51 protein-coding genes, 1 tRNA gene and 1 riboswitch are annotated in these 52,398 nt (G+C 46.7%); of the genes, 37 read left to right on the top strand and 15 right to left on the bottom strand.

The window, feature by feature from the left end; translation table 11 throughout:
- The first annotated feature begins 304 nt into the window (after positions 1-304).
- Positions 305-393, top strand: a riboswitch (glycine riboswitch).
- A 151-nt stretch (positions 394-544) separates the two neighbouring features.
- The 3 genes from ICN12_RS09585 (at position 545) to ICN12_RS09595 (ending at position 3,369) form a co-directional block, all read left to right on the top strand.
- On the top strand, positions 545-1,804 hold the full coding sequence (locus tag ICN12_RS09585; protein ID WP_216272284.1) for a D-amino acid dehydrogenase: 1,260 nt from the start codon (positions 545-547) through the stop codon (positions 1,802-1,804).
- Between the two features lie 261 nt (positions 1,805-2,065).
- On the top strand, positions 2,066-2,911 hold the full coding sequence (locus ICN12_RS09590; protein ID WP_216272285.1) for a hypothetical protein: 846 nt from the start codon (positions 2,066-2,068) through the stop codon (positions 2,909-2,911).
- 173 nt (positions 2,912-3,084) lie between these two features.
- The gene (locus ICN12_RS09595) at positions 3,085-3,369 is read left to right on the top strand and encodes a hypothetical protein (RefSeq protein ID WP_216272286.1); all 285 of its coding nucleotides are present in this window, start codon (positions 3,085-3,087) and stop codon (positions 3,367-3,369) included.
- A gap of 135 nt (positions 3,370-3,504) precedes the next feature.
- On the opposite strand, the gene panC is transcribed toward ICN12_RS09595, so the two are convergent.
- The 4 genes from panC to metG all read right to left on the bottom strand — a co-directional run bounded on the left by panC (position 3,505) and on the right by metG (position 7,236).
- Positions 3,505-4,356, bottom strand: a complete 852-nt coding sequence (gene panC / locus ICN12_RS09600) for a pantoate--beta-alanine ligase (protein WP_216272287.1) — start codon at positions 4,354-4,356, stop codon at positions 3,505-3,507.
- On the bottom strand, positions 4,353-5,234 hold the full coding sequence (locus ICN12_RS09605) for a segregation and condensation protein A (RefSeq protein ID WP_216272288.1): 882 nt from the start codon (positions 5,232-5,234) through the stop codon (positions 4,353-4,355). The genes panC and ICN12_RS09605 overlap by 4 nt, the downstream gene beginning before the upstream one ends.
- On the bottom strand, positions 5,227-5,415 hold the full coding sequence (locus ICN12_RS09610; protein ID WP_216272289.1) for a DUF3460 family protein: 189 nt from the start codon (positions 5,413-5,415) through the stop codon (positions 5,227-5,229). Before ICN12_RS09610 ends, ICN12_RS09605 begins: the two co-directional genes overlap by 8 nt.
- A gap of 150 nt (positions 5,416-5,565) precedes the next feature.
- Positions 5,566-7,236, bottom strand: a complete 1,671-nt coding sequence (gene metG / locus ICN12_RS09615) for a methionine--tRNA ligase (protein ID WP_216272290.1) — start codon at positions 7,234-7,236, stop codon at positions 5,566-5,568.
- Positions 7,237-7,374: 138 nt separating this feature from the next.
- Between metG and ICN12_RS09620 the strand changes: the two genes are divergently transcribed.
- From ICN12_RS09620 to ICN12_RS09640, 5 genes are all read left to right on the top strand, one after another.
- The gene (locus tag ICN12_RS09620; protein WP_216272331.1) at positions 7,375-8,217 is read left to right on the top strand and encodes a formate dehydrogenase accessory sulfurtransferase FdhD; all 843 of its coding nucleotides are present in this window, start codon (positions 7,375-7,377) and stop codon (positions 8,215-8,217) included.
- 41 nt (positions 8,218-8,258) lie between these two features.
- Positions 8,259-8,825: a dCTP deaminase gene (gene dcd, locus ICN12_RS09625; RefSeq protein WP_041484826.1), complete on the top strand. Its 567-nt coding sequence runs from the start codon at positions 8,259-8,261 to the stop codon at positions 8,823-8,825.
- Between the two features lie 67 nt (positions 8,826-8,892).
- Positions 8,893-11,160, top strand: a complete 2,268-nt coding sequence (locus ICN12_RS09630) for an arginine/lysine/ornithine decarboxylase (RefSeq protein WP_216272291.1) — start codon at positions 8,893-8,895, stop codon at positions 11,158-11,160.
- Between the two features lie 118 nt (positions 11,161-11,278).
- Positions 11,279-11,536 carry a type II toxin-antitoxin system Phd/YefM family antitoxin gene (locus ICN12_RS09635; RefSeq protein WP_216272292.1) on the top strand — a complete coding sequence of 86 codons (258 nt, stop codon included), beginning with the start codon at positions 11,279-11,281 and terminating at the stop codon, positions 11,534-11,536.
- The gene (locus ICN12_RS09640) at positions 11,526-11,789 is read left to right on the top strand and encodes a Txe/YoeB family addiction module toxin (protein WP_216272293.1); all 264 of its coding nucleotides are present in this window, start codon (positions 11,526-11,528) and stop codon (positions 11,787-11,789) included. The genes ICN12_RS09635 and ICN12_RS09640 overlap by 11 nt, the downstream gene beginning before the upstream one ends.
- A 23-nt stretch (positions 11,790-11,812) precedes the next feature.
- On the opposite strand, the gene ICN12_RS09645 is transcribed toward ICN12_RS09640, so the two are convergent.
- From ICN12_RS09645 to argH, 3 genes are read right to left on the bottom strand one after another with little or no spacing between them, the layout of a single operon-like run.
- Entirely contained in the window at positions 11,813-13,345 is a 1,533-nt protein-coding gene (locus tag ICN12_RS09645) for a TRAP transporter large permease (protein WP_216272294.1), read from the bottom strand.
- Positions 13,342-13,893 carry a TRAP transporter small permease subunit gene (locus ICN12_RS09650; protein ID WP_216272295.1) on the bottom strand — a complete coding sequence of 184 codons (552 nt, stop codon included), beginning with the start codon at positions 13,891-13,893 and terminating at the stop codon, positions 13,342-13,344. Before ICN12_RS09650 ends, ICN12_RS09645 begins: the two co-directional genes overlap by 4 nt.
- Before the next feature lie 5 nt (positions 13,894-13,898).
- The gene (argH, locus tag ICN12_RS09655; RefSeq protein WP_216272296.1) at positions 13,899-15,317 is read right to left on the bottom strand and encodes an argininosuccinate lyase; all 1,419 of its coding nucleotides are present in this window, start codon (positions 15,315-15,317) and stop codon (positions 13,899-13,901) included.
- A gap of 43 nt (positions 15,318-15,360) precedes the next feature.
- Here argH and hemC point away from each other — a divergent pair, with 43 nt between their 5' ends.
- Both hemC and ICN12_RS09665 read left to right on the top strand, forming a co-directional pair.
- Positions 15,361-16,341, top strand: a complete 981-nt coding sequence (hemC, locus tag ICN12_RS09660; RefSeq protein WP_216272297.1) for a hydroxymethylbilane synthase — start codon at positions 15,361-15,363, stop codon at positions 16,339-16,341.
- Positions 16,342-16,362: 21 nt separating this feature from the next.
- Positions 16,363-17,172 carry a uroporphyrinogen-III synthase gene (locus tag ICN12_RS09665; protein ID WP_216272298.1) on the top strand — a complete coding sequence of 270 codons (810 nt, stop codon included), beginning with the start codon at positions 16,363-16,365 and terminating at the stop codon, positions 17,170-17,172.
- Here the strand turns inward: ICN12_RS09665 and ICN12_RS09670 are convergent.
- Entirely contained in the window at positions 17,169-17,741 is a 573-nt protein-coding gene (locus tag ICN12_RS09670; RefSeq protein WP_216272299.1) for a chorismate--pyruvate lyase family protein, read from the bottom strand. The two genes, ICN12_RS09665 and ICN12_RS09670, sit on opposite strands and share 4 nt — an antisense overlap.
- A 2-nt stretch (positions 17,742-17,743) precedes the next feature.
- Positions 17,744-19,333, bottom strand: coding sequence for a DEAD/DEAH box helicase (locus ICN12_RS09675; protein ID WP_216272300.1), 1,590 nt, complete (start codon positions 19,331-19,333; stop codon positions 17,744-17,746).
- Between the two features lie 253 nt (positions 19,334-19,586).
- On the opposite strand from ICN12_RS09675, the gene leuE reads away from it, so the two are divergent.
- Entirely contained in the window at positions 19,587-20,252 is a 666-nt protein-coding gene (gene leuE / locus ICN12_RS09680; protein ID WP_216272301.1) for a leucine efflux protein LeuE, read from the top strand.
- A 21-nt stretch (positions 20,253-20,273) separates the two neighbouring features.
- Here the strand turns inward: leuE and ICN12_RS09685 are convergent, their stop codons facing one another.
- Positions 20,274-21,677, bottom strand: coding sequence for a coniferyl aldehyde dehydrogenase (locus ICN12_RS09685; RefSeq protein WP_216862182.1), 1,404 nt, complete (start codon positions 21,675-21,677; stop codon positions 20,274-20,276).
- A 51-nt stretch (positions 21,678-21,728) separates the two neighbouring features.
- Between ICN12_RS09685 and msrA the strand changes: the two genes are divergently transcribed.
- A complete protein-coding gene (gene msrA, locus ICN12_RS09690; RefSeq protein ID WP_216272302.1) occupies positions 21,729-22,301 on the top strand; it encodes a peptide-methionine (S)-S-oxide reductase MsrA in 573 nt (190 codons plus the stop codon).
- Positions 22,302-22,332: 31 nt separating this feature from the next.
- Here msrA and pdxH read toward each other — a convergent pair whose 3' ends face one another.
- Positions 22,333-22,968: a pyridoxamine 5'-phosphate oxidase gene (gene pdxH, locus ICN12_RS09695; RefSeq protein WP_216272303.1), complete on the bottom strand. Its 636-nt coding sequence runs from the start codon at positions 22,966-22,968 to the stop codon at positions 22,333-22,335.
- 22 nt (positions 22,969-22,990) lie between these two features.
- On the opposite strand from pdxH, the gene ICN12_RS09700 reads away from it, so the two are divergent.
- The 5 genes from ICN12_RS09700 to pepN all read left to right on the top strand — a co-directional run bounded on the left by ICN12_RS09700 (position 22,991) and on the right by pepN (position 29,847).
- Positions 22,991-23,773, top strand: a complete 783-nt coding sequence (locus ICN12_RS09700; RefSeq protein WP_216272304.1) for a tRNA threonylcarbamoyladenosine dehydratase — start codon at positions 22,991-22,993, stop codon at positions 23,771-23,773.
- A 272-nt stretch (positions 23,774-24,045) separates the two neighbouring features.
- Positions 24,046-25,371 (top strand): amino acid permease, encoded by a 1,326-nt coding sequence (locus ICN12_RS09705; RefSeq protein ID WP_304608774.1) that lies wholly within the window; start codon positions 24,046-24,048, stop codon positions 25,369-25,371.
- A gap of 10 nt (positions 25,372-25,381) precedes the next feature.
- Positions 25,382-26,500 carry an alanine dehydrogenase gene (gene ald, locus ICN12_RS09710; protein ID WP_216272306.1) on the top strand — a complete coding sequence of 373 codons (1,119 nt, stop codon included), beginning with the start codon at positions 25,382-25,384 and terminating at the stop codon, positions 26,498-26,500.
- A gap of 127 nt (positions 26,501-26,627) precedes the next feature.
- The gene (locus ICN12_RS09715; RefSeq protein WP_216272307.1) at positions 26,628-27,203 is read left to right on the top strand and encodes a TMEM165/GDT1 family protein; all 576 of its coding nucleotides are present in this window, start codon (positions 26,628-26,630) and stop codon (positions 27,201-27,203) included.
- A 34-nt stretch (positions 27,204-27,237) separates the two neighbouring features.
- A complete protein-coding gene (pepN, locus tag ICN12_RS09720; RefSeq protein WP_216272308.1) occupies positions 27,238-29,847 on the top strand; it encodes an aminopeptidase N in 2,610 nt (869 codons plus the stop codon).
- A 36-nt stretch (positions 29,848-29,883) separates the two neighbouring features.
- Here the strand turns inward: pepN and ICN12_RS09725 are convergent, their stop codons facing one another.
- A complete protein-coding gene (locus tag ICN12_RS09725) occupies positions 29,884-30,267 on the bottom strand; it encodes a type II toxin-antitoxin system VapC family toxin (RefSeq protein ID WP_216272309.1) in 384 nt (127 codons plus the stop codon).
- A gap of 2 nt (positions 30,268-30,269) precedes the next feature.
- Complete coding sequence (locus ICN12_RS09730; protein WP_216272310.1) at positions 30,270-30,473, bottom strand: type II toxin-antitoxin system VapB family antitoxin; 204 nt, start codon at positions 30,471-30,473, stop codon at positions 30,270-30,272.
- A 198-nt stretch (positions 30,474-30,671) separates the two neighbouring features.
- Here ICN12_RS09730 and ICN12_RS09735 point away from each other — a divergent pair, with 198 nt between their 5' ends.
- Positions 30,672-31,682, top strand: a complete 1,011-nt coding sequence (locus ICN12_RS09735; RefSeq protein ID WP_216272311.1) for a class 1 fructose-bisphosphatase — start codon at positions 30,672-30,674, stop codon at positions 31,680-31,682.
- A gap of 105 nt (positions 31,683-31,787) precedes the next feature.
- Here the strand turns inward: ICN12_RS09735 and cphA are convergent, their stop codons facing one another.
- Both cphA and ICN12_RS09745 read right to left on the bottom strand, forming a co-directional pair.
- A complete protein-coding gene (gene cphA / locus ICN12_RS09740) occupies positions 31,788-34,358 on the bottom strand; it encodes a cyanophycin synthetase (RefSeq protein WP_216272312.1) in 2,571 nt (856 codons plus the stop codon).
- Complete coding sequence (locus ICN12_RS09745) at positions 34,359-36,551, bottom strand: cyanophycin synthetase (protein ID WP_216272313.1); 2,193 nt, start codon at positions 36,549-36,551, stop codon at positions 34,359-34,361. It lies immediately after the preceding gene.
- Positions 36,552-36,760: 209 nt separating this feature from the next.
- Between ICN12_RS09745 and ICN12_RS09750 the strand changes: the two genes are divergently transcribed.
- From ICN12_RS09750 to ICN12_RS09840, 19 genes are all read left to right on the top strand, one after another.
- Positions 36,761-39,100, top strand: a complete 2,340-nt coding sequence (locus ICN12_RS09750; protein WP_216272314.1) for a cyanophycin metabolism-associated ABC transporter — start codon at positions 36,761-36,763, stop codon at positions 39,098-39,100.
- Positions 39,097-39,573 carry a cyanophycin metabolism-associated DUF1854 family protein gene (locus ICN12_RS09755; protein WP_216272315.1) on the top strand — a complete coding sequence of 159 codons (477 nt, stop codon included), beginning with the start codon at positions 39,097-39,099 and terminating at the stop codon, positions 39,571-39,573. Before ICN12_RS09750 ends, ICN12_RS09755 begins: the two co-directional genes overlap by 4 nt.
- Positions 39,574-39,602: 29 nt before the next feature.
- Positions 39,603-39,678 (top strand) — tRNA-Thr (locus ICN12_RS09760).
- Positions 39,679-39,851: 173 nt separating this feature from the next.
- A complete protein-coding gene (locus ICN12_RS09765) occupies positions 39,852-40,850 on the top strand; it encodes a Bug family tripartite tricarboxylate transporter substrate binding protein (protein ID WP_216272333.1) in 999 nt (332 codons plus the stop codon).
- 121 nt (positions 40,851-40,971) lie between these two features.
- Positions 40,972-41,499 (top strand): tripartite tricarboxylate transporter TctB family protein, encoded by a 528-nt coding sequence (locus ICN12_RS09770; protein WP_216272316.1) that lies wholly within the window; start codon positions 40,972-40,974, stop codon positions 41,497-41,499.
- Between the two features lie 42 nt (positions 41,500-41,541).
- A complete protein-coding gene (locus ICN12_RS09775) occupies positions 41,542-43,041 on the top strand; it encodes a tripartite tricarboxylate transporter permease (protein ID WP_216272317.1) in 1,500 nt (499 codons plus the stop codon).
- An 87-nt stretch (positions 43,042-43,128) separates the two neighbouring features.
- Positions 43,129-43,503 (top strand): DUF2946 domain-containing protein, encoded by a 375-nt coding sequence (locus ICN12_RS09780; protein WP_216272318.1) that lies wholly within the window; start codon positions 43,129-43,131, stop codon positions 43,501-43,503.
- Between the two features lie 74 nt (positions 43,504-43,577).
- The gene (locus tag ICN12_RS09785) at positions 43,578-43,757 is read left to right on the top strand and encodes a hypothetical protein (protein ID WP_216272319.1); all 180 of its coding nucleotides are present in this window, start codon (positions 43,578-43,580) and stop codon (positions 43,755-43,757) included.
- A 37-nt stretch (positions 43,758-43,794) separates the two neighbouring features.
- Positions 43,795-46,005, top strand: a complete 2,211-nt coding sequence (locus tag ICN12_RS09790; RefSeq protein WP_216272320.1) for a TonB-dependent receptor — start codon at positions 43,795-43,797, stop codon at positions 46,003-46,005.
- Positions 46,006-46,041: 36 nt separating this feature from the next.
- Positions 46,042-46,407, top strand: a complete 366-nt coding sequence (locus tag ICN12_RS09795; protein ID WP_216272321.1) for a DsrE family protein — start codon at positions 46,042-46,044, stop codon at positions 46,405-46,407.
- A 24-nt stretch (positions 46,408-46,431) separates the two neighbouring features.
- Positions 46,432-46,803, top strand: a complete 372-nt coding sequence (locus ICN12_RS09800) for a DUF2946 family protein (RefSeq protein ID WP_216272322.1) — start codon at positions 46,432-46,434, stop codon at positions 46,801-46,803.
- Positions 46,804-46,878: 75 nt separating this feature from the next.
- A complete protein-coding gene (locus ICN12_RS09805; RefSeq protein ID WP_216272323.1) occupies positions 46,879-47,361 on the top strand; it encodes a copper uptake system-associated protein in 483 nt (160 codons plus the stop codon).
- Positions 47,362-47,374: 13 nt separating this feature from the next.
- Positions 47,375-49,357 (top strand): TonB-dependent receptor, encoded by a 1,983-nt coding sequence (locus ICN12_RS09810; RefSeq protein WP_216272324.1) that lies wholly within the window; start codon positions 47,375-47,377, stop codon positions 49,355-49,357.
- A gap of 99 nt (positions 49,358-49,456) precedes the next feature.
- Complete coding sequence (locus ICN12_RS09815; protein ID WP_216272325.1) at positions 49,457-49,873, top strand: DsrE family protein; 417 nt, start codon at positions 49,457-49,459, stop codon at positions 49,871-49,873.
- Positions 49,874-49,895: 22 nt separating this feature from the next.
- A complete protein-coding gene (locus ICN12_RS09820; protein WP_216272326.1) occupies positions 49,896-50,273 on the top strand; it encodes a DUF2946 domain-containing protein in 378 nt (125 codons plus the stop codon).
- An 80-nt stretch (positions 50,274-50,353) separates the two neighbouring features.
- On the top strand, positions 50,354-50,941 hold the full coding sequence (locus tag ICN12_RS09825) for a hypothetical protein (protein WP_216272327.1): 588 nt from the start codon (positions 50,354-50,356) through the stop codon (positions 50,939-50,941).
- Positions 50,938-51,252 (top strand): hypothetical protein, encoded by a 315-nt coding sequence (locus tag ICN12_RS09830; protein WP_216272328.1) that lies wholly within the window; start codon positions 50,938-50,940, stop codon positions 51,250-51,252. The genes ICN12_RS09825 and ICN12_RS09830 overlap by 4 nt, the downstream gene beginning before the upstream one ends.
- Before the next feature lie 52 nt (positions 51,253-51,304).
- Entirely contained in the window at positions 51,305-51,721 is a 417-nt protein-coding gene (locus ICN12_RS09835) for a DUF2244 domain-containing protein (RefSeq protein ID WP_255537790.1), read from the top strand.
- Positions 51,722-51,743: 22 nt separating this feature from the next.
- Entirely contained in the window at positions 51,744-52,232 is a 489-nt protein-coding gene (locus tag ICN12_RS09840; protein ID WP_216272330.1) for a copper chaperone PCu(A)C, read from the top strand.
- The last annotated feature ends 166 nt before the right edge of the window (positions 52,233-52,398 follow it).

A 52,398-nucleotide genomic window follows, 5' to 3' on the forward strand; every position in this document is an offset into this window, starting at 1 on the left:
GCATAGCTCTGGGGCTGGCATGCCAGCCTCGGCTTGTTTGAGGATGGCCATGATTTGGCTATCGGTAAAGCGGGAGGTTTTCATAGAATTTCCTTTAAATCAAACAACTTAGAAATTCTACTTTTAAGTCAGGTTAAGGGGTGGGGGTATTGCCCAAGCACTGATGACGCAGCACTATTCAGCTTGTTATAAATCAATGTAAATTAACCCAGCCTACCGCTCTAATGGTGGGAATATAATGATTGGTGCTATATTTTGAATGAATTAGTAAAGCAGTATTTGAAGGTATGGCATTAAAAAGTTTTAAATCGTTCTCGGGAGAGATTGTTTTTTAGCAACGCCGAAGGAGCAACCGCCCCGGAAACTCTCAGGCAAAAGAACCGAAACGATTATCAAACTCTGAAGAGATATTGGGTATTCGTCACCCAATAACACCGAAGGAGCAAGCAAATATCTTATATTTGTGAATCTCTCAGGTCCAGAACAGAGGGGGCCCCTTGTGCATTTGCAATGGGAAACCCTTGACGTTTTTTTGGATCTCAATATGAAATCATTTGCCATTATTGGTGGTGGTATTACTGGCGTGACAACAGCCTATGTTTTAGCAAAGCGTGGATACGATGTCACTTTAGTTGAACGTCATCGTTATTCAGGGATGGAAACATCGTTCGCCAATGGAGGGCAGCTTTCTGCATCCAATGCAGAGGTTTGGAACCATTGGTCAACCATCATGAAGGGTATGAAGTGGGTCTTTAAGAAAGATGCGCCACTATTAATTAACCTCAAACCAGACTGGCATAAGGTTTCTTGGTTTGCTGAGTTCATAGCATCAATGCCGAACTATAAAAACAATACGATTCAGACTGCACATATGGCAATTGCCGCTAGAAAGCATCTCTTTTCTTGGGCGCAACAAGAAGGCATCGATTTTGATTTAAAGCGTGAAGGTATTTTGCATATTTATCGCGATAAGTCAGGGTTTGATCATGCTGGTAAGGTTTCCAAAATGCTAGCAGAGGGCGGCTTAGGCCGTGTTGCCGTAACACCTCAAGAGATGAAGAAAATCGAACCTACGCTGGCTGGTAAATACTATGGCGGTTATTACACCAAAAGTGATTCCACGGGAGACATTCATAAATTTACTTATGGATTGTCTGAGGCTGCTACTAAGTTGGGCGTCAAAACAATTTACGACCATGAAGTGAGCTCTGTAAGGTCTGACGGACATCAGGTGACTTTGGTGCTTAAGGGCGATACCGAAACCACTCAACCCACTTTCGATAATGTCGTTGTTTGCGCAGGCGTTGGAAGTCGTAGTCTTGCTGCACAGTTGGGCGATCGAGTAAATGTTTATCCAGTCAAAGGCTATTCAATCACAGTCAATCTGAATGACAAAGCCAGTCAAAAGGGCGCCCCAAATGTCAGTCTATTAGATGACGAAACAAAACTAGTGACAAGCCGTCTTGGAGTTGATCGTTTTAGGGTTGCAGGTACTGCTGAGTTCAATGGCATCAATAAAGACATCCGCGCTGATCGCATTAAGCCATTGGTCGACTGGGTCAATCAATGCTTCCCAGAAGTCAGTACACGCTCAGTAGTTCCTTGGGCGGGTTTGCGTCCGATGATGCCTAATATGATGCCAAGAGTAGGTAAGGGCAATAAGCCCAATGTGTATTACAACACCGGCCATGGCCATCTCGGTTGGACGCTCTCAGCCTGCACTGCAGAGATGATTGGGGATGTTATTCAGTACGGTGAAAATACGGATAGCGCCACTGTTATTCCTGGGTATAAATTTTCATAATGTATTTGTAGCGGAGAATTTCCATCATTTTTTAGCTAGTTCTTAGCAGCAAAAAAGCCATCTTCGGATGGTTTTTTCATTTGACGTCTGCTTTGGGCTAATTGGTCTCTCAGCCGTCAATAACAGACTGCCAGCTCACGACCTTATGGGTCCAGCAGAGGCGAATATGCTTTTCATATGCCTTGTTACAAAGTTCAGTATAGTTACAAAAAACTCAAACTTAATAAGTATGGTTAGCTCATTCTTTGTAACAATGGCTTTATGAAAATCTTTACTCGATATATTTTTTCCATTCTGATGGCGCTAGCCTTTGTTGGCGGTGCTTTTGCTCAACAGGCCGTACCAAATGCTGTGCCAGCAAGCGAGTTGGTCGATAAAGAGGATATTGCTAAGAAGTTAGCTAATCCAATTGCCAACATGATTTCTGTGCCATTGCAGTATGAATTCAGTCGTGGGGTGGGAAAAAATCAAGGTGGATCAGAGCAAACCTTATTGTTTCAACCGGTGACTCCATTCAATTTAGGTGGTGGTGATATTTTTGTTATTCGTCCGATCGTGGCGGGAGTGCGTGAAGTGAGTGTTCAGGGTGCTACAGGCCGCCCTTATTCTGCTTATGGTATTGCAAGCGTCACTATTGAATCTTTTTATGCCCCTAATACCAACTCCTCTTGGATTTTGGGCATTGGTCCCTACGCCCAATCTCCTTCAGGTAATAGTGGACACTTTGGCTCCCAGCAAACTGGTGCAGGCCTTACTGCCGTTGTTCTCAATCGTGCTGGTCCTTGGACTTATGGTTTGCTAGGGTATCAATCATGGAGTATGGGGGGCAATCCTGCATTTGGTACGCAAAATAATTTGTATGGACAGCCTTTTGCAGCCTACACCACCAAAACTGCTTGGACATTTTCGGCTAACATGGAGGCGCTCTATAACTATGACACCCATCGCACTACCAATCCACTGTATTTAGGCGTTTCTAAATTATCGCTATTTGATGGTGTGCCGATTTCATTTGCTGCTGGTCCAATGTATTACGTTAGCAACATGCCTGGCGGGCCTTCTGGATGGGGTGCTCGAGCCACGGCCACGCTAGTAATTCTTAAATGACGGAGAATTTCAATGAATTTTTTTAGAAATACGCTGCTAGCAATCAGTCTCTGTGCATGGGGTATCTTTGCATATGCCGCTGATGCAACTCAGGCCCCATCTGGCACGGTCACACTTAATTTAAGGGTGCTTGTTTTGCCTACGGACAACAGGCTGAGTCTTCTGGCGGCGTTTTGTCATTTCAGGGAAAGCAATACCCATTCAATGTGAGTGGCTTGACAATTGGAGCCAATAATATTGGGGCTTCACATTTAGTTGCTAAAGGTGAAGTCTATGGATTGGCTGATCTAGCGAAGTTTGCCGGGACATATGTCAAGACTGGGGGAAGTATTATGCCAATTACTGGTGGCCAATCAACTTTGGAAAATGAGAATGGCGTGATTATGCATTTAGAGGGCACCGTGAATGGCCCCTTAGATCCATCGCCAACGGGAGCAATTGTTCCGCTTGCAAAATAGTCAGCTATAAAACTCATATCACTGCCTCATCACAAGCGCTAAACACCGCCCCGCAGAATTCATGCTCCTTGGAAGATAAAGCGAGTTAGCTACCTGTTTAAAGGTTGGCGGCCTATAAGGCCATAAACCTAGAAATTAGATTTCTAGGTTGTCGATCAGACGTGTTTTGCCTAATTTGGCAGCTGTCAAAATGACTAGTGGCTCTCCTGCCTGCAGGCTTTCATTGGAGGCTGGTGCTAAATCACTTTGTTGGCGAACGGCAATGTAGTCCGGTTGCCAGCCGCGAGCGGCAAGAAGGTCTACTGCGATTTTTTCAATCTGGGCAAGCGAATGGATATTACGCTCACTTAAATCAAGCACGCGTGCGCGAACTTCCCTCAATGCTTTCTGTAACTCAGGCGCTTCTGCACGCTCTACTGTGGAAAGATAGCCATTGCGCGAGGACAGGGCGAGCCCATCTTCAGCACGGACTGTTTCGCCTGGAATGATTTCAACTGGCAGTGCAAATTGTTTGGCCATCTGACGAATGATCATCAGTTGCTGGTAATCTTTTTTCCCGAAGACTGCCACCTTAGGTTGCACGCAAGAAAGTAGCTTGAGCACTACGGTGCAAACACCCTTAAAGAAGCCGGGGCGGAATTCACCCTCAAGAATATCGCCTAACTGCTGTGGCGGATCTACTCGGTACTCCTGGGGTTGCGGATACAAGTCACGCTCGGTTGGCGCAAACAGGATATATACCCCTTCTTTTTCTAGCTTATCGATATCTGCCTGCATGGTGCGGGGATAGTTATCAAAATCCTCATTTGGACCAAACTGCAGTCGGTTGACGAAGATGCTGGCAACTACAGGGTCACCATGTTGTCTGGCCAAACGCATCAGAGAAAGGTGACCTTCGTGAAGGTTGCCCATGGTCGGCACAAAGGAGGCGCGATTTTGTCCACGTAAGTGGTCACGCAACTCCTGTATATCGCTAATGATTTTCATGCAACAGGGGTGTAGGCAAGTCGAACATAGATTGGTGCATAAGGCTCAGCCTGAGTAATTTCCACCAAGGCTTCACGTGAGAGCTCTAGCATTGCAATGAAGTTCACAATTACCACTGGAATGCCTTTGCCAGATTTAATAGCGTCTTCAAAGAGTTCACCGAATTCTACAAAGCGCGCGCTCTGTAAGCGACGCAAAATACGGGTCATAAAATCACGCACAGACAACTCTTCGCGAGTAATGGTGTGGTGTTGATTGAGTTTCGCGCGATGCAGTACATCACGCCAAGCCATTTGCAGATCATCTTGATTAACATCAGGCCATGTCACAGCAACAGTGGTATCGACGTAGCCATGGGCAATTTGGAAATCGCGACCTTGCTGAGGGATTTGATCGAGTTCTTGCGCAGCTAACTTCATGCGCTCGTATTCTAAGAGGCGGCGAACGAGTTCTGCGCGCGGATCATCTACCTCTTCATCGCTATCTGCTTTTTTCATTGGCAGGAGCATGCGAGATTTAATCTCAATTAACATGGCTGCCATCAAGAGGTACTCAGCAGCAAGCTCAAGATTATGGTGACGAATTTGGTCGATATAACTCAAGTACTGTTGGGTCACCTGCGCCATCGGAATATCAAGCACATTGAAATTTTGCTTACGAATGAGGTAAAGCAACAGATCGAGGGGGCCTTCAAATGCCTCTAGGAAAACTTCTAGCGCATCCGGCGGGATGTATAGATCTGTTGGGAGCTTAAATAATGGTTCACCATATAGTTTTGCAAATGCTGAAGACATGCCATCGGTAACCGATGGGGTGCTGTCTAGCAAATCGGATTGAGAGCCTGGCTCGGCTCCCAACGTATTACCTGAGTTAGTCATTCGAGTAAACGTAAGCTCTTTGCTTTAGTTTGGCAGTCTTGGCGCGGCGTTGATCTTCAGTGGTTAATGGCTCTTTATCCCAAAGGAGTGCGCGACCAGCTTGCTGGCCCGCTTCGAGATGCGGTTTCTCAGATTTAAGCTCATTTAAGAACTGGGTGAATTCGGATGTATATCTAGCCATCATATTTCCTAAAATTCTCAATTAATTCAATAACTTACGAAAAATACTGCAAAGCAACTATCTGCCTAGCCCATCATTATTAACGATTTTTCCTACAAACCTGCTGACTTTTTGGCTAATTCATAGAAATCAGCTCTTTTGGGCTAGTTTTTAGAGGTTTGCCGCCAATAAAGCCTCGATTTGAGGGGCTTCAACGCGAGTCATTAGGTGTTTATAAGCTTTAATCGGGTTTTGGCTCGAAAGGGGCGTTTTAACGTCATTCCATGTCATCGTAGGCACGGAAAGGAAGTCTTCAACTCCTGCTGTGACTTGTGGCAACACTGGCTTGAGGTAGAGGCTGAGTAAGCGGAACGCTTCCAAGGTGACGCTACAAACTCGTTGTAAGTCAGCTTCACGCTCTGGATCTTTGGCGATTTCCCAAGGCTTGTTTTCATCCACAAAGCCATTGACCCTGTCAGCTAGCTCCATGATCGTACGCAATGCTTTGGCATATTCGCGGGCTTCATAAAGCTCGGCAATTTTTTCACTTGCGGATGCAATCTCAGTCAGCAGGGGATTGTTCATAGCTTCATCAGAAACAATGCCGCCAAAACGCTTCACTAAGAAACCAGCGCTGCGACTAGCGATGTTGATGTATTTACCTAAAAGATCACTATTTACCCTAGCAACAAAGTCTTGGAGATTCAAATCCAAATCTTCCATACTGTCGTTGAGTTTTGTCGCAAAGTAATAACGGAACCATTCTGGATTAAAGCCGGATTCAATCACACTGTGCGCAGAGATCAGGGTCCCACGCGATTTACTCATCTTCTCGCCATCCACCGTGAGGAAGCCATGTGCAAATACATTGGTTGGCGTGCGGTAGCCTGCAAAGTGAAGGGTTGCTGGCCAAAAAAGCGTATGGAAATACAAAATGTCTTTACCGATGAAGTGATACTGCTCGGTAGTCGTATCGGGTCTAACCCACTCCTCAAAGTCCATGCCCTTGCTCTGGCAGTAGTTGAGGAAGCTGGCGTAGTAACCAATAGGAGCATCAAGCCAGACATAGAAATATTTGCCTGGAGCATCGGGGATTTCAAAGCCAAAGTAGGGTGCATCACGGGAGATGTCCCAGTCACCAAGCTTGCTCTCACCTGCTTGTCCAACCCATTCCTTCATCTTGTTGCGTGCTTCAGGTTGCAAGGGAGTCTTTACTTGAGTCCACTCACGCAAAAAAGTTTCACAGCGAGGATCTGACAATTTAAAGAAGTAATGGTCAGACACTTTTTTAATGGGTGTTGCACCGCTGACTACAGAGAAAGGATTTTTTAAATCGGTTGGAGAGTAGGTTGCTCCACACTTTTCACATGAATCTCCGTATTGATCTTTGGCGCCGCACTTAGGACATTCGCCTTTGATAAAACGATCCGGTAAGAACATTTCTTTTACAGGATCATAGGCTTGCTCAATGGAGCGCATTTCAATTAAGCCAGCATCACGAAGCTTGAGGTAGATACTCTGAGCAAGTGTTTCATTCTCAGGACTATCAGTGGTGTAGTAGTTGTCAAACGAGATTAAGAAATCGTCGAAGTCGCGCTTATGTTCTTTCCAAACATTGGCAATCAGTTCTTTAGGTGTTAATCCTTCTTTTTCGGCGCGCAACATGATGGGCGTGCCGTGAGTGTCATCGGCGCCAACGTAATGCACTTCATGACCACGCATTCTTTGGAAACGAACCCAAATATCAGTCTGGACATATTCCACCAAATGCCCAATGTGAATCTGGCCATTGGCGTAAGGTAAGGCGGAGGTAACTAGCAGGCGACGTTTGGAGCTACTCATGAAAAGCGGACTTAAATAGAAAAATTCAACCAATGGGAATACAAGATTATGGGGCTTGAGCCTTTACTTCAGCGCTAATTTTAGTCTGCGGTTACAGTTAATACTGAATTGAACCTATTTAAGAGGCGTTTTATGGCTTTGCCCCACAACATTCAGATGTCTAATGCTTCCGTGCCACTGGTGCACGAGGTGCAGATCGTGGATGAAGCCGGACGCATCAAGACCACGCATATCCCCGGGGAGCGCCCTTTAACCATCTATTTGGATAAGCGCGAGGTCGTGACCTTGATGACCCTGGGTAGCGCCCCAGAGGCTCTGGTGCTGGGTTATTTGCGTAATCAACGTTTAGTAGAGTCCCCCGACGATATTGCCAGTATTCAGGTGGATTGGGAGACGGATTCTGCTGCTGTGAAGACCCATCGCAGCACTGTTGATATCGATGCCTTAACCAGCAAGCGGGTGGTGACTACGGGTTGCGGGCAGGGCACGATGTTTGGTGGTCTGATTGAGGAAATGTCGGAGATTCGACTGCCTGATGGCCCCCAGTTAAGCCAAGAGGCAATCGTGGCGCTGATCGACAGTATTCGGATGCATGACACCATTTATAAGAAATCCGGCTCTGTTCATGCCTGCGCAGTGTTTGAGCGGGATGGTAAAGACGGGGTTCGCCTACTCCATTTCATTGAGGATGTAGGGCGCCATAACGCCGTAGATTCTATTTCGGGTCTGATGTGGCTTGCGGATAAGCCTGGTAAAGACTTGATTTTCTTCACAACGGGCCGTCTCACCTCAGAGATGGTCATCAAGGGTGCCCAGATGGGCATTCCATTCCTATTGACTCGCTCAGGCGTGACCCTGATGGGCTTAGAGCTTGCCCGCAAGACCAATCTCACCTTGCTATCTCGTTGTTCAGGCAAACACTTTGAGATTTATAACGTCCCTGAGCGGGTAATTTTTACCTCACCTCCCGCCTCTTCGTAAATTGATGGTCATAGGCCTGGCGATGGTTTTACAATTCGGCCATGACTATTAAATCTGACCACTGGATCCGCCGCATGGGCGAGCAAGGCATGATCAGCCCATTTGAACCTGGGCAGGTCCGCCAAGACGCCGCCGGACAAAAAATTGTGAGCTACGGCACTTCAAGCTATGGCTATGACATTCGTTGCGCTGATGAATTCAAGATCTTCACGAACATCAATAGCACCATCGTTGATCCAAAGAATTTCGATGAACAATCGTTTGTTGATTTCAAGGGCCCAGTTTGTATCATTCCTCCAAACTCTTTCGCTTTAGCAAGAACTGTTGAGTACTTCAAGATTCCACGTAGTGTATTAACGGTTTGCGTTGGTAAGAGCACTTATGCTCGTTGCGGAATTATTGTGAACGTCACCCCATTCGAGCCTGAGTGGGAAGGTTACGTAACACTCGAGTTTTCTAATACCACTCCATTACCAGCAAAAATTTATGCTGGCGAAGGCTGTGCACAAGTCTTGTTCTTTGAGAGTGATGAAGTGTGCGGAACATCGTACAAAGATCGTGGTGGCAAATACCAAGGTCAAGTTGGTGTTACCTTGCCAAAGACATAATTCTTTCATTTAAGTAGCTTATATTCAGCCTGTCTATTTGTCTTCTTGGTAAACCTAAAGGGTACTCATGAAATTTCGTTTCCCAATCATCATTATTGATGAGGACTTTCGTTCTGAAAATATTTCAGGTTCGGGTATTCGTGACTTAGCTGAAGCCATTGAAACCGAAGGAATGGAAGTCATTGGCTTGACTAGCTACGGCGACCTGACATCCTTTGCGCAGCAAGCGTCCCGCGCCTCTACTTTTATTGTTTCGATTGATGACGAAGAGTTTGTTTCTGATTCTGAAGACCATGATTTGCCTGCCTTAAATAACTTACGCGCTTTTATTACTGAGGTACGTAAGCGTAATGAAGATATTCCGATCTTCTTATATGGCGAAACACGTACCTCACGTCACATGCCTAATGACATCTTGCGCGAGCTCCATGGCTTCATTCATATGAATGAAGATACGCCAGAGTTTGTGGCGCGCCATATTATTCGCGAAGCAAGGGTTTATCTTGACTCATTAGCGCCTCCATTCTTCCGCGCTTTAACTAATTACGCTTCCGAAGGTTCTTACTCCTGGCATTGTCCGGGACATTCGGGTGGCGTTGCTTTTTTAAAGAGCCCAGTAGGCCGTATGTTCCATCAATTCTTTGGTGAGAATATGTTGCGCGCTGACGTATGTAATGCAGTTGAAGAATTAGGGCAGTTGTTGGACCACACTGGCCCTGTATTGCAAAGTGAGCGCAATGCTGCGCGTATCTTTAATGCCGATCATTTGTTTTTTGTAACAAACGGCACCTCTACTTCAAACAAAATTGTTTGGCACTCTACTGTTGCTCCTGGTGACGTGGTGCTGGTCGATCGCAATTGCCACAAGTCGGTGATTCATTCAATCACGATGATGGGTGCGATTCCTATTTTCTTGATGCCTACCCGTAATCATCTGGGCATTATTGGCCCGATTCCGAAAGAAGAATTTGAGTGGGCGAATATCAAGAAGAAAATTGACGCCAATCCATTCATTAAGAATAAAAATGTAGTGCCACGCGTCATGACGCTCACGCAAAGTACCTACGACGGCATTATTTACAACGTCGAGATGATCAAAGAGATGCTCGATGGCAGGGTAGACTCATTGCATTTCGATGAAGCTTGGTTGCCTCATGCCGCCTTCCATCCTTTCTATAAAGATATGCACGCGATTGGTTCTGATCGCAAGCGCACTAAAAAGAGTTTGATGTTCGCTACCCAATCTACCCATAAGTTGTTGGCTGGCCTTTCACAAGCTTCGCAGGTATTGGTGCAGGATGCAGAAGATACCAAGTTAGATCGTGATTGCTTTAATGAGGCTTACTTGATGCACACTTCCACGAGTCCTCAGTACGCCATCATCGCGTCTTGTGATGTATCTGCGGCCATGATGGAGTCTCCTGGCGGTACTACGCTGGTGGAGGAGTCGATTGCTGAAGCAATGGACTTCCGTCGTGCGATGCGCGAAGTGGATGATAAGTTTGGTGCTGACTGGTGGTTCAATGTATGGGGTCCCGATCACTTAACCGAAGAAGGTATTGGTGAGCGCTCTGATTGGATCTTGGAGCCAAGCGCTAGCTGGCATGACTTTGGCAAGGTGGCAAAAGACTTCAACATGCTCGATCCAATTAAGGCGACAGTAGTGACGCCTGGTTTGGATATCGAAGGTAATTTTGGTTCCATGGGTATTCCGGCGAGCATCGTCACTAAGTATTTGGCTGAACATGGTGTGATCGTTGAGAAGTGCGGTCTGTACTCATTCTTCATCATGTTTACGATCGGCATTACCAAGGGTCGTTGGAATACTTTGGTAACTGAGCTACAACAATTCAAAGACCATTTTGATAAGAATGCTCCCCTCTGGAAAGTGCTGCCAGAGTTCGTTGCCAAACATCCTCGTTATGAGCGTGTTGGCCTAAAAGATATTTGCCAGCAGATTCATGAGTTCTACAAGAGCCGTAACGTGGCTCGCATGACTACTGAGATGTACACCTCAGATATGGTGCCAGCGATGATGCCTTCAGAAGCTTGGGCGAAGATGGCGCACAAAGAGGTAGATCGTGTTCCATTGGACCAATTGGAAGATCGCATTACGGCAATGCTAGTAACGCCTTACCCTCCAGGTATTCCATTGCTGATTCCTGGGGAGCGCTTCAATAAGCGCATCATCGACTACCTCTACTTTGCCCGTGACTTTAATGAGCAATTCCCTGGCTTTGAAACGGATATCCATGGATTGGTTAAGGGCGATATTGATGGACGTAGCGAGTACTATGTGGATTGCGTAAGACAGGAGCCGGATATTACTTTGTAAGCAAGGTCGAGCGATCCACTCATCCTAATACCCTGCTTTTGCAGGGTATTTTTTTACTTGTGCCCAACTGAGTCTATGACTATACTTGTACAATATATTGAACAAGTAAGGTTTGACAATGAGAGTCATTAATTTTTCTGATGCCAGAAACCAATTTAAGCAAGTGATTGATCAAGTGGTGAGTGATTGTGATGTAGCCATTATCTCCCGCAGAGATGCTGATGATGCGGTAATCATGTCCTTGAATACCTATAACAGCATGATGGAAACACTTCATTTATTAAAATCTCCAGCCAACGTAAAACATCTGGAGAAATCATTGGCGCAATACCATAAAGGGCAGACTAAAGAAAAGGCCCTAATAGATGCTAAGTAGGGTGGTATGGACTTCTGCTGCATGGTCTGATTATGTTTATTGGCAAGGGCAAGATAAAAAAACGTTAAGACGGATTAATGCCATTATTAAAGATGCCATGAGAAGTCCTGAGGAGGGCATCGGAAAGCCTGAGGAATTGCGTGAGAGTCTGTCGGGCTTTTGGTCAAGGCGAATCGATGATGTTCATCGCCTGGTTTATGCGATTGAAAAAGATCAGATCGTTGTCATTGCCTGCCGATATCACTACGAGTAGCGCTATGTCGCATGTTGAGGTAGTTACTTAACTGGCTTATCCAATTGAAAGACCACCGGCGCATCTTCATCGATCTTGCTCGGTGACGTATCTGACTTACCATCATCGCCGCCTGTAAAGTTAAAGTCTTGACTCTGCACTACTGCTGCAGGCTTATCCAGAAAGGTAGTGACTAGTGCTGGGAATGCCGCGACTACAACGACCATGATAAGTTGTAGAACAACCCAAGGTAATGCCCCCCAGTAAATATCGCTACTCTTGACTTCTTTAGGTGCTACGCCGCGCAAATAGAAGAGCGCAAATCCAAAAGGCGGATGCATAAATGAGGTCTGCATATTCACGCACAGCATCACGCCAAACCAAACCAGTGCTGCGCTAGCTGCAGCTTGGGGATTGCCATTCATGGAGGCGAGCAGTACTGGCGCCAGTAGTTTGACTGCGACAGGTGCCAGCATAGGTACCACGATGAAGGCGATCTCAAAGAAGTCTAAAAAGAATGCCAAGAAGAAAACAAACAAGTTCACGACGACCAAGAAACCAATCCAACCGCCAGGTAGATTTGAAAATAATTCTTCTACCCAGAACCCGCCGTCAACCCCTTGGAATACCACCGAGAAGCAGGTTGAGCCAATCAAGATGAAAACCACCATGGCAGTGATGCGCATCGTATTTTGATAGGCCTCCTGAATCAGCCCCTTGAGATTAGGAATGCTTGCTCTACGTATCCAAGCCAAGAGTAGTGCACCCATTGCACCCATAGCACCAGACTCGGTTGGTGTGGCAATGCCGGTCATGATGGTTCCCAGCACTAAGAAAATCAGTGCCGCAGAAGGAATGATTCCCATGAGGCATTTTTTCCAGAGGGCCCAGCCTTTGAGGGTGAGTTCATTTTCTGGGGCGGCGGGGAGATAGTTTGGTCTGAAGCGGGAAAGGAAAAAAGTGTAGAGCGCAAAAAGACCAATTTGCAGTAAAGATGGACCCCAGGCACCCAGATACATGCTGCCCACATCCGCGCTACCACTTTGTGTTTTCAGTTGATCTGCCAGCACAATGAGTACCAAAGAAGGGGGTACTAGCTGCGTAATGGTCCCAGAAGCCGCCAAAACGCCCGTAGCGTAGCGCATGTTGTAACCATAACGCATCATCACCGGTAGTGAGATCATGGCCATAGCGATCACCTGAGCGGCTACCGTGCCAGTAATCGCCCCGAGAATAAATCCCACAATAATCACCGAGTAACCTAAGCCACCCCGAATGCGTCCAAAGAGCTGACCCATGGAGTCCAGCATTTCTTCGGCAAGACCGCAACGCTCCAGAATCGCTCCCATAAAAGTGAAGAAGGGGATGGCTAAAAGGAGATCATTGGCGAGCACGCTGCCAAAAATGCGTTGTGGAATGGCTTGCAGAAATGGCATACCAAAGAAGTTCTCGCTGATGGCGATGCCAGCAAAAAAGAGGCCAGCTGCCATCAGAGAAAATGCTACCGGAAAGCCGATCAACATAAATACGATCAGGCCGCCAAACATCAGCGGTGGCATCCATTCAAGTGGAATCATTGCATGGGCTTTTCGTAATGAAGATCAGCGGCCGGCAAGATGTCCTTACCATTGAGGGCGCCGATGCGTTTAATAATTTCCGATAAGCCTTGCAGACTCAGCATAAAGAAACCAAACGGCACAATAAATTTAATGGGATAGCGCGACAAACCACCCGCATTGAGTGAATGCTCCGAGACCAACCATGACGGATAAAACAGGGTAGTCCAAGATAGCCAAGTAAATAAGATGCAAGCGGGCATCAAAAACAATATCAAGCCAAAGAGATCAATGTAAATTCGGCCTCGATCGGAAAGTTGCGAGTAGATTAAATCCACTCGAACATGCTCATTACGTTTGAGGGTGTATGAGGCGCCCAGCATGACAGCTGCGCTAAACAGATACCACTGTAATTCCAGTGGCCAGTTATTGCTGATGTCTAAACCGTAACGCAGAAGGGCGTTAGTTGCAGAAACCACGCAAGATAACAGGATCATGATGCTGGCTATCTTGCCTAGGAATTCATTTAAGCGATCAATTCCTGATGAGAGTGTTCCCCAAAAACCCATGCGATCTAGAGATCTGCGCGACCCCGTTTGATTGCAGCGAGCACTTGTGTTGGAGCGGTTCCACCAGCATGCTGACGTGAGTTCACTGAGCCATCCACTGTTAATAGGGCAAATACATCATCACCCATCAGCTCAGGGCGGTTATCCAAACCACAAGCAAAGCGCAATTCAGGAAGTGTTAAATCGGTGAGCATGCAGTTGCGACCAACACATGCCTTCACCGCATGGGCTACAGCCTCATGGGCGTCGCGGAATGCTAAACCTTTTTTAACCAAGTAATCGGCGAGGTCGGTAGCTGTTGCGAAACCTTCTTCTGCAGCTGCTTTCATGACGTCCGCTTTAACTTGAATATGGGGAACCATATCCGCGAAGATGCGCAAAGTATCTTGCACAGTATCTACTGCATCAAACAAGGGCTCTTTATCTTCTTGATTGTCTTTGTTGTATGCCAATGGCTGGCTCTTCATCAATGTTAATAAAGAAATCAAGTCACCATAAACACGACCCGTCTTACCGCGAGCTAACTCCGGTACATCTGGATTCTTTTTTTGCGGCATGATGGAGCTGCCAGTACAGAAGCGATCTGGTAGATCAATAAAACCAAAGCGTGGGCTAAGCCAAAGTACGAGTTCTTCAGACAGGCGCGAGACGTGCATCATTAGGATGGATGCAAAGGCGCAGAACTCAATCGCAAAATCACGATCAGATACTGCGTCTAGAGAGTTATTGCAGATGCCGTCAAACCCAAGTGTCTTAGCAACCTGCTCACGATCAATCGGGTAGGTAGTGCCGGCCAAAGCGGCTGCGCCAAGTGGCAGACGATTAAAACGGACGCGCAGATCAGCTAGGCGGCTGGCATCACGGCTAAACATTTCGTAATAGGCCATCAAGTGATGCCCAAAAGTAATTGGCTGTGCAACCTGTAAATGAGTATGTCCAGGCATGATGGTGCCAGAGTGGGTCTCTGCAAGATCTAATAAGGCAATGCGTAAAGTTTTGAGGGTGGCTGCAATTTGATCAACGCTGTCACGCAACCACAGGCGCAAATCGGTTGCCACTTGGTCATTACGTGAACGACCAGTGTGCAGACGCTTGCCGGCATCACCAACCAACTCAGTGAGGCGGGCTTCGATGTTGAGGTGAACATCCTCTAGGGCGAGTTGCCAGTTAAATTCACCAGCCTCGATTTCGCCTTTAATCTGGCCCATCCCCTTTTGAATATCTGCTAAATCTTGCGCGCTAATAATCTTTTGGGTGGCTAACATTTCAGCGTGAGCCAAAGATCCAGCGATATCCACTAAGGCAAATCGTTGATCAAAGCCGATAGAGGCGGTATAACGCTGTACCAGTTCGTCGACGGGTTCAGTAAAACGGGCCGACCAAGCTTGGGCTTTGTTGGCGAGGGAATTTTTTGATGAGCTCATAAACGCAGTATATTGGTGTAGGTCTTTGATTATTTTAAATGTTATGTCCCAAACCCCCATTTCTAGCTCTGCATCCACTATCCCCTGCGCTCCTAAGCGCCTTGTAATCGCCTCCCGCGAGAGCCGGCTTGCTATGTGGCAAGCGGAACATGTCCGGGATTGCCTTAAAAAGCTCTACCCAGAATGCGACGTACAGATCTTGGGGATGACCACCCGCGGCGACCAAATACTGGATAAAGCGCTCTCTAAAGTCGGTGGAAAGGGCTTATTTGTTAAGGAACTAGAAACTGCCCTGGAAGATGGCCGGGCTGATTTGGCGGTTCATTCCTTAAAAGACGTCCCCATGGTCATGCCAGATGGCTTTGATTTGTCTTGTGTAATGGCACGAGAGGATGCGCATGATGCATTTGTCTCTAATGACTATGCCAGTCTGGAAGATTTGCCAAAAGGTGCGGTAGTGGGCACCTCTAGCTTGCGTCGGGAGTCAGTTCTCAGATCCAAGTTCCCGCATCTAGAAATTCAGCCTCTGCGTGGTAATTTAGATACCCGCATGGGTAAGTTAGATCGTGGCGAGTATCAGGCGATTATTTTGGCCGCTGCAGGATTAAAGCGCCTCGGTCTGGAAAGCCGGATTCGGACACTATTGCCGATTGATCCATATACGCCTGCAGCTGGGCAAGGTGCATTGGGAATTGAAACTCTCAGCAAGCACCCCAGCATTAAAGAGTGGCTTGCTCCACTCAATGATTTACCCACTTTATATGCAGTCTCTGCCGAACGTATGGTGTCGCGTCAATTGGGCGGCTCTTGCGAGGTTCCTTTAGCTGCTTATGCCACTTGGGATCAAGATCAAATGCATATCCGCTCTTTTGTCGCCAGCGTGGATGGCACTGCAAGTTGCTTGGCCAGCGCTCAAGGTTTCGTAAAGAGTCTTGAAGACGCAGAGGCTTTAGGTCTCCTCGTTGCACAAGATCTGATTTCGCAAGGCGCTGAGCGTTTGCTGCCCAACGGTTTGCCCCAGTAAATCTCAGCAAGACAAATCGTCATGAGCACCAAGACCATTGTCATTACCCGTCCGAGTGGTCAGGCACGTCAATTGTCAGAGGCGCTACAAGCAAGCCTGCTCAAGAACGGTATCACTAAAGAGAATTCTCCCAAAATTATTTCTTTACCCTTGCTCACTATTGTTCCAAAGAGTGGTGGCGTTTTAGCTCATCAGATAAGTGAAATCCTGCAATCTGCAGACCTAGCAATTTTCGTAAGCCCTAATGCAATTGAATGCACGATGCGCTTACTCGAAAAATCTTGGCAGGATCTATCGAATCACCCGATACCTATTGGGGTGATGGGTGGCAGTAGTATGGCAGCCCTTAAAAATCATGGCATTGGTATTGAGAGTAGCCCCACGAAAGTCATTCTTCCTCAAGACAATACGCAATGGGACTCTGAGGGTTTGTGGGCTGAACTGCAGAAGCTGAACTGGGATTGGTCTATTAAGAAAGTGATTATTTTTAAAGGTGAGGGCGGTCGAGATTGGCTGGCGGATACTTTAAAAAATGCAGGCGCACAGATTGAGGCAATTTCAGTGTATGCACGCGTATCTCTCGATCTTGATAGCCCTGCCTGGCAAGACATTCATGAGGTGGATTTTGCGCAGTCACTTTGGTTGCTAAGCTCATCTGAGGCGGTACGTTATTTAGGTCAGGCTAAATTGCCGCTAGATCTCGCGACGGCGATTTGCCCACATCACAATATTGCCGATGCAGCTGAGCAAATCGGCTTTGGAGTGGTGTTTACCTGTGAGCCTGGCGATGATGCCTTGATAGCAGCATCGCAAGCTTGGCTATCTATTTAATCTATTGAGTAGTTCAGTAGTGCAGGGAGAAACACCTCACTCACCAAGAGTGGATGCCCCTTAAGTTCATATAGCGTCCGTCTTGCCCAGCTTGCTGATGGGATTTCTGGATACTGCTTAAAGCACTTTTTCCATAATGGGCTGTGTTTATCCAGGCGGGTAATTTCACGAAGCGGTTTCTTTTTGGAGTGCATACGCGTTTTTGCAAACAGTACTGCTCCTAAAGGTTTTCTGCCTAAGCGCAGAACTTCATGGTTACTACCGCTAGAGCTAGTACTTGGAATAATGCTGTGTGCCATGACCAGTGGAATCCCGTCAGCGCAGAGTAGTACTTCACGTATGCGACAACGTTTGATCTTGAAATGAAAATAGCGACTCTCGTCGCTATTTAGGTCTTGCCGGCAATCTCGCAACACTAGCACTTCTAGTTTTTGTCCGATTGCACGTTCAATTTTTTGGGTTAAGGAACCAGTGTCGCTAAGCCAAGGCTGCCACTTGCGTGGCGCTTGATGTAGTTCACCGGAATCGACTCGATTCCATGCAGAACGGAGACGACGACGGTGAACCATTTTTAGTTGCCGCTAAAGCTTCTACGTTGACCGCCAGTTTTGGGTTTAGCAAAACGTGGACCAGCGGATGGACGTGAGTCACCAGAGCGTGGTGCTGGACGAGAGTCACCAGAACGCGCAGGGCGTGAATCAGCAAAACGATTGGCGCCAGCAGGGCGTGAATCACCGGAGGGACGTGAATCACCGGATGGACGGGAATCGCCAGAGCGAGATTCGAAATGATTGCCAGAGCGGTTACCACCGCCCCCGCCACCAGAACGAGACTCTGAACGAGCACCAGAACCATAACGACCACCACCGCCACCACCAGAACGACCGCCACCACCGAAACCACCACCGGAGCGACCACCACCAGGGCGACCGCCGCCACCACCAAAGCTAGGCTTGGCTTGTGGCTCGAGGCCAGCGATGACTGAAGCAACGATGTCTTGCTGTGTAAAGCGTTCGATATTGCGAATCTTGGCGCGATCACGATGTTCAACCAAGGTGATAGCAACACCATTGCGACCGGCACGACCGGTACGACCGATGCGATGCGTATAGTCTTCTGGTTTCATTGGCAAGCCAAAGTTAATCACGTGACTAATACGTGGCACATCAATACCGCGAGCTGCTACGTCAGTCGCAACCAAAATTTTGGTGTGACCTTTGCGAAGAGATTCAAGACGACGCATACGAACAGCTTGAGGCATAGCACCGTGTAAGGCGCTAGCTTCGTAACCATTAGCGCGCAAGGTATCAGCAATTTTTTCGCTTTCAATTTGAGTGCTTGCAAACACAACCGCTTGATCCAAAGTGGCGTCAGCCAAAATGTGTTCGAGCAATTTATGCTTGTGTGACATGCTGTCAGCCCAGTGCAGCTTCTGCTCAATGTTTGCGTGCTTTTCGCCAGCATGAGCAAGCTCAATACGCTTAGCGTTAGTTGTCAACTCATTAGCCAAAGACATAATCTTTGGTGCAAAAGTGGCAGAGAACATCAAGGTTTGGTTACGACCAGAGCAACGCTTGTCAATTGCCTCGAGATCATCCGCAAATCCCATGTCGAGCATGCGATCGGCTTCATCAATCACGAGTTGTTTGACATCACCTAAGTGGATTGCTTTGCTGTCGGTCAAGTCGAGCAAACGACCAGGAGTAGCGACAACTAACATTGCACCTTTCAGTGCTTGGATTTGCTTGCCATAAGGCATGCCACCCATAACGGTTGCAATACGGATACCTTTCATGCCGCGAACTAAATTCACTGCATCTGCTGAAACCTGTTGAGCTAATTCACGAGTAGGGCAGAGCACTAACACTTTAGGTTGTGCGCGGCCTGATGCAGGCGAGCTGTTTGGGTTGTCTTCAATGAGTTGATTAATCAAAGGCAATAAAAAGGCTGCGGTTTTACCGCTACCAGTTTGGCTGCTGACCAATAAGTCACCGCCAGCGAGAGCTGCAGGAATAACCTGAGCTTGCACTTCGGTAGCTTGGGTATAACCCAGTTCAGCAACGTTTTTAAGGAGTGAGGCCGCGAGGGCAAAAGACTGGAACTCGGTTCCAGCGGGCTTTGAGTCTTTAGACTCGTGATTAGTTTCTTTAGAAAAAGTCATGCTATTACACATCCCCTTCAAGGGATGTCTCCGTGTATACACTCTTTGTTTTTTATTGAGTGTGATGGTCAAAGGCATCGACCATCAGACAGGCGGCAGCGCGTTTTTTGAACTTCGGTGTTTATGACTTCTAAACGGTACGCTGAAATATAGCTGGGGGGCGATGAATCAAATTGCTTAAAAAAGCTTCCTATTATGGCAGTTTAAGAAGGTAATTACAAGGGTTTTCCCGAATTTAATTATGATGGGGGTAATGGATTGGTTCATTTCACCCTCAAATGTTGGCATCGTTGATTTCCCCGCATATCTCGTGGGCGTGATCTTCACCATCTTATTTCCTGGCCCGAACTCCCTTTATGTGCTGACGATTGCCTCGCTAAAGGGTTGGCGTGCTGGGGTATGGGCGTCGCTAGGAATTTTTGTGGGCGATGCCATCTTGATGATTGGGGTTGCATTGGGTGCTGCAACTTTGCTTAATTCATCGCCCTCGATCTTTAATCTAATTCGCATGCTCGGCGCCGCCTACTTGGCGTGGATGGGTTATGGTTTTATTCGCGATGGTATGAAACGTTGGCGCGGTACTCAAGCTGCGACCGCTGCGGATGGGGGTGTCAATTATTTAGATGCCTTGCATCCGTCCATAGCTGCACTGACATTGTCTTTAACTAATCCCAAGGCAATCTTTTTCTTTGTTTCATTCTTCGTGCAATTTATTCAGCCAGAATATGCGCATCCAGCACACACATTTTTGTATTTGGCTTTTGTCTTGCAAGTAGTGAGCATGACTTACTTAACGGGTCTTATCTTCGCCGGGCAATTTTTCTTGAGCTTCTTCAGAAAGCATCCGCATTACGCAGCGGTTCTTTGGTTTGTTGTTGGCGCGTTGCTAATTGGATTCGCCGGAAAAATGTTGCTGTAGTCGCGGGTCTTCCAATAGTTTCTATTTAAGCCAACGCAATAAACGCTCAACGCCATTGCCGTAAGGCGGTCTTGCCAACTGGGTGCCGCGCAATAAATTAAGGCCAAAGAAGCCGCGAACCTCTAAAACAGACTTGCGATGACTAAATGTATCGAAACCTACCTTGCCATGGTAAGCACCCATACCGCTGGCACCAACACCACCAAAAGGCAAATCTTCAATCCCAGCATGCAGCAATGTGTCATTAATGGTCACGCCACCAGAACGCGTTTCATTCAGAATGCGCTGCATCACTTCCTTGTTCTTGCCAAACCAATACAGCGCTAGTGGCAATGGACGCTCATTGATGTAGCGGATTGTTGAATCAATATCGTTGATTGCCACGATTGGAAGAATCGGTCCGAAAACTTCTTCTTGCATGATGAGTGCATCTTCAGAAACATTTAAGAGTGCGACAGGTATGAAGGGTGGCGAGCTATTTTCCGCGGAAGAAATGAGGGGGATTGCTTGCGCCCCACGATCTATCGCATCTTGAACCAGCTGATGCCAGCGTGAGAGCTGATGCCCGTCAATCGCACTAGTCAATTCTTCTGGATTGGCAAATTGTTTTTGGGCTGCATGCTGTAGCTCTTGAATAAACGCATCGCAGTCACTTGCATGGATCAATACGTAATCAGGCGCTATGCAGGTTTGACCGCCATTGACTAGTTTGCCGTAAGCAATGCTAGCCGCAGCATCTTTTAGTTTGGCTGAGGAGTTGACAATCGCTGGGGACTTTCCACCCAATTCTAGGGTGAGGGGTGTGAGGTGATCAGCAGCTGCACGCATCACCTTTTTGCCGATTTCTGCCGAGCCAGTAAAAAAGAGATAATCAAAAGGAAGTGATGCAAAAGATTCCGCAACCTCTGTTCCGCCCGCACTGACGCAAAACTCACTAGGATGAAAATATTCCTGAATCAAGGTTGCTAAGAATCCAGAGGTGCGCGAACTTCTTTCTGATGGTTTGAGCCAAACGCGATTTCCAGCCGCAAAGGCTGCGATAGCTGGAACAAGGGCTAGTTGAACAGGGTAATTCCAGGGGCTCATGATGCCCACTACACCCATGGATTGCATTTGTGTCCAAGCATGAGACGAGCCCAAGAATCCCGGAGTTGAAACCAGCTGGGGTTTCATCCATTCTTTTAAGTGTTTGCGAACATGCTTGCATGCCTGATAAATCATTTGAAATTCAAGGAGTCGACTTTCAATCGAGTGGCGGGTACCAAAGTCTGCGGCCAAGACTTTGCAGATTTTCTCTTCATTGGCGGCAATCATTTGCTCAATACGCCCAATTCGCTCCAGGCGAACCTCTAGCGTGGGGTTTGGTTCCGCAGCATAAGCTGCTTTGATTTCATCTAATTGGAGTGTGAAGCGATTTATGGACATTGGGTTTGTGTAAGGCAAGCAAACGATTGAATAAGGCATTAGGATAAAGCCATGAGCCAAATCAACCATAAAAATCCATCCCATCTAGAGCGTGCCACCTTGGGCGGGGGATGCTTTTGGTGCCTAGAAGCGGTTTATCAGCAAATTTCTGGGGTTAGTGCGGTGGTGTCGGGATATGCGGGGGGACTTGCCCCAAACCCCGACTATGAGTCTGTTTGCACGGGCCAAACGGGCCATGCTGAAATCGTCGACGTGTATTTTGACCCGCTGATAGTGTCTTATCGTGATTTATTAGAAATCTTTTTTGTTATTCATGACCCAACAAGCTTGAACTATCAAGGCAATGATCATGGCACGCAATATCGCTCAGTTATTTTTACCCATAGCGAGAGTCAAAGTGCAACAGCGCATGAGCTTGTAAATGAACTAAAAGAGGGGAAGATTTATTCGGGCCTTATCGTTACTCAGATTGACGAGGCACCGGTCATTTATCCAGCCGAGGATTACCATCAAAACTATTTTCGTCAGCACCCAGGGCAGGGCTACTGCATAGCAGTCGTTGCCCCTAAGCTAGCAAAATTCAGAGCAAAGTTTCAATCTTTAATCGCCCCAGAGTTTCACTAGGGCAACTTGACTCAATTCTTTGGCCTCTCTTTTATGGTGCTAGGCGAGCAATACGCCAGCTAGTACCTTCGAGTTGATAGTGAATGCGGTCATGCAGTCGTGAAGGTCGACCTTGCCAAAACTCAATCTCAGTAGGGCGTAAGCGATATCCACCCCAATGCGCTGGTCGCGGTGCTTGGTCGCCAAAGTCTACTGCGAAACGTTTTTCAGCTTCTTCGAGAAATTCTCGATTCGGAATCTCAGCGCTTTGTGGTGAAGCCCAGGCTCCAATTCTGGAGGCGGCTGGGCGAGAATTAAAGTATTCATCGCTCTCATCAGCGCTTACTCGCTCAACCACCCCTTTGATGCGAACCTGACGCTCCAGTTCGTGCCAGTGGAATAACAAGGCAGCGTGAGGGCGGACAGCTAAGTCTTTGCCTTTTTCGCTTTCGTAATTGGTGAAGAAGGTAAAGCCAGCTTCATCCGCGCCTTTTAGTAAGACAATACGAGCTGATGGATTACCAGCTTTATCAGAGGTAGCCAAAGTCATGGAATTGGGTTCTGGGCATTCTGCTTTGATTGCCTGGTCAAACCAGACCTGAAATAAGGTCAATGGATTGGGTGGAACCTCAGTTTCTGAAAGCTGACCGAAGGTGTAGTTTTTGCGGAGTTGAGCAATGGAGTCCATATTTTCAGTATAAAGAGAAGCTATGACAGAAGACAAGTTAGAAGGCAGTTTGGATGATCGTCGTTTCGGGGGTGTAGCTCGCCTATACGGTCCGGAGTTACGTGAACGTTTTCGTCATGCCACAGTCGTAGTTGCGGGATTGGGTGGGGTGGGCTCTTGGGCCGCTGAAGCATTGGCGCGGACTGCGATTGGACATCTTGTTTTAATCGACTTTGATCATATTGCTGAGAGCAATACCAATCGTCAGCTCCATGCACTGGAGGGTGAGTATGGTAAGGCCAAGGTGCAGGCCATGACTGATCGTATCCGACACATTAATCCTGAGATCACACTCACTACCCATGATGCGTTTTTAGAGCCAGAAAATCTAGATGTGTTGATTCCGTCAGATGCAATCGTTTTGGATGCAACAGATTCAGTGCAAACCAAAATTGCTTTAGCAGTTTGGGCGAATAAGAATGAACGTGCCTTAGTCATGTGTGGTGCAGCTGGCGGAAAATCAGAGCCGACTTCTGTGCGTTGCGATGATCTTTCACGAACCGAGCAAGATGCATTGCTAGCAAAGGTACGTCAAGGTCTTAGGCAGGACCATGGCTTTTCTAGAAATCTCAAGAAAAAAATTGGTATTCGCGCCATCTATTCTCATGAACCTCGCGCAGGCGTTGCTAGTGGCGGCCTTGCTTGTTCTGGCTATGGCTCTACAGTGATGGTGACTGCTGCTTGTGGCCTAGCTGCTGCCGCAGAAGTTTTAAATCTCATTGCTGCCCAATCAGCAGTGATTGAAAAACCATCCGTAAATCCTTAAGGGCAATCCCTGTAGGAAATTACGGATTCTGCTGTCATCCCAAATTTATTAATTCCTCTTTAGGCTTGTACTCATCAAGCTAGCTCATTTTTTGTGCATCACATTTATTTGTTTAGGTACTTTGGGTATTTCTATCCCCTAGTGTAGATGCGCAGTCCTCCATAGACTTTGCCTCGTTGGTGACTTACCAACGACAAATCGAAAGGAGGTCTCTTTTGCAGACTGAACAAACTGGTTTACAGCGCCACCTTAAAGTCCGGCACATTCGCCTGATGGCTTTGGGGTCCACTATCGGTGTTGGATTATTTCTAGGCTCGGCAAGTGCGATCCAAATCGCAGGACCTTCCATCTTGTTGGGATATCTGTTGGCTGGTATCGTTGCCTTCATTGTGCTGCGCACCCTAGGAGAGATGGCAGTACATGAGCCAGTTGCAGGCTCATTTGCAGCTTATGCCAATACCTATGTTGGCCCTCTCGCGGGGTATATGGTGGGCTGGGGCTACTGGACCTATTGGATTGTCGTAGGAATAGCTGAAGTGACTGCTGTGGGTATTTACATGGGCATTTGGTTTCCTGAAACACCTCAGTGGATATGGGCCCTGTCTTCTATCTTGATGATGGGCTTAATCAATCTCATCGCCGTCAAAGTATTTGGCGAGTTTGAGTTTTGGTTTGCCTTAATCAAAGTAGTCGCTATTGTTGCCATGATTACATTGGGTGGTTCGGTCATTTTCTTTGGCTTTACTAATGACTGGAATCCAATTGGCTTGAGTAACCTATGGCAGCACGGCGGCTTCTTTCCAAACGGTGTTGGCGGTATGTTGCTTTCCTTACAGATGGTCTTATTTGCCTACGTTGGAATTGAGATGATTGGTTTATCTGCAGGTGAAGCTGAGAATCCACGCAAAACGATTCCGATGGCGATTGATTCATTGGCGTGGCGCATCTTGATTTTTTACATGGGTGCAATTCTCGTCATCCTGGCGATCTTCCCTTGGAATGAAGTTGGACAACAAGGTAGTCCTTTCGTAGTGATGTTTGAGCGCATTGGATTGCGTGAAGCTGCCGGCATCATTAACTTTATGGTGATTACCGCAGCCTTGTCATCTTGCAATGCAGGCATCTTTAGTGGTGGACGACTGTTGTATGCGCTTTCGGTGAATGGCTATGCGCCATCCCCCTTTGCTAAGTTATCAAAGTATGGCGTTCCCCATCGTGCGGTGATGGCGACTGTGGCAGTCTGCATGACTGGGGTAGTGCTGAACTACTTTGTTCCGGATAAGGCATTTCAATACATCATGGCCGCAGTGACCTTTGTTGGATTGATGGTGTGGATCGCTATTTTGATTACCCAAATCCAATTTCGCCGCTCACTCACAAAAGCCCAGGTTGCCGAATTGGCATATCGCACGCCATGGTGGCCTTATTCCTCGTGGTTCGCATTGGCATTTATTGCCTTGGTAGTGGTGTTAATGGGCTTTCATGAGGATGCACGGATTGCTTTGGTCTTGGGTCCGTGTTTATTAGGTGTGTATCTCGCCATGTTTTACATCGTTGGCTTGCATCGCAAAACAAAACTGAGTCGTGAATTCAAATAAGGAGACATAAATGATTGTTGGCGTACCTCAAGAAGTAAAAAATAATGAATTTCGTGTTGGCTTAACCCCAGGTAATGTGAGGGGCTTGTGTAAACAGGGTCACTCTGTTTTGGTTCAGCGTGGAGCTGGTGAGCAAATTGGCTTGAGTGATGAGTCTTATCGTTTGGCTGGCGCCACCTTAATCAATAGTGCTGCCGAAGTTTTTTCTAAAGCGGAGATGGTGGTTAAAGTGAAGGAGCCTCAGCCGCAAGAATGCGCGATGTTGCGTGAAGATCAAATCCTCTTTACCTATCTCCATTTGGCACCAGACCCACAGCAAACCAAGGCACTACTGGCTTCTGGGGCAACGTGTATTGCCTATGAAACCGTAACCTCATGCACTGGCTCTTTGCCACTCTTAGCGCCCATGAGTGAGGTGGCAGGAAGAATGTCTATTCAGGCTGCAGCTGCACATCTGGAGAAAACACATGGAGGGTTGGGCATCTTGATGGCGGGTGTGCCGGGAGTAGCGCCAGCAAAGGTAGTCATATTGGGCGCCGGTGTTGTGGGTCGGAATGCCTTACAAATGGCTGTCGGTATGGGCGCAGATGTATGCATCTTCGATCGCAATATCGATTGCTTAAGACAGATTGATATGCTCTACGGAAATCGCGTAAGAACTTTTTACGCTGATCCACTCTTAGTGGAGTTAGAGGTTTGCGAAGCAGATGTGGTGATTGGCGCGGTCTTGTTACCCGGTGCCGCAGCGCCAAAGCTAGTGACCAGAGAAATGGTTCGAAAAATGAAGTCAGGTGCGGTGGTGGTGGATGTGGCAATTGATCAAGGTGGCTGTTTTGAAACCTCCAAACCCACTACCCATGCAGACCCCACCTTTATTATCGATGGAGTGTTGCACTACTGTGTAGCAAATATGCCTGGCGCTGTTGCTCGTACTTCTACGTTTGCTTTGACTAATGCAACCTATCCCTTCATTGAGGCTTTAACAAACCGAGGGATGGTAAAGGCCTTATCCAAAGATCATCACTTGCGTAATGGCCTGAGTGTGCATCGCGGCAGCCTCACATCTGAGCCAGTAGCAAGAGCGCAGAAAATAGATTTTGTGCCTGCTGAAGAGTTATTGGCTGTTTAAGGCTAAGTGTTCAGGAGTTGGCATCTGGCGAGATGCCAACTTTCTAGGTCGTGTCGGGACTTGTCATATTTATCCACTATGATTTCAGTAGCACCTCACTTTTTAAGATAAGCAGGCTACTGAATTTATGGACTTCTCTGCATTAGCAATTTCTACCGGCGTAGTGGCTTTAGCCGAGATGGGTGATAAAACCCAATTACTCTCACTAATGTTGGCTGCCCGCTATCCCAAGCAGGCCATAGCCATTATTGGGGGCATATTCATTGCGACGATTGCAAACCATGCCTGTGCGGCGTTTCTAGGGCACTGGCTCACCACGTTTATGAGTCCAGATCTGCTGAAGTGGATTTTGGGTTTGAGCTTCTTAGGAATTGGTCTGTGGCTATTGGTGCCCGACCATATTGATGACGCTGCTGGCTCTAAAGTGGCAGACCGTGCTTTCCAAGTGTTCATGTTGACTGTTGGCCTCTTCTTTTTGGCGGAGATGGGGGATAAGACCCAAATCGCTACGATTGCCTTGGGCGCTAAGTATTCGGATGTATTTTCAGTAACGGTTGGCACCACTTTGGGGATGATGTTGGCCAATGCTCCAGCGGTTTGGATCGGTCAGAAATTCACTAAACGCATGCCAATCAAGTGGGTACACGCTGTTGCCGCCGTAACCTTTATTGCAATTGGTATTGCAACCCTCGTCTGGGGTTAGGGCGAAAATAATCTGTGGGGCTTAAAATTGCCCCATGAAAACTGATCTGCCACAGAGCTTTCGCAGGCTCGAATACTGCGCTCCAAATTACACCTTTTCAAAGGTTGAGCTAGATATTGCTTTAGATCCCGCTAGGACGATTGTGAAAAGTCGCCTAGAGGTTTTGCCTAGCGCTGGCCATGAGGCAGGAGTACCGCTGGTATTGCAGGGCCACGAGCTGGAATTTGTGAGCTTGCGTATTAATGGTGAGGCTCATCGTCAGTTTGAACTCACTCCTGAAGCGCTAACTATTCATGCGTTGCCGAATGAAGGTAAGCGAGCTTTCGTAGTTGAAATTATCTGCGTCTGTGCGCCTGAGAAAAATACCTCTTTGATGGGGCTGTATGTTTCTAATGGCAACTTCTTTACACAGTGCGAGGCTGAAGGCTTTAGAAAAATTACCTACTTCCTCGATAGACCAGATGTGATGGCGCGTTATCGCGTTACCCTGCGCGCTCGTGAAGCAGAGTGTCCAGTATTACTGTCTAACGGCAACCTCATTAGCGCCGAAAAATTACCGAATGGTTGGCATAGCGCTGTTTGGGAAGATCCATTTCCAAAGCCATCCTATTTGTTTGCCTTGGTTGCCGGCAAGCTCGAATGTATTGAAGAAACTATCACCACCAGCAGTGGTGCGAAAAAGTTATTGCAGATTTGGGTTGAGCCACATGATCTGAAAAAGACCCGCCATGCAATGGATTCCTTAATAGCCTCGATTCATTGGGATGAAAAACGTTATGGCCTGGAATTGGATTTAGAGCGATTCATGATTGTGGCAGTAGGTGATTTCAATATGGGGGCAATGGAGAACAAGGGTTTGAATGTATTCAATACCAAGTATGTTCTCGCTCAGCCTGAAACCGCTACTGATGCGGACTTTGCCAATATCGAAAGCGTTGTAGCCCATGAGTACTTCCACAATTGGACTGGTAACCGCGTCACTTGTCGCGATTGGTTCCAGCTCTCGCTTAAAGAGGGTTTAACTGTATTCCGCGACCAAGAGTTCTCTGCAGACCAAATGGGTAGTGAGTCGGGTAGGGCAGTAAGGCGTATTGAGGATGTGCGGCTCTTGCGTCAACTCCAATTCCCCGAAGATGCGGGTCCGATGGCGCACCCAATTCGTCCGGATGAGTATCAGGAGATCAATAATTTCTATACCGTGACGGTGTATGAGAAGGGTTCTGAAGTCGTGCGCATGTATCAAACCTTGCTTGGTATTGAAGGTTTCCGCAAGGGTATGGATCTCTACTTCAAGCGTCACGATGGTCAAGCAGTTACTTGCGATGATTTCTTATCGGCAATGGCGGATGCCAATGGGCGCGATCTTTCGCAGTTCAAGAATTGGTATAGCCAAGCAGGCACACCTAAAGTCAGAGTAGAAGAATCGTACGACGCAGATAAAAAACAATATCAAGTTACCTTAAAGCAAAGCCCTTCGGCTAATGCTGCGAATACAGATAGCAAGCCGTTTCATATTCCGCTGAAGATGCGTTTATTAACCCCCGCAGATGATCAGATTGAGACCTTGCTGGAGTTAACGCAAGAGCAGCAAACCTGGACCTTTGATCAGGTATCCAGTCGCCCGGTGCTGTCGATCAACCGCAATTTCTCAGCCCCGATTAATTTAGATTTTGATCAAAGTGAGGCTGATCTACTCACGATGTTCTCAAGCGATGATGATGCATTTAATCGCTGGGAAGCTGGCCAAAAGTTGGCCATGCAAATGATTCTGGATAATCGCTTGCCAGATGTGGCGCTCATTGAGGCTTATCGCAATCTGCTAACTGATCCAGACTTAGACCCCGCATTTAAAGAGCTGGCACTGACTTTGCCAGCAGAGACTTACTTGTATGAGCAGTGCACTAGCGTTGACCCACAAAAAATCTATGCGGCACGTCGTGCTTTCCGCCATGCCATTGCCAGTGAGTTGCGTATTGAGTGGGCTGCGCTCTACCAGCAAATGCAAACTCCAGGACCCTTTAATCCGGATGCAGCAAGTGCCGGTAAGCGCGCCCTAAAGAACTTGGCGCTCAGTATGTTGCTAGAAGCGGATCCATTGATTTGGGCGCCGATGGCGGTCAACCAATATCAGAATGCTGACAACATGACTGATCGATACGCCGCTTTAGCCGGATTGGTGATTCATGGCTCTAAATCGGCGGCAGCATGTTTAGAGGATTTCTATACTCGTTTTGCTGATGATGCTTTGGTGATCGATAAGTGGTTTGCATTGCAATCCAGTCGCCCACCAGTTGCTAATACTGAGTCGACACTGAGTGAGGTAAAGCGTTTGCGTGAGCATGAAGCTTTCAAGATGAACAACCCCAATCGTGTACGCAGTGTGATTCATGCTTTTTGTATGAATAACCCCGCAAGCTTTCATCAGATTGATGGCAGTGGCTATGCTTTTTGGGCGGAATCTGTTCTAGCGCTAGACCCCATTAACCCACAGGTAGCTGCCCGTTTAGCCAGAGGTCTAGATCGCTGGCATCATTTTGCCCAGCCCTACCAGGATCAAATGGTGGCAGCCCTTAAGCAGGTTGCTGCTTGTGAAACCCTCTCTGCAGATGTGAAAGAGGTGGTTTCTAAGGCCTTGGGGAATTGAGCTGATAGCCTCGCCTAGATTCACCATCCTTTTATTTCAATGGAAACTTGCTTTGTAGGCAACGTTAAGTTGGATGGCTAAGGCTTCTAAATTTTTATCGAATGTCCAGATCATGGCATTTTTAGATAATAGTGTTGAGGCAAGTAGTGAAATATCTACCGCTCCGCAGCCTAACTCATAAAACTTATTTTTTTCAACGAAATCTATCGTTTCTTCCATAGTTGCGACCGTTGCTTGGCGTAGGCTTTTTAATTGGCTCAAAGTTTGTAGTCTCGGGGCCGGAGGAGATCCGCAGGCAAGCTCCAAAAGAACCAGTGGGTGACATAGGACTTGATCGTTAACTAAAAGGGCTTGCAATGATGGGTTTCCTTTTCTGAAGTGAGCTATCCATACTGAAGTGTCAGCCAAAACCATCGTCATGATTACTGACCATCCTTTGGTTTTCGGCGGGGGATGCTCTTCATTTCAGGCGCCTTCCCTCCTAATGCTGCCAAACGTTTTCCGATTTGAACCCTGACAAATACATTCATTGCTTCGCGAAAAAGATCGGCCTTATCCATTCCAGGGTCTGCGAGCTCTAAACCCCGCTGATAAAGCTCGTCATCAATAGTTACGGTTGTTCTCATAGATTTCTCTCATCAATAATGATGCATATTAACATCAAAATTATCATCAATCTAGAGGAAGTAACTGATTAATGGCTACAAAATGTCCTCTAAAGCAGTCCCCTAAAGCCTATTTTTTGGAAATTTAGTGGCTGAACAGGGCAAAATAGACCCCATGTGAAATCTGTCGTTTAGACGGCGCCTACGGAGAAACTCCTTTTGACTGCTTCAAGTACTTTCAATACCAATTTCAAGCAATATCTAGAATCCACTCAGGTGAAGGGTGTAGCCATTCCTGCTGGCCTACAAGAGCTTTTGGTGGCAGTCGCTGGTACCTGCTCCACTTTGAGTCATGAGGTGGCCCAAGGTGCCTTGATTGGCCTATTGGGCTCCGCTGGTACTGGTAATGTCCAGGGCGAGGTTCAGCAAAAGCTGGATGTGATTGCTAATGACCTATTGATTGATGGTGTTCAAGGATGCAAATCATTGGCTGGCTTGGCTTCCGAAGAAATGGAATTGCCACTTCCAGTTCAGGGTACGGGTGACTACCTATTACTCTTTGATCCATTGGATGGCTCATCCAATATCGATGTGAACGTGTCCATTGGTACAATTTTTTCTGTACTCAAAAAACAAGATCCTGCAGCGCCGTTACAAACAGCTGATTTCTTATTGTCAGGGCGCCATCAAGTCGCAGCGGGTTATGTTGTGTATGGTCCGCAAACAACGATGGCCTTAACACTAGGCGATGGTGTGGTGATGTTTACTTTGAATAAAGTGACCGGCGAATTTGTCTTAATTAAACATGCGGTGGAGATTGCTCACTCAAGCAAAGAATTTGCAATCAATATGTCCAATATGCGTCACTGGGCTGAGCCCGTTCGTCGCTACGTAGATGAATGTTTAGCTGGTGTGAGTGGTGCACGGGACAAAGATTTCAATATGCGCTGGATTGCTTCTATGGTGGCTGATGTGCATCGCGTGCTATCTCGTGGTGGCATCTTTATGTACCCATGGGATCAACGTGAGCCCCATAAGCCCGGCAAGTTGCGCCTCATGTATGAAGCAAACCCAATGAGCTTCTTGGTAGAGCAGGCTGGCGGTGCATCAACCAATGGCGATCAACTGATCATGGATATGGTTCCTACTGAGCTCCATGAGCGCGTCTCTGTGATGCTGGGGTCTAAAGAGGAAATTGAGCGCTTACAGCACTACCATTCTCAGGTGTAAATCATTAGCGCCTAAGACGAGCGCTAAAGTAGTTCAATAAAAAGCCCAATCAAGTGATTGGGCTTTTTGGTTTAGGAGGACATCCTCAGTATTCAGGTTTAGTGCTTACGCTTGAACCTTCTCTTTAAGGTAGGCCAATGATTCTTCCACTTGGTCTATCAAGATGAGGCAGATATCCCCGGCAGATAAGTCATTGAGGGCGGTATCAATGGCTAAGAACTCACCGGTAATCTCTTTTACTTGTTTGGCTTTACTGGTGCCTACCAAGCCCTCTTGAAGAAGCTTTAATACTTCGCCATCTTCACGTCCGCGTTGGCATTGATCTTGGTAGAGGATCACGCTATCAAAGCTATTGCCTAGAATGCGGGTCAGATCACGAATGTCTTCATCGCGACGATCGCCAGCACCACTAATCACCACATGACTCTTCTTGGGTTTCATAGCTTCGATTGCACTCGCTAAGGCACGCATTGCATCGGGGTTATGGCCGTAGTCAGCAATCACGGTGGCACCTTTGTGCTGGAATTGATTAAAGCGTCCCGGCACAGCATTTGCGGAGCTCTCAAAAGAATGTAGTCCACGTGCAATCTTATCGGCATCCAAGCCTAAGGCCCAGCCAGCACCAATGGAAGCCATAGCATTTTCCACTTGGAATCCTAAAACACCATTTTGAGTTAATGGAATCTCACTAACCGGGAAGCGAAAGAGTACACGTGATCCTTTAGAGCAGACGATATAAGTACCATCAAAGTAAATCACTTTTTTATTCTTGGCGCGGTGGGCTGCTATCACTGGATGGTGTTGATTTTGTGCAAAGAAAATCACCCGACCTGTGCAGACATCACCCATCTTCACAACAATCGGATCGGCGGCATTCAGAACTGCAGCACCGGTTGGGGCAACGTTTTGAACGATAACCCGCTTCAAGATGGCCAAGTCCTCAACACTGGTGATGTAGTTCAGGCCCAAGTGGTCGCCTTCACCAATATTGGTAACTACGGCAACTTCGCATCGATCAAAGCCTAAGCCTTCACGCAGCATTCCACCTCTAGCTGTTTCTAGAACAGCAGCATCGACGTCAGGATGCATGAGGACATTGCGTGCGCTCTTGGGGCCACTACAGTCTCCAGAGTCAATTAAGCGATGGTTAATGTAGACACCATCAGTGGTAGTCATGCCAACACGTAAGCCAGTCTCATTCAGTAAATGAGAGATGAGTCGTACGGTAGTGGTTTTGCCATTAGTCCCAGTCACCGCTACTACGGGGATGCGACCATCTTCACCCAACGGGTACATCATGTTGACGATGTCTTCACCAACGGGACGGCTCTTGCCGTAGGACGGTTTGAGGTGCATGCGTAAGCCTGGTGCTGCGTTGACTTCAACAATACCGCCACCTTGAGTTTCTAAAGGCTTGTAAATTGCCTCGCACAGAATATCGACACCGGCAATATCTAATCCAATCATTTGTGCGGCAGCGATGGCACTTGCAGCAACATCAGGATGCACATCATCGGTCACATCGGTTGCCGTTCCGCCAGTACTGAGGTTGGCGTTATTGCGCAACAGAACGCGCTCACCCGTCTTAGGGACGTATTGTGGGGTGAGATGATTGCCTGCTAAGTGGGCAAGAGCGATGTCATCAAAACGAATCTTGGTTAATGCAGTTGCGTGACCATCACCCCGTAATGGGTTTTTGTTTTCAAGTTCAACTAATTCAGCAACAGTATGTTTGCCATCCCCCACTACTTGAGCGGGCTCGCGGCGAGCCGCTGCGGAAAGGCGATTGCCAACAACGAGTAAGCGATAGTCCGCGCCAGGTAGGTAACGCTCCACAATCGTGTCTCGTCCAAAGGCTTGGGTGACAACAAAACCAGCGCGTACTTCGGCTTCAGTTTGGATGTTAGCGACAACACCTTTGCCCTGATTGCCGTCCTTGGGTTTAAGAACGATTGGCCCGCCAATATTTTGGGCTGCGCGCCATGCGTCATCAGCAGTGGTGACCACTTCACCAATTGGAACGGACACTCCTGCGGCTGCCAATAGGTTTTTGGTGAGCTCTTTATCTTGCGCAATGGCCTCGGCAATCGCGCTAGTGTCGCTAGTCTCAGCAGCTTGAATCCGTTTTTGTTTGCTACCCCAGCCAAACTGCACCATGCTACCTTCAGTCATACGGCGATAGGGAATATTTCTTTGTACGGCAGCATCAACGATAGATCCGGTACTTGGTCCTAGGCGGACATCTTCATACAGCGCCTCTAATTCAGAGAGGGCGGCAGCTAGATCGAACGGCACGTCACTGAGAGTTGATTGAATCAGGGCAAAAGCAAAGTCAAATGCCATGCGCCCGACAACTTCTTCGGTGTACTCCGCCACAACTTGATAGACACCCACTTCAATTGTCTGCACTGTACGGCTAAAGGTAACTGGGCAGCCCGCTTGAGACTGCAGGCCAAGTGCAGCATGCTCTAAAGCGTGGGCTAAGGACAGAACTTCATTGTGACCTCCGCGACGCATGCTTCCCAATTGAGGAAAGCGTTCACGGATTTTGGTTTCAAATTGGGGAATCGAATCGATTGAACGCTCGGATTCATCACAAGAAACAATGGCCTCTAGGGCAGTGTGCCGGCTCCATAAATTCGGGCCGCGCAGCATACGAATACGAGTGATTTCCAATTAAACCCCTGCTGGAACGCTAGCGTCAGAAACAAAGGTTTCTGCACCAGCTTCAATAACGTTGAACGGAATTTCTAAAGCCCAAGCTGCAGCAATTGCCGCACCCAAATTCATGGCCTTCCATGGCGCGTCAGCATTGGGCTCAGAGTGGTGTGGGACAGGAATACTTTTTTGATCATGCTTACCGGATTTCAAGGTAATTTGCTGATTGCCAATAACGACGATGCGACCACCATTTTTTAAGTGCTCTTGTGCAATAGATGATGAGGAGTCTTGGGTAAAGAAGATGACTTCGCCATCACAAAGTTCGGCCATGCTTGCAACCATAGGGTCATCTGCATTAAGTACAGCAACGCCTGTTGGCAAAACAACATCCACTTGTGTTCTGACAATGCTAAAGACTTGATCTTCATCGTAGATGGCGTATTGAGGGAAGTTGGCTTTAGGATCGATATTTAGAACCACGCCTACTTGGCAACGGTCATAAGCCAAACCCTCGATCAGCATGGATAAGTTGTTGTTTTCGATCACAGCTGCTTCAACAGCGCGATTTAATAAAGTACGACGGGCATTTTCCCAGTTGGCAGCGTTGCTCTTTTGGATGGAGCGATGGCCAAAAAATAATCCCTTGCTGCAAGAGAGGCCAACATACAAATTAGTGAGTCGCAGGAAGTGCGCAATCATTTCAGCAACAGGGGTTTTACCGCGAGCGCCGCAGACACCTACTACTGGAATGCGGAAATCAGCTCCTGGCGGGAAGAGATGATTAGCAATTTCTTTACCAACAGGCTGGGGCTTGCCGCTAGCGGGTTTCAAATGCATTAACAAACCTGGGCCAGCATTAACTTCAACGATGGCTGCATTTTGCGTTTCTAGAGGCTTGCTGATATCTTGCGCGACCAAATCAACGCCGGCAATTTCTAATCCGACTACGCGAGCTGCCAAAGCAACTTGACTGGCCACCTCTGGATGAACCAAATCAGTAACATCAAATGCCACATTACCATTGCTTTGAATGAGCACCTTTTGATCCAGCGGTGGAACGCTAGACCCGGTCAGTTTTTGACGTGCAAGTTCCAACTCAACTGCAGAATCAATGCGAACTGGATTTAGCGGGTGCTCTTCGGCAGTGCCACGACGTGGGTCAGAGTTAATCTGAATCTGAATGAGCTCAAGCACAGTGTGTTTACTATCACCCGTAACCCATACGGTTTCACCTTTAGCAGCCGCAACGACTTTATTGCCCACAACTAGCAAGCGATGTTCGTCGCCAATGATGTGGCGCTCAACCAATACTTCACTACCTTCATTAATCGCTACCGCATAGGCGGCTTCAATTTCTTGTTGGGTGTACAGATTGATAAACACGCCACGACCATGATTGCCATCAATGGGTTTCACAACTACCGGTAAGCCGATGTCTTGCGCTGCTTCCCAAGCATCATCTGGGCTGGTGACTGTACGGCCTTCAGGGGTTGGCACGCCTGCGCTAGATAGCAGGCTCTTGGTGAGGTCTTTGTCGCGAGAAATAGTTTCTGCAATAGCGCTGGTTTGATCAGTCTCTGCCGTCCAAATACGACGTTGTTTGGCGCCGTAACCTAATTGAACTAAGTTGCCTTCGGATAAGCGAATAGAGGGGATGCCGCGTTCTTCAGCAGCGTTAACGATGCAGGCAGTACTTGGTCCGAGCAATAGGTCATCACCAAGCTCACGCAGTTCTTCAATGATGGTCTTGACTAAGGCGACTGGATCTTTGGTGTCTTGCGCTAGAGCAAGATATAAGTCGCGAGCGTACTTCAGTGCAGTGAGGGTTACTTCTTCATTGATAGCGCTCACCATGACTTTGTAAACGCCCCGACGATCGCCGTCACGTGCTTTACCGAATCCTCCGGGAATGCCGGCTAAATTTTGTAATTCAAGGGTAAGGTGCTCCAGGATGTGGGCAGGCCAAGTTCCTTCTTCAACCCGCTTCAGAAATCCACCGGCTTCACCATAACTACAGCGGTGTTCTTGGAGGCTGGGGAGAGCCTTGACAAGGCGGTCATAAAAACCGGGAATGAGGTTGGAGGGGAAATCCTCTAGGTCGCCGATATCAAGCCAAACCTCAATAACGGGATGGTAAGTCCACATATTGGGGCCGCGGAGATGCTTGACGCTCAAGATCTCAATGGTTTTATCTAGTAATTGGGGCATATGTGGAATGGGGAATCTCTGCGCCACTTCAGAAGGTGAGGGCGGGATGTCTCAGACTGTCTCTCTGGTTCTAGTAATTATTCAAAATCCACAAAATTAGCAAAAATACATAAAAAAGCCTACTTCGATAATTTAACGGCTTTCTGCCTCCTAAAGTTGACATAGCCACTAAATCTAAAAAATCTAGCTCCACTATACTTTTAGGACTAATGAAGCCAGAAATTTCCCTATCCACACCCCCTCCGCCAAATCATTGGACTAGCGTTTTAATGGGATCCCAGCATCCCATCCAAGACCTTGACTCAATACTGGCTTGGGTCGAGCTAGATCTTGATGCAGAAATGCGCTTTAAGAAAAGCCTGCTTTGTTTGATTCCATCTGGGCTCATTTGGGTAGATGGCAAGCGTTCAGAATTCTGGCCGCTGAGCTCTGGGGCTCATCTTTTGCATGGGGATCATGCTGGCGTAGGGCACCTTAAACTGGAATCTGAGACTAGTTTGCTCAGGCTTTGGTACTTCACCTTGGCAGTAAATCCTCAAATCTTGCGTTTACAGAGCAGCTTCAAGCAGCTTGCTCGTGGTGATGGAGCTAAGCAAGCAGTTCAGGAGTCTTCTGAATACGATAAGCAGGTATGCCCGGTTTGCTTGAGCCCCAAGCCTGCCAATTCTGATGCTTGCCCGACTTGCGATCCAGAGGAGGATGCACCTCCATCCACTTGGACCTTATTTAAGTTGTGGTGTTTTGCTCGCCCCTACAAAAAAGAACTTTTACTGGGTTTTGTCCTGACTTTGCTGTCAACAGGCGCAACCCTGATTCCGCCATACCTCACGATGCCTTTGATGGATCACGTGTTGATTCCTTATGAAAAAGGCAATCCGATTGATTTTGATTTAGCAAGTAAGTATCTGCTTGCCTTGTTTGCGGCGGCTATCGTGGCTTGGGGCTTAGGTTGGTGGAAAACCTACCTCCTAGCTTTGGTAAGTGAACGTATTGGCGCAGATTTACGTAACACGACCTTTGAGCATTTACTCAAACTGTCCTTGGAGTATTTTGGCGGCAAAAGAACGGGCGACTTAATTGCACGTATCGGTGCTGAGACTGATCGTATTTGCGTATTTCTATCGCTCTACGCTCTAGACTTTGCAACGGATGTGCTGATGATCGCGATGACCGCTGCGATTTTGGTTTCAATTGATCCACTATTGGCCTTGGTAACGCTTGCACCATTGCCATTCATTGTTTGGATGATTCATGTAGTCCGCGACAAGCTCCGTTTTGGTTTTGAAAAGATTGATCGCATTTGGTCTGAGGTCACCAATATCTTGGCTGACACCATTCCAGGTATTCGTGTAGTCAAAGCATTTGCTCAAGAAGATCGTGAGCTCAAGCGTTTTGTCGATTCCAATAAACACAATTTACAAATTAATGATCGCGTTAACCGAGTTTGGGGATTATTTTCCCCAACAGTCACGCTCTTAACTGAAACTGGCCTCTTAGTGGTGTGGGGTTTTGGTATTTGGCAGGTCGCCCATCAAAAGGTAACCGTAGGTGTATTGATTGCATTCCTTGCTTACATTGGCCGTTTTTATATTCGACTAGATTCAATGAGTCGGATTGTTTCGCATACACAAAAAGCAGCTGCTGGTGCGAAACGCATCTTTGATATTTTGGATCACGTTTCTAGCGTTCCCGAGCCTATCAATCCGGCTCCTTTGGGTGAAGTCAAAGGCCGCATCTCCCTACGGGGCGTGGGTTTCCGCTATGGCAATCGTGCGGTATCTAAGGGGATTGATCTGGATATTGCGCCTGGAGAAATGATTGGCCTAGTGGGTCACAGCGGCTCTGGCAAGAGCACTTTGGTGAACCTCATTTGCCGCTTCTATGATGTGAGCGCTGGTTCGATCGCTTTGGATGGGCGCGATATTCGTAGCATCGGAATTGCTGACTATCGCAAGTGCATCGGCTTAGTTCTACAAGAGCCATTCTTGTTCTTTGGCACGATCGCAGAAAATATTGCCTATGGCAAACCAGAAGCGACTCGAGAAGAAATCATTGAAGCTGCGCGCGCTGCCCATGCTCATGAATTTATTCTGCGCCTACCACTGGGTTACGACTCTTTGGTTGGTGAGCGTGGTCAATCACTTTCAGGTGGTGAGCGTCAACGCATTTCAATTGCACGTGCGCTATTAATTAATCCAAGCATTCTGATTTTGGATGAAGCTACATCTTCAGTCGACACGACAACTGAAAAAGAAATTCAGCGCGCTTTAGATAATTTGGTCAAAGGCCGCACAACCATTGCAATTGCACATCGTCTTTCTACGTTGAGAAAAGCAGATCGCTTGGTGGTGCTAGATAAAGGTGAGATCGTGGAGATTGGCTCGCATGATGAGTTGATGGATGCGCAGGGTGCGTACTACGCCTTGTATCAAGCGCAGCTCCGTCATGCTGCAGAGCTCGTTGAAGGTGGCGCTATTGGTGAAAGTATTGATGAAGGCGAAGAAGAACGCTTGCAAGTCATAGCCAAAGAAACTGGGGGCGGGGTATGAGCCATTATCAAAAGTCACATACGCTCGAGCGAGATTCGCTCGGTCGCCTAGTGCTGATCGACGCAAGTGGCAATTACCATGTCGGGGTTTATCCGGTCAGAGCCTTTCCGATTACCGCTCCAGGAGCTGGAATCTCCATCATGGATCAGTCCGGCAAAGAGTTGTGTTGGTTTGACAACCTTGGCGCTATTCCGGAGGCTGAATTAGGGTTGATTGAAGAAGAAATGGCTGCCCGCGAGTTCATGCCAGTCATTGAAAAAATTACCAAGGTATCCACTTTTGCTACCCCGAGTATTTGGGATATTGAAACTGACCGTGGCCCCACCAGAATCCGCCTCAAAGCAGAGGAGGATATTCGTCGAATTGCTGGTAATACTCTTCTCATTGCCGATTCCAATGGCCTGCAATTTTTGATTAAAGATTCCACTCAGTTAGATAAGGTGAGTAAGAAGCTTTTAGATCGATTCCGCTAGAATAAAACTGCGCAGCTATCACTAGTAGCGCCGCTTTAGCTCAGTTGGTAGAGCAGTTCATTCGTAATGAAAAGGTCGCCAGTTCGATTCCGGCAAGCGGCACCAAAATTCCTTATCAGGGTAATTACTGATGAGCTAGTGTTACCCCTAACTGCCCATTTAGCAATTATTGATGGCAATCAAGTGTTCATGTCCCAAGTTGCATAAAAATCCTTACATAACAAAGAAAAGCCAAAGTAATATTGGTATTCAAATTTTTTGGAGGAGCGTTCATGAAGATGAAGTTAAAAGGGGCATTGATTTCCACCGCATTAGCCCTCGGTGCTGCTGCTGTTTCACCTGCATTTGCTGCTTGGGAGCCAACTAAACCGGTTGAGTTCATCATTCCTGCCGGCCCTGGCGGTGGTGCTGATCAAATGGCCCGCATGATCCAAGGCATCATCACTAAAAATAACCTCATGAAACAGGCCATCATTCCAGTGAATAAGTCTGCTGGTGCTGGTGCTGAAGGCTTCTTGGCAATCAAAGATGCCAAAGGCGATCCTAATAAGATCGTTATCACGCTTTCAAACTTATTTACCACTCCATTGGCGACTGGCGTTCCTTTCAACTGGAAGGATATTACCCCGGTAGCTATGTTGGCTTTAGACCAGTTTGTATTGTGGGATAACGCTGACAAGCCATATAAAACAGCCAAAGAATATATCGATGCCGCTAAAGCAGCTGGCCCAGGTAAATTCAAAATGGGTGGTACTGGCTCTAAGCAAGAGGATCAAATAATTACCGTTGCCCTTGAAAAAGCGACTGGTGCTAAGTTCACCTACATCCCATTTAAAGGGGGTGGCGACGTTGCTGTTCAGCTCGTAGGTAATCACATTGATTCTTCTGTGAATAACCCAATCGAAGCAGTAGCTCAATGGCGTGCAAACAAATTACGTGCTTTGTGCGTATTTGATGACACACGTATGCCTTATAAAGAGAAGATCACTGCAACCCAATCATGGAACGATGTTCCAACCTGTAAAGAGGTTGGGGTGCCCACTGATTACGTGATGTTGCGTGGCATCTTCATGGCGCCAGGCGTAACTCAAGAGCAAGTTGACTTTTATGTGAACTTGTTCAAAAAAGTGCGCGAGACACCAGAGTGGAAAAAATTCATGGCTGACGGTGCATTCAATCAAACATTTATGACCGGTAAAGAATTCACTAACTGGTTGACTTTGAATGAAGTGCTCCACAAACAGTTAATGACCGAAGCTGGTTTCTTGGCTAAGTAATCGCTGGATACAAGATAGGGCCTCTGCGAGGAGGTCCTATTTTTTTGAACGCAAAACGTAATAATTATCAGCATTAAAAGTAAAGCAGTATTAATTAACCATCTATTGGCGAACGAAGCACATGTCTGAACATACAAATAATTCAAATCAAGAATCGGTTATCAGCGTCAGGATGATGGATATCATCACCTCCCTCTTGTTTATTGCCGTAGGGCTTGTGGTGATGACTGGAAGTATTAAGTTGGGTGCTAGCTGGGGTAGCGATGGCCCAGAAGCCGGCTACTTTCCTTTTTATATCAGCTTGATCATCATTCTTTCCAGCGTTGTTACGCTCTATCAATCCGCAGTAGTAGATAGAAAAAAGAAAAAAGAATCTTTTGTTGATAAAGAATCTTTCAAGCAAGTAATGGCCGTATTGTTGCCTGCCATCGTCTTTGTTCTTGGTGTTCAATTAGTTGGTATTTATGTATCTTCTGTAATTTATATCGCTATCTTTATGGTCTGGCTGGGCAAGTACCCAGTGTGGAAGGCAATAGCAGTTTCTGTTGGAGTGAGCGCATCTCTCTATCTGATGTTCGAGTACTGGTTCCAAGTACCGTTGCCACACGGCTCATGGATTAATCCGCTTGAATTTCTTGGCGTGCAATAAAAAAATAACTATTAAAAAAGATTAGAAAAGAAGGAGTTCAAGTTGGAAGAAATTAGCGCTCTATTCGGCGGCTTTGCCGTTGCAATGACACCCTTTAACTTGTTGTTAATGCTGGTTGGTGTCACTCTTGGCATAATCATTGGTGTGTTGCCGGGCCTAGGCGGTGCTAACGGAATTGCGATTCTGTTGCCATTGACCTTCACGATGCCACCAACTTCTGCAATCATCATGCTCTCCTGTATCTACTGGGGTGCATTGTTTGGCGGTGCGATTACATCCGTGCTCTTTAATATTCCTGGTGAGCCGTGGTCTGTTGCGACAACCTTTGATGGTTACCCAATGGCTCGTAACGGTAAAGCGGGTGAGGCATTGACTGCGGCATTCACATCTTCATTTGTTGGTGCGTTCTTTGCGATTGTGATGATCACCTTCTTGGCTCCATTAGTCGCTAAGTTTGCCTTGCAATTTGGACCCCCCGAGTTTTTCTCGGTGTATTTGCTAACCTTCTGTAGTTTTGTGGGTATGAATAAGGGGTCACCATTCAAAACAATCTCCGCCATGATGCTGGGCTTCGCTTTAGCTACCGTTGGTATGGATACCGTAACTGGTCAATTGCGTTTGACATTTGGCAATCATGAATTGATGCGCGGCTTTGACTTCTTGATTGCCGTTATCGGTTTGTTCGGTATTGGCGAGATTCTTCTTTCAATGGAAGAGGGCTTGGCATTCCACGGTGCCGCTGCGAAGATTCGTCGCCAAGTGGTGTTGGAGACTTGGGCTAAGTTACCTAAGTACTGGGCTACCTCATTGCGTAGTTGCTTAATTGGTTGCTGGATGGGTATCACGCCAGGCGGCGCAACCCCAGCTTCTTTTATGGCTTACGGTGTTGCTAAGCGGGTTTCTAAGAATGGCGAGAACTTCGGTAAGGGCGAAATGGAAGGTATTATTGCTCCAGAAACAGCGGCTCATGCTGCTGGTACCGCTGCCTTATTGCCTATGTTGTCCTTAGGAATTCCAGGATCACCAACGGCTGCTGTGTTGCTAGGTGGGTTGTTGATCTGGGGTTTACAGCCAGGCCCATTACTCTTCGTTGAGAAACCAGACTTTGTTTGGGGCTTGATCGCTAGTATGTATCTAGGTAACTTGGCTGGCTTGTTCGTTGTATTGACTTGCGTCCCCTTGTTTGCCTCCATTTTGAGAATTCCATTCTCAATCATCGCTCCAGTCATTATTGTGATTTGTGCGGTAGGTGCATATACAGTCCATAACGCTACCTTTGACGTTTGGTTGATGATGGGCTTTGGTGTGGTTGGATACGTCTTTAAGAAACTCGACTACCCAATGGCCCCGATGGTCTTAGCTCTAGTCTTGGGCGATCGAGCGGAAGATTCTTTCCGTCAGTCGATGCTGATGTCTCAAGGTAGCGTAGATGTCTTTTTCTCTAACTACTTAGTAGCTGGCATTACTACTCTGGCTTTAGTGTTGCTCTTCTGGCCTTTAGTTGGAAAGTTGATTGGCAAGAAGAAGGTGGCTGCTGCATAGCGTTAAAAGCTGATATTTGGCGGTAGAAGGGGGCGTAAGCCCCCTTTTTCTATTGCCGTCCAAGGAATCCGATAAAATCCCTAAATCATGAATTTCCGCAAAAATCGCCTCATTCACTGGATTGCTGCTCTAGCAATCGCAATGAGTGCGCTTGCGCCAGCAGTTTCTCAAGCGGTATCGCTTGCTAAGCATGGCCAAGGTTTTGCAATGGAAATTTGCGCAGCAGATGGTACTAAATCTCTGATGAATGTTCAGGATGATGAGCGGACCGATCTCGCGGATTCCATGCAGCCTTGTCCATACTGCGTAACTCATGACGAGCTTACTATCGCATTCAATACCAATTTAAGTATTCAATCCCCTCAGGGATTTGCATTATTTCCTAAGCTTTTTTATCAGTCCCCCAAACCACTCGCTGTTTGGTTTGCTCCACCTTCTACAGCACCTCCTACACAAGCCTAGTTCATTCATTAGGGCATAGCCTAGCTATGCAATATGGCGACAACAAGTTGCCGTGATCTTGTGTGGAGAAGTACATGTTTTTATCTGAAAAAGTTTCATTACGCCTAAAGCGAGTCTATATCGGCATTGCCATGGGCATAGCGATTTGGCTCTTGTATGCCAGCTATCTCATTCTTTCAAACGCAATCAATACCCATACCCCCTTAGGTAGCGCAGAGCTTGTGCTCACGCCAATTGCGCCCATTCAGAAATAAATCAAATTAATTAGCCATTAAAAATATTGGAGTAAATATGAACGTATTAAAAGTAACGCCGATAGCCTTAGTTGCATCTTTGATGCTCACTAATGCATACGGTCAAACCGCCCCTAATCTAGATACCCTTACTGTGACGGGTATTCAGGAGGCGCCACTCACTCAAACAACACTTGTGGGTAAAGAGCTTAATCAGTCGCGTGTAAATACCCCCAATACTGCAGCTATGCTCCTGAATATCCCCGGTGTAAGCATGTATACCGGTGGAGGTGTTTCTGGATTGCCATCAATACATGGTTTAGCGGACGACCGCGTGGCAGTCAAAGTTGACGGCTTAGATTTAATCTCATCTTGCCCAAATCACATGAACTCACCACTCTCCTATATCAGCCCATCCAATGTTGGTAGTATCAAAGTGATCACCGGCCTCTCGCCAGTGAGTGCTGGTGGCGATAGCTTGGGTGGCGTGGTATCAGTGCAATCACTTCCCCCAGTCTTTGCCAAAAAAGGTGAGACACTTACCCAAGGTGAGGTTGGTGCATCGTATAGCAGCAATGCATCTGCTATTGGTGGAAATTTGAATGTCACGGCAGCAGGCGATGAGTTCAGTGCCAATTACACGGTTGATTCTGTAAAGGCGGGAAATTACACAGCTGGTGGTAATTTCAAGCCAGCTGGGAACGGTATTTCCCCAAGCACAGTCGGTGCCACTAAATACATTGCTACCAATCAGCAACTTTCATTAGCTTGGCAAAAAGACAACCACTTAGTTGAATTTAAGGCTGGCTATCAATTTATTCCATTCGAAGGTTATGCAAACCAACGTATGGATATGACGAAGAATATTGGTTCTCAATTTAATCTGAAATATACCGGTCAATATGATTGGGGGAAATTAGAGGTCCAAGCCTATAACCAGATGGTTAACCACCAGATGGATGACAACGTAGGAGCAAGAACATCTGGAGCTATGCCGATGTTGACATCCAGCTCTACTAATGGAGCCATCATCAAAGGCACTTTACCCATTTCCGAAACTCAGCTAGCTAGAGTGGGAACGGAGTGGCAGGGGTATAAGTTGAATGACTGGTGGCCACCAACATCATCGGCCCCAAATGGAATGATGAGTCCCAACACTTTCCAGAATATCAGCAACGGCACGCGTGAGCGGCTTGCATTGTTTGGTGAACTAGAGCAGCAGTGGTCTAAAGAGTGGATGAGTCTAGGTGGCATTCGGGTAGAACAGGTTGGATCCAATGCTGGGGATGTTCAGGGATACAGCAATGCTAATCGCACTCCAGGAACCATGATGATGCCCATGGGTATGCCTACAAACTATTTGCGTGACTCTAACGCATTTAATGCTCAGCAACACAAGCAAACTGATTACAACTGGGACTTAACTGCACTTTCTCGATACAAGCCAGATAACAATCAAAACTATGAAGCTGGTTATTCACGTAAGACAAGATCCCCCAATCTTTATGAGCGTTACTCTTGGTCTACTTCACCCATGTCTGCAATTATGAATAACTTTGTTGGTGATGGTAACGGTTACGTTGGAAGTGTTACTCTTGCGCCAGAAGTGGCTAATACCGTGAGTTTAGCTACTGACTGGCACGATGCCAATAAGGAATTCTGGGGAATAAAGGCTAACCCTTATTACACCTATGTCAGTAACTACATTGACGCGATTTGCAATACCTCATCATCTTCAGCACCATGTAAAGCAAATCAATTCAATGTACTGAAGTACGCAAATCAAGACGCCCAGCTATATGGCCTAGATTTATCAGGCAATGTGATGTTGGGTAAGTTGCAGCAATTAGGTAGCTTCCAAATGACTGGTTTAGCCTCGTATACCCGCGGGCAAAACGTAACCGCTGGAACCAATCTTTACAACATCATGCCGCTAAACGGTACGGTTGGTTTGGTGCAGTATCTTGGCGCTAATTGGACCAATACCATTCAAGGACAGTTTGTGACTTCTAAGACAAATGTGAATTCCGTTAGAAATGAAATTGCCACTGGTGGATATTCATTATTCAATCTTCGTTCTTCATATGATGATAAAAAATATCGCGTGAACTTTGGTATTGAGAACTTGCTGAATAAACTCTATGCATTGCCACAAGGTGGCGCTTATTTAGGGCAAGGTAACACGATGTCCATGAATGGCGTAGCTTGGGGTACGGGAGTTGCTGGCATGGGTAGAACTTTCTATGTCTCAGCCAACATGAAGTTTTAAGCAGTTAATTACCTAAGATAAAAGACGAGGGAAGCGATGATTTCTAGAATACTCAGAATATTGACTGTGCTAGCAGTCATTGCTTTACCTTTATCCGCTCTAGCTGCGAAAGAGCCAATCTACATTAATCTTGCCGCCAATGATCCAGTCAAGGTTTCAATGGCTTTGGATGCGGGTCGGCAATATTCTGAAAAAGGCTATCCAATTGTTATTTATCTCAATGACAAAGCAGTCCTTCTGGGGGTTCAAGTTAAATCAGGAGATGTTTCTAAAGAGCAAGAGGCGATCAGGCAAGCGATTGCAACTGGTGCAATGGTGATTATTTGCCCAAGCTGTTTAGAAGATTACGGGTTTACCCGAAACAATTTAGTGCAAGGTGTGATGGTCGGAGCGGAACATTGAAATACTCGATAGAATTATCCAATTATGAATTTCCGCAAACATCACCTCATTCACTGGATTGCTGCTCTAGCAATTGCAATGAGTGCGCTTGCGCCAGCAGTTTCTCAAGCGGTCTCGCTTGCTAAGCATGGCCAAGGTTTTGCGATGGAGATTTGCTCTGCCGATGGAAATAAGCTGCAGATTAATATTCAAAATGAAGATCAGGCTGGTCGCGCAGAAGTGCAACCTTGTCCATATTGCATCGCTCATACGGCTATCACGCCTGCATTTAATACCAATCTCACATTCCAGGCACCGCAAACTCTTGCTTTGCTGCCACAGCTTTTCTATCAATCACCCAAGCCACTCGCTGTTTGGGTTACGCCTCCTTCAGCAGCACCCCCTACACAAGCCTAAATCTTTTTAGGGCATAGCCTAGCTATGTAGTTGGTGACAGAAACATCAGTTGCCGTAATGTTGTGTGGAGTAGTCATGTTTTCAATTCAAATGAATCGGCCTTCTTTAAGGCGGATCTCGCTATTTATTCTTACAGCCATTTTCCTGGTTGCTAATGCCGTTGCACATTCTCAGACTGAGGCGGAGTCTCGGGAAAAGATCAAGGTGCTGATTTCGAAGACATTTGATCAGCCCAATCTGAAGGTGCAAACCACCCCGATTGTGATTGAAGGAAAAGTTGCTATTGCCGATTGGACTCAAGGTCAAAAGGGTGGTCGGGCACTTCTACGCAGAAAGCATTCCGATTGGGAAATCATTGCCTGCGGTGGTCCTGGATTCAAGGACTCTGGCGCTATAGCGGCGACCGGTATCTCCAAAGAGATCGCCAACAACATCACAGTAAAACTCAAGACCGAAGAGGCAAAACTCTCCCCGCAGAAGATTAAACAACTGGATTCATTTGATGGTGTTGTGACTATGGGTCACGGTACGCAGCATGGATCTGATTCAAAACACTAATTTGAGATAAAAAATGAATCTATATAAAACTAAGTTGGCAATCGCCGCTTCACTATTAGTAGCCGGCAATGTGTATGCACAAAGCGTGCCCCATGTGATTGTCACCGCAAAGCCAGATATTGCCGAAGTTGAAATTGACAAGTTCTCCAGTACCTCTGCTGTGATTACTGATGAAACGATTCGAGATTTACATGCAGCCGATTTAGCGTCTGCATTGCGCAATACACCAGGAACTCAGATTTCTCGCTATAACCCTGTAGGCTCGTATGGTGGCGCAGAGGGTGGTTCTGTATTCATTCGCGGTATGGGCTTAAGCCGTCCAGGAAGTGAAATTAAGACTTATATCGATAACGTACCAATGTATATGCCTATTTGGAACCACGCTTTGCTGGATTTATTGCCTGTGAATGGCATGAAAGACATCACCATTTACAAGAGCGCGCAGCCTCAAGTGACTGGTAATAACTTTGCATCGATCAATATGAATACCAAAACCGCGGGACCCAGGAATGGTATTTCTGGTAATGCGCGGGTTTCTTATGGCTCTTATAACACGGTCATTGAGCAGGTTGATATGGCCGGCAGGCACAATGATATTGACTTTAATCTTGCCCAAGGATACTCAAAGTCAAATGGTCAGAGAGCAAATGCAAGTGGCCAGTTGAGCAACATCATGGGTGGGCTTGGGTTTAAATTGGATCAAAACTGGTCTGCTGGTGTAAGTGGTATGGCGATTAACAATACAGCTACTGATCCTGGAAACAATACCCTTCCAGCTCCAGCAGTAGCGCCAACCTATGATTCTTCAGCTCAAATGGTGACTGCATTTGTAAAGCATCGTTACGATTTAGTGGAGGGTGAGTTCCGCTTCTACAGCAATACAGGCAAGGGAAATATTAATAACGACAATGGTGATGGTGGATGGGGTACTGAAAATAATCCATTTACTATGCAAGGGTTCCGTTGGAAAGAAAATATCACCCCATGGACTGGCGGCACTCTAGTGGCTGGATTGGATTACGACACCACTTACGGGAGTGTTACACAGACTAGTCCTGCAGCAGGAATGGTAATAAGCCCATATCTTCCCCCTCCTGTGATACCCCCTACGGTTAAAACAAATTTACCAACATTTAAATTGACGTCCCCTTATGTTGGGTTAAGTCATAACTTTAGGCTGGGCGATGCGTGGTCATTACAACCATCAGCAGGTGTTAGAACCTATCAAAGTAATTACTATGCGGCTAAATCTGCACCTTACGGCGGCTTATCGCTAATTTCTGACGCTGTAACCTTATTTGCAAATGCCTCCAAAGGAATAAATTATCCCGGGCTAGAGGGGCCAGCTATGAATGGCGCAGCTGCGGTATGGTCGAAAAGATTTAGCACCACTCAAAATAATTCTTGGGCAAATTTATCGCCAGAAGAAATGAACCATTTAGAGGTAGGCGGAAAGTTTTATCCGGATAAGAAATCCAGAGTTGACTTAAGCTTATTCCAGGACTCTATTTCGAATCGGTACACTTTTACGGAAGCGGATGGCGGAATCATCAATTGGACCACCGTTGGTCAATACACCACCAAAGGTGTTGAGCTTTCTGGCCAACGCGAAATCATTCCTGAGTTAACTGGTTTCTTGGGTTGGACTTATCTTAATAACAATAGCGTGGCTAATCTTCCGTACATGCCACAGAATGCATTTAATGCCGCAATTACTGGATACGTATACAAGTTCCGCGTATCTGTAGATGCACAATATCAAACCTCCTTTTATGCCCAAAATTTGAGTCGTAATGCCACAGTTACAAATACGACTAGGGTGGATGGTTTTGGAGTGGCCAATGCTCGTGTCTCATATCCGATTCCAGAGTTGGGCAAGAAAGGCGAGGTATTTGTGATGGTTGAGAATATCTTTAACCAACAGTACAGCTATCGCCAGGGATACCCAATGCCAGGAACCTGGGGGTCAATTGGTTTGTCAGCAAGCTTTAACTAATCATTCATTTGGTTATGAATGTGAGAGATTGATTTAGGTCAAGTCACTCATTTGATTTATTGGGAAAATTAACAGTTGTATTTAAAAAGGAGTATCACCATGTTCTTGAAATCATTAAAGGCTGCAGTTATCGCCGTATTGGCAACATTGTCCATGTCAGCTATCGCAGGCGCCAATGACCCATTGTTTATTAATTTGACTACCGATGATGTTCATCGCTCAAACATGGCGATTACTTTTGGCAAGCATCACTCTGCCAATGGTCACCCTTTGAGTATTTTTTTGAATGACAAAGGTGTAATTCTTGGCGTTAAGGCTGGCTCAGAAAAATATGCTGCTCAGCAAAAAGAATTGACTGAAATCATCTCAAAAGGTGGTTTAGTAATTATTTGTCCATCTTGCTTAAAAAATGCAGGTTACACAGAAGCTGATTTAGTGCCTGGAATCAAGATTGGCAGCCCTAAGTTGACTGGTGATGCCCTGTTCAAAGATGGCACCAAGACGATGAGTTGGTAAGTTTTAGGCTATTCTTATTTATATGAATTTCTTTAAGCACCGTAAGCTCGTTCACTGGATAGCCATATTGGCTGTCTTGATGAGTGCGCTTGCGCCTGCTGTTTCACAAGCTTTATCTTTAGCCAATAATGGCCAAGGCTTTGTAGTCGAGATTTGTTCTACCAACGGTAGCAAAATGACTCAGGTCATTGGTGATGAGGATTCTTCTTCATCACCTGCCATGGGTGGTCACTGCCCTTACTGTGTAGTGCAGCCGGTTTACTTGCTGCCAATAATTAGTTCATTTGAATTTTCAGCTCCACAAAACTATGTAGCTCAATCACCAACCTCCTATCAAGCCCCGCGCACTTCATCTGCTTGGCTTAAGCTCCCCTCTAGAGCGCCGCCTACCCAGTCTTAAATCACTTTATTGGCATGGCTTTGTCATGTCGTTTGGCAAGAATTTTTGCCCCTGATTTAAGAATGAATTTGGAGGTATGGATGTACGCCATTATTGAGCGCCCTGAACATGGGGCCACAGCAAAACAGATTATTTCTAAAGTGTCACAAGAGATATTGCTTCCGAGTAATTTGCTCGAAGGGCATTATTGTGACAATCGCTTCCCTTCTCGCAAGCCCATAGATCGCTACTCCTGTATCGAACTGATTCGATATATTTGGATTAATCATTCCTCCAGAAGGGCTTTCTTGGTCAAACTCCCTAAAGACTTATCTTCGGATAATGCGTTGATTCAGGGCTTTGATGATCAGTATTTGGGCTATGTTCCAAAAAGAATTGGTAGGGGCTACTTAAAGGATCTGGCTATTCTGTATAAAAAAATTAATGACATAGAAAAATATAAGCGTCAGTTAGGGACTGGTATTTTTGCCTTAATGGGAACCGCCGGAATGAGTGTCTTTTCCAAAAGGGAGCTCACTAGCTTGCTCTCAGAGCAGGCTAAATCCTTAAGGCCTGTCTACGTCATGATTGATGAGAGGTTGGACGACCTTAAATCTGAGTTGGCTGGTAAGAAAGACATCTTCGTGCGCGGCAGGGAGAATAGTTATTACGACAGGCTCGCAGCATGAGTAAATGGCTAACTAAACTCCCGGGCTATCAAGTCTATGAGCCAGGGCTGGAGCGTAAGGTTTTGTATGAGCTTCCTCAATTTACGGTGCTTGGTAGCCTTGCAATTGCTCTCCCTAGTCTTTTAGCTAGATTCTTCCTGTCGCCCAAAGCGCAGCGAATCATCGATATTTTGGTGATTGGCACAGAAATCTTCTTTTTGGGGATGGTTTTGACTCTAGGCATTGCCGCCTTGATTGTGACGCTGGCAAAGGGGCCGGCTTATGTTGCAGACGCATACCCGCTAATAGATTCTGACAGACCGAAAAAATAGCATTTTTTTAGATAGTAAGTTAGGATAAAGTTTAGAAATGCGGACTTGGTTGATGAAAAGAAATTGCTCTTTTTCCCCGAAGCAGGTGGGGGTTTTCTATTTATCAATCGTCTGTTTCTCGCTACTGGTGGCAACATACTTTTTGTTGATTGGCGTGTGGATGGTGATCATCTTCACGTCCATTGAGATCCTTGCATTAACGTTTGCTTTATATATTTATTCTCGCCATGCTTTAGATTACGAGAAGATTACGATCGTAGGGAAGCAATTATTGTTTGAAAGAAGTTGGGGCGGCAAGGTTCAGTCCCATGAATTTAATACGATCTGGACGAAGCTAGTGCGCAGTGAGTCCACTGGTCGAGATTTGGTTTTAAAGACTTCCGCTCAAGAAGTGCCGATCGGATTTTTTATCGGCGCAAATGAGCAGGCACAATTTGAAAAAGAGCTCGAGAGATATCTCGGGATTTGAGGTTAACTAGGAGGATGTACTAATGAAAAGCAATACTCTATTAAAAGCATTATTGGTTTCTGTAGTGGGTTTTGGTTTGAGCGGTTTAGCCCAAGCACAAAACGCTAAAGTGGGTAGCGTACAAATCGAAAATGCCTACACCCGCGCTACCGTGCCGGGTCAAATGGCTGCTGGCGGTTTTATGAAGATTGAAAACAAAGGCGCTGCCGATCAACTCATTTCTGCTAGCTCTCCGGTGGCCGGTGAAGTGCAGTTGCATGAAATGGCGATGGATGGCAATGTTATGAAAATGCGTCAAGTAAAAGATATCGCTGTGCCAGCAGGTGGCTCTGTTGAATTAAAACCTGGTGGTTTGCATTTGATGTTCATGAACATCAAGGCGCCATTGGCTGCTGGTGAAACTGTTCCAGTCAAACTCAAGTTTTCTAAAGCAGGTGAAGTTGAAGTGAAGATGCCTGTGAATGCCATGGGCAATCCTGGTGCTGGTCATGGTGGAGCCATGAAGCACTAAGCTTGTATTTTTCTTAGGTATTAAAAAAGCCCCTAGTTTTTATGAACTGACCCACAAAAGTTGGACACCAAATCCAACTCAAAGGGGTCAGCTTCATGAGCAAATACAGTACGCAGTTCAAGCTAAAAGTAGTTACTGAGTATTTAAAGTCTGGGGGCTACCTCAG

The organism is Polynucleobacter sp. AM-25C3 (assembly GCF_018882335.1).
In the GTDB taxonomy this organism is placed as follows: Bacteria; Pseudomonadota; Gammaproteobacteria; order Burkholderiales; family Burkholderiaceae; genus Polynucleobacter.

Bases quoted from the DNA above. Each gene is read 5' to 3' on its own strand.
- ICN12_RS09585 (WP_216272284.1), top strand. From the start codon at position 545: ATGAAATCATTTGCCATTATTGGTGGTGGTATTACTGGCGTGACAACA.
- ICN12_RS09590 (WP_216272285.1), top strand. From the start codon at position 2,066: ATGAAAATCTTTACTCGATATATTTTTTCCATTCTGATGGCGCTAGCC.
- panC (WP_216272287.1), bottom strand. From the start codon at position 4,356: ATGAAAATCATTAGCGATATACAGGAGTTGCGTGACCACTTACGTGGA.
- ICN12_RS09605 (WP_216272288.1), bottom strand. From the start codon at position 5,234: ATGACTAACTCAGGTAATACGTTGGGAGCCGAGCCAGGCTCTCAATCC.
- ICN12_RS09610 (WP_216272289.1), bottom strand. From the start codon at position 5,415: ATGGCTAGATATACATCCGAATTCACCCAGTTCTTAAATGAGCTTAAA.
- metG (WP_216272290.1), bottom strand. From the start codon at position 7,236: ATGAGTAGCTCCAAACGTCGCCTGCTAGTTACCTCCGCCTTACCTTAC.
- dcd (WP_041484826.1), top strand. From the start codon at position 8,259: ATGACTATTAAATCTGACCACTGGATCCGCCGCATGGGCGAGCAAGGC.
- ICN12_RS09630 (WP_216272291.1), top strand. From the start codon at position 8,893: ATGAAATTTCGTTTCCCAATCATCATTATTGATGAGGACTTTCGTTCT.
- ICN12_RS09635 (WP_216272292.1), top strand. From the start codon at position 11,279: ATGAGAGTCATTAATTTTTCTGATGCCAGAAACCAATTTAAGCAAGTG.
- ICN12_RS09640 (WP_216272293.1), top strand. From the start codon at position 11,526: ATGCTAAGTAGGGTGGTATGGACTTCTGCTGCATGGTCTGATTATGTT.
- ICN12_RS09645 (WP_216272294.1), bottom strand. From the start codon at position 13,345: ATGATTCCACTTGAATGGATGCCACCGCTGATGTTTGGCGGCCTGATC.
- ICN12_RS09650 (WP_216272295.1), bottom strand. From the start codon at position 13,893: ATGGGTTTTTGGGGAACACTCTCATCAGGAATTGATCGCTTAAATGAA.
- argH (WP_216272296.1), bottom strand. From the start codon at position 15,317: ATGAGCTCATCAAAAAATTCCCTCGCCAACAAAGCCCAAGCTTGGTCG.
- hemC (WP_216272297.1), top strand. From the start codon at position 15,361: ATGTCCCAAACCCCCATTTCTAGCTCTGCATCCACTATCCCCTGCGCT.
- ICN12_RS09665 (WP_216272298.1), top strand. From the start codon at position 16,363: ATGAGCACCAAGACCATTGTCATTACCCGTCCGAGTGGTCAGGCACGT.
- ICN12_RS09670 (WP_216272299.1), bottom strand. From the start codon at position 17,741: ATGGTTCACCGTCGTCGTCTCCGTTCTGCATGGAATCGAGTCGATTCC.
- ICN12_RS09675 (WP_216272300.1), bottom strand. From the start codon at position 19,333: ATGACTTTTTCTAAAGAAACTAATCACGAGTCTAAAGACTCAAAGCCC.
- leuE (WP_216272301.1), top strand. From the start codon at position 19,587: ATGGATTGGTTCATTTCACCCTCAAATGTTGGCATCGTTGATTTCCCC.
- ICN12_RS09685 (WP_216862182.1), bottom strand. From the start codon at position 21,677: ATGTCCATAAATCGCTTCACACTCCAATTAGATGAAATCAAAGCAGCT.
- msrA (WP_216272302.1), top strand. From the start codon at position 21,729: ATGAGCCAAATCAACCATAAAAATCCATCCCATCTAGAGCGTGCCACC.
- pdxH (WP_216272303.1), bottom strand. From the start codon at position 22,968: ATGGACTCCATTGCTCAACTCCGCAAAAACTACACCTTCGGTCAGCTT.
- ICN12_RS09700 (WP_216272304.1), top strand. From the start codon at position 22,991: ATGACAGAAGACAAGTTAGAAGGCAGTTTGGATGATCGTCGTTTCGGG.
- ICN12_RS09705 (WP_304608774.1), top strand. From the start codon at position 24,046: ATGGCTTTGGGGTCCACTATCGGTGTTGGATTATTTCTAGGCTCGGCA.
- ald (WP_216272306.1), top strand. From the start codon at position 25,382: ATGATTGTTGGCGTACCTCAAGAAGTAAAAAATAATGAATTTCGTGTT.
- ICN12_RS09715 (WP_216272307.1), top strand. From the start codon at position 26,628: ATGGACTTCTCTGCATTAGCAATTTCTACCGGCGTAGTGGCTTTAGCC.
- pepN (WP_216272308.1), top strand. From the start codon at position 27,238: ATGAAAACTGATCTGCCACAGAGCTTTCGCAGGCTCGAATACTGCGCT.
- ICN12_RS09725 (WP_216272309.1), bottom strand. From the start codon at position 30,267: ATGACGATGGTTTTGGCTGACACTTCAGTATGGATAGCTCACTTCAGA.
- ICN12_RS09730 (WP_216272310.1), bottom strand. From the start codon at position 30,473: ATGAGAACAACCGTAACTATTGATGACGAGCTTTATCAGCGGGGTTTA.
- ICN12_RS09745 (WP_216272313.1), bottom strand. From the start codon at position 36,551: ATGCCCCAATTACTAGATAAAACCATTGAGATCTTGAGCGTCAAGCAT.
- ICN12_RS09750 (WP_216272314.1), top strand. From the start codon at position 36,761: ATGAAGCCAGAAATTTCCCTATCCACACCCCCTCCGCCAAATCATTGG.
- ICN12_RS09755 (WP_216272315.1), top strand. From the start codon at position 39,097: ATGAGCCATTATCAAAAGTCACATACGCTCGAGCGAGATTCGCTCGGT.
- ICN12_RS09765 (WP_216272333.1), top strand. From the start codon at position 39,852: ATGAAGTTAAAAGGGGCATTGATTTCCACCGCATTAGCCCTCGGTGCT.
- ICN12_RS09770 (WP_216272316.1), top strand. From the start codon at position 40,972: ATGTCTGAACATACAAATAATTCAAATCAAGAATCGGTTATCAGCGTC.
- ICN12_RS09780 (WP_216272318.1), top strand. From the start codon at position 43,129: ATGAATTTCCGCAAAAATCGCCTCATTCACTGGATTGCTGCTCTAGCA.
- ICN12_RS09785 (WP_216272319.1), top strand. From the start codon at position 43,578: ATGTTTTTATCTGAAAAAGTTTCATTACGCCTAAAGCGAGTCTATATC.
- ICN12_RS09790 (WP_216272320.1), top strand. From the start codon at position 43,795: ATGAACGTATTAAAAGTAACGCCGATAGCCTTAGTTGCATCTTTGATG.
- ICN12_RS09795 (WP_216272321.1), top strand. From the start codon at position 46,042: ATGATTTCTAGAATACTCAGAATATTGACTGTGCTAGCAGTCATTGCT.
- ICN12_RS09800 (WP_216272322.1), top strand. From the start codon at position 46,432: ATGAATTTCCGCAAACATCACCTCATTCACTGGATTGCTGCTCTAGCA.
- ICN12_RS09805 (WP_216272323.1), top strand. From the start codon at position 46,879: ATGTTTTCAATTCAAATGAATCGGCCTTCTTTAAGGCGGATCTCGCTA.
- ICN12_RS09810 (WP_216272324.1), top strand. From the start codon at position 47,375: ATGAATCTATATAAAACTAAGTTGGCAATCGCCGCTTCACTATTAGTA.
- ICN12_RS09815 (WP_216272325.1), top strand. From the start codon at position 49,457: ATGTTCTTGAAATCATTAAAGGCTGCAGTTATCGCCGTATTGGCAACA.
- ICN12_RS09820 (WP_216272326.1), top strand. From the start codon at position 49,896: ATGAATTTCTTTAAGCACCGTAAGCTCGTTCACTGGATAGCCATATTG.
- ICN12_RS09825 (WP_216272327.1), top strand. From the start codon at position 50,354: ATGTACGCCATTATTGAGCGCCCTGAACATGGGGCCACAGCAAAACAG.
- ICN12_RS09830 (WP_216272328.1), top strand. From the start codon at position 50,938: ATGAGTAAATGGCTAACTAAACTCCCGGGCTATCAAGTCTATGAGCCA.
- ICN12_RS09835 (WP_255537790.1), top strand. From the start codon at position 51,305: ATGAAAAGAAATTGCTCTTTTTCCCCGAAGCAGGTGGGGGTTTTCTAT.
- ICN12_RS09840 (WP_216272330.1), top strand. From the start codon at position 51,744: ATGAAAAGCAATACTCTATTAAAAGCATTATTGGTTTCTGTAGTGGGT.